This is a genomic window from Catelliglobosispora koreensis DSM 44566, from assembly GCF_000379685.1.
GTDB lineage: Bacteria > Actinomycetota > Actinomycetes > Mycobacteriales > Micromonosporaceae > Catelliglobosispora > Catelliglobosispora koreensis.
Map to the genome: position 1 here is coordinate 1 of NZ_KB903291.1, position 55,983 is coordinate 55,983.

The following is a 55,983-nucleotide window of genomic DNA, read 5'->3' on the forward strand; positions in this document are numbered from 1 at the left end:
CAGGTTTACGGCGGATCCCAACTCCCAGCAGTGGGAGTTCGTGGGAGTTCCCGCGGGGTTTACCCGGACGTTTAACGGCCGCAGGTTTACGGCGGTTCCAGCTAGATTTCAACCATCTAACTGGCCGCGAAATGGACGCCGCCAAGTCCCCGCGGCAAATACGCGGCTATTTTTGTTCGAAGAGGATGTTTTGGCTAACAGGGGCCACCACGCGCCGCGCTGGGAATATGCCGGGCTCCTCCCACTCGTGGGTGAGAGCCGCGCTAATCCGCTTCAGTGCCGCTTCCTCCTGTGGCCAGCCGATCCATTGCTGAAATCGTGATCGGTCCGGGACCCACATAGGTCGATCCGATCAAGCTTTTACCGAGGACGTACCGAATTTCGCTCCGCACCCGGTCCAAAATCGACATTGTTGCAGCTCGGAGCGTCACGATCAGACAATGCGTCACGTCCCTCCGGAGGCGGGTGCGCAGGTTCGAATCCTGCCGGGGGCACCAAATATCTGTTGCCCGTCGCGTTGGCTCGCTTTTAGGGTGACGCGCGTGTCTAAGCCTTCCGCTTATCCTCCGTTGAACGTTCAGGTGCATACGCCCCAGCTTTCGTTGCTGGGTGCGACAGATGAACTCCTGGAACGTCTAATCCCGACAGTGCGCAAGGGTGTGGTCACGGGGCCTCCGTGGCCCTTTGACGATCCGATGTCGCTTTACGCGGACAGCCCAGAACGCGAGTGGCGCTGGCTGCGGGGGATTTGGGGCGGCCGGAGCAAGGTTAGTGAGAGCTTCTGGCGTCTCTACTTCGTCGTGATGATCGACGGCGAGCCGATGGGGATGCAGGACCTGCTGGGCATTGACTTCGCCTCGTTCGGGACCGTCACTACGTTCTCCTGGCTGAGCCCTGATCTGCGAGGCGGCGGGCTGGGCAAGGAGATGCGGCAAGCGGTGCTGCATCTGGCTTTTGAGGGGTTCGGCGCCGGTGAGGCTGGCAGCGATGCGTTCGTTGACAACCACGCTTCGAACCGTGTTTCTGAAGCTCTGGGTTATGTGCCCAATGGCGTCAGCTGGGACAACCGCAAAGGCGAGCCGGCCGAGATTAAGCGCTGGAGGCTAACTCGCGAGCAGTGGGCCAAGCAGCGGCGTGCTGACATCGAACTTGCCGGTGTCGCCGACTGTCTGCCGGTCCTCGGGATCGACCCGCAAAAATGACAAAACCGGTGACCCGAGGCGCGGATTCAACCGCGCAGGCGGGCCACCGGACAAGTCCCGCGCTCTCGTTGAGATCGGGGACCTTCAATCGAAGGGCTAGCAGCATTCTGAGTGCTGCCGCTGATCACCGCAAGGGTTACATTGCCTGAATGAACACGCTGGGCGGGCACGAAGCCCGCCCAGCGATGTCGTTTAGTGACCGTGCCCGCCGTGTCCGGCGCTGCTGTCTGCCCTTGCGGGCAGGAGGAATGCGGTGATGATCACGGCGATGGACAGCACCATGCCGATGATGAACGCCAGCCGCATGCCGTCGAGAAGAGCGGCCGAGGCGGCAACACCTTCTGCCTTAAGGGAGTCGGCTCGCGCGCTCATCACGGTGACGACGAGTGCGGTACCGAAGGCCGCTGCCACCTGCTGCAGGGTGCCCAGGATCGAGCTGCCGTGCGAGTAGAGGTGCGGGGGAACCGCGCCAAGACCCAAGGTGAACACAGGGGTGAAGGTCGCGGCCAGACCCACCATCATCATCGCGTGCAGCACGAGGAGCTGCCAGTACGGCATGGTCATTGAGACCTGCGTGAAGCCGGCGAGCGCGAGGGTGATCGCGATCGCGCCGGGGATCACCAGGACCCGGCCGCCGAACTTGTCGAACAGACGGCCAACGGTCGGCCCGAGCAGACCCATCGCGAGACCGCCAGGCATCACGAGCAGGCCGGTCTCCAGAGCGCTGAGCCCGCGGACGTTCTGCAGGTAAAGCGGCAGCAGGATCATCGAGCCGAGCATCGCCATGAACGCGACGGACATCATGATCAGCGCGATCGTGTAGGTGCGGTGCTTGAGGGTCCGCAGGTCCATCAGCGGCGTGCCGGTCTTCTGCAGCGACAGCTGGCGGAAGACGAAGACGGCGATCGCCGCGAGCCCCGCCACCACAATGCCGGCGGCTAGGCCCATGCTGCCGCCCTGGAACCGGCTAAGTCCATAGACCAGGCCACCGAAGCCGAACGCGGCCAAACCAACGCTGAACCAGTCGATGTTGCTGACCACAGGCTCGCCGACGTTCTTGAGCTGCTTCATGCCACCCCAGGTGATCAGGGCGGCGATGGGAAGCACCACGCCGAACAGCAAGCGCCACGAGCCGAAGTTGAGGATCACTCCCGAGATCGCCGGGCCCATCGCGGGCGCGACCGAGATCGCCAGGGTGACGTTGCCCATGACCTTGCCCCGGTCTTGCTCGGGCACGACGTGCATCAGGGTGGTCATCAGCAGCGGCATCATCACGGCCGTGCCTGACGCCTGAATGATGCGTGCGGCAAGAAGCACTTCAAAGGTCGGCGCGACAATGGCCAACGCGGTGCCGACCAGGAACAAACCCATAGCCGTGGCATAGGCACTGCGCGTGGACACCCGCTGCATGAACCAGCCGGTAATCGGGATCACCGCCGCCATGGTCAGCATGAAGGCGGTCGAAAGCCATTGCGCGGTTTGCTCGGTGATATTCAGCGCGCCCATCAAGTTAGGGATCGCGTTGATCATGATCGTTTCATTGAGAATGACAATGAAGGTGGCCAGCACAAGCAGCCGGATCACGGGCGGCGTGCGACCCGTGGTCTCAGTCGCGGTTTTGGCAGGTGAGTCGAGCTGTTGGACTGGCACGGTACCTCGTTCAGGGTTGTGGGGCAGAAGGTGGTCATTCTCAGCGGTCTTATTAGCAATCGCGGTCATACCAAGACTGACGAACGCCACCGACAAAACTCATCGCAGCGACCCACATTGCAGCAAAATCTGTTCACTATCATCCCGTTTTCGCCAGCAAGGGGTTCTTGCATCAACGTTGTGACCTGCCACTTGATCTCAGAACCAGCTAAGTCGTGGCGATCGTCACATCACCCGAACGATCATCTTGCCGGTGTTGGCTCCATCCAACATCGACAGGAAGGCGGCGGTCATATTCTCCAGACCGTCCACAATGGTTTCGTCGGTGCTCACGCGACCACTGCGGATGTGCGGGACTAGAAAGTCCTCAAGCTCGGGCTGCAGGTGCGTGAAGTCGCGGACAAGAAAGCCTTCGAGTCGCAGTTGCCGTCCAACGATGTCGAACAAGTTGTGCGGGGCAGCGGTGGGCGATGTCGCGCTGTACTGCGAAACAGCCCCACACCAGGCGATCCGGCCCCGGTCACGCATGTTCGCGATCGCGGCCGCGAGGTGATCGCCGCCCACGTTTTCCAGGCTTACGTCAACGCCGCCGGGTGCCGCTTGGGCAAGCTGTGCGGCAAGGTCTCCCTCGCGATAGTTAAGCGCGGCATCAAAGCCTAGGCGCTCCAACAGATAGCGTGCCTTGTCCGGCGAGCCCGTGCTGCCGATGACCTTCGCCGCGCCAAGCAACCGCGCGATCTGGCCTGCCGCGCTGCCCACCCCACCGGCCGCGCCCGTGATGAACACCGTTTCGCCGGGCCGCACCTTGGCAATGCGAGTCAGCCCGACATAGGCCGACAATCCAGTGCCTCCAAGCATTCCCAGGTACGCCGTGAGCCCCACCCCCTCCGGCACGCTGAGACGGCGGACCGTAGCCGGCGTGACGATGGCGTGGCTTCGCCAGCCCTGCCGGTGCGCGACGAGCTGACCCTCTGCTAGCTCAGCAGCGCGCGACTTGACGACCCGTCCCAGTGCCCGTCCTTCCTGCGGGGCGTTGAGGTCACCGTCGTCCATGACCTCGCGCATGTAGGGGTCGACCGACAGGTAAAGGTTCTCAACGAGCGCCTCGCCGTCTTGAAGCGGCGCGAGGGTCTCCTGAACGAGCCTGAACTGGCTGGCTTCCGGGCGGCCGTGTGGACGGGCAACCTGCTGAATCAATGTCGCTTGCATGGCTGTCAGCCAATCGCGGTCGCCAAAGTGGACGCAAGGATTTAGCATATCGCTTAATGATCAGCTACAGTCTCACCGCCGACGACCTGGGGAACATGCGCTTCGCGTGCTCTCCGCTCTTGGAGACCGTCACCAGCTTGTGGGCGCTGCGCTGGCCAGAGCGATACGTGCTGCACCTGCCATGGGTCAAACGCACCCGCGACCTGCTCGCCCACCTCGATCCCGCCGACGTGACTGTCCTGAATGGACTCGTCGGAACACATCACGGCTGGCTCCCGGACTTCCTAGCGCCCCGGCCGGTCACGCCGTTGCCCGACATCGCCACCGAGCTGGATCAGGTCCGGCACACCGCCCCGGCCAAGGCTGCCAGCGACATTCGCGCCGTCAACGAGGGCAAGCTGCCGCGGCTGGGCAATCCGGCGAGCATCGCCAGCGTCCTGGAACGCTATTGGCAGCTGGCCATCGCCCCTCATTGGACCCGGATGCAGGCCTTACTCGAGGCCGACATGCTTTACCGGGCAAGGCAAATGGCACATGACAGCACCGTGGCGATGCTGACTGGCCTTGACACACAAGCGCGCTGGCGTGAGGGGACTTTCCACGTCAACGCCGGTTTCGGGCTGCGCTACGACGTCGCGGTGGCCGGAAGAGGGCTCAGCCTCGTGCCGGGACTGTTCGTTCCGGGAACTATTTGCCCGGTGGGACAAGACGAGCCGCCGACGATCGCCTACCGCGCCCGGGGCATTGGCACCCTGTGGGACAACGACCGCAGTCCCGCTCCACAGGCGATTTCCGACCTCATCGGTGCGGGCAGGGCTGGCGTTCTGGCCGCGCTAAACGGGCCGACCACAACGACTGACTTGGCCCGGCGGCTCGGCGTGACCGCGAGCGCGATCTCTCAGCATCTCGCCGTCTTGAACCGCGCCGGGCTCGTGGCCAAGGCACGGGCCGGGCGAACGGTGCTCTACGCACGCACCGAGATCGGTGAGCAGCTGGCGTCCCAGCCTGGCGGCGCGAAACACTAGCCCATTTCCGCAGCTAGGGAACCTTGTGGGCGTCCCACCGTGTCCCACGGCTAGCGCGAGGGCCTACGTTCTGGTGGTCGGATAACTCCCAGAGGCACAAGAAGAGGGAGAAAAATCGATGAGCATCGAGGGTACGCCGAACTTGTCCTACCGCGAGGCATTGCGCGACCGGCGGGTGGCCGGGCTCATGCTGGGCGACCTCCTCGCCAACGCCGGCACAGGCATGCTGATCGTCGCCATGCCGGTGCAGACGCTGTCCATTCACGGCAGTTTGCCGAAGGCCGTCGCGATTGGATTGGTGGAGGCGGCACCGTTCATCCTGGCGACCGTCTTGGCGTTGTCTATCGGCTTGGGCCGGGTGCGCATCCCTCCGCGCACGTTACTGGTCGCCGATTGTGTGCTGCGAGCGCTAACCTTTGCCGCCCTTGGCTTTTTGGCGATCACTGAACGGCTCACCTTGCCGGTGCTCATCGGCGGTCTGCTCTTCGGCTCGGTGTTCCGCATGGCGGGGGCGAGCAGCCGGCGCCTGCTGGCGACCTCCATCGCGGGCGAACGGGGCCAGTTCGCCGTCAACGGATTGCTCGGTGTCAACGCGACTTTCGCGCTCTACATCGTCGGGCCGGTGCTGGGCGGCATCATTGTCGCGACCACGGGCGCGGGCACCGCGCTGTTCTTCGACGCGCTGGGTGCGCTGATTCTGCTGGGCGCCGTGCTGGTTTCCGTGCCGGCGACGACTGCGAAGGCGGTCCGCGAAACGCACGCCGGGACCGCGCGAGCCCCCGAGTCGGGCTGGAGCATCCTGCGCCGCCGCCCTGTGGCAGTGCAACTGCTCATCGTCACGTTCTTCTTCAACTTCTTCTACATGCCCATCGAAATCGTCCTCCCGCTTTATGTGGGCGAGACACTCGGCACCGACGCGTCGGGGCTGGGATTGATGTGGGGCGCGCTGGGCCTGGGGGCGTTCGCTGGTGCCGCACTGGTCAATCAGTTGCGCAACCTTCCGCAACGGCACGTTCTGATCGCCATCATCGGTTTGTGGGCGGCGTGCCCGATCGCTCTGGCGCTGACGAGTGATCTCACGGTCGCCTTGGTCGTGTTTGGACTCGGCGGCTTGGTGTGGGCGCCGTTCACGCCCGTGGCTTACAGCTTCTTGCAAGCGGGACTTCGCGAAGATGAGCAGCAGCAGGTCGTCACGCTTTGGACGACGGGCTCGGCCGTGGCCGGTCCGCTCGGCCTGATCATCGGCGGTCCGCTGATCGCGCTGGCGGGAATCACTGGAGGGCTTGTGGTTTCGGGCGTGCTCACCCTGCTCCTGCTCCCGATCGCCGCCTTGGCCGTGCTGCGGCGCGCGCCACGCACCGCGATGATGACCAATGCCTAAGCTGAAGCCCCTGACCAGCCTGCTCGGCGGTCAGGGGCTTTAGCTTCGCGGTCAGCCTCTGGCTGGATCGCTGAACACCTGGTTTCCCCCACCGTGACAGGTATAGAGGATTATCTTGGTGTTGTTAGCTGTCCCGGCGAACCACGCGTCGAGGCACATGTTGGCGTGTGGCATGTAAAGCGAGCCGTCCGCCCGGTACTGGAAAATTTGGTTTGTTCCCGCGTGGCAATCATTGAGCACGATCGCATAGGCGAGCGCCATGTTGCCCGCGTCAAGGCAGCGGCCACTGGTGGGGTTGAACATGGTGCCATCGGCGCGCAGGACGAACTTCTGGTTTCCGCCACCGTGGCAGTCGAAGATCTCTAGCGCCGTGCCGTTGGCTGTTCCATAGCCTTTCAGGTCAAGGCAGCGGTTGGAGGCCGCACCGACGACCGACAGGTCATGCATTCCCGAGTGGTTGCGTGCTTCCCGGTCGGTCATCGCTCCTAAGAAGACCTTGACCTGATCGATCTGGCCGCCAAAGAAATCCGTGACGCCATTTACCGCACCGACTTCGAACGGCACCGCCGGGTCATAGCTCCCGCGCGCGTTGACACCCACGCTGGACTGCTTGTAGCCGCTGACGTAAAGGCGCGTCTGCCCGCTAGCGGGATCGAGCACCCCGATCAGATGTTGCCATTGCCCAAGAACCGCGGGGTCATTGGATTGCGAGCCGGTCCAGGTATAGCCACCCTGACCGTCCGGACTGGCGACCGAGAAAATCCACTTGTTGGTGTTGCCATCCAGATACAGGTTCACCGCGTGGTTCTGCCGCGCGATGATCTGATTCGTGGTGCGGTACTGGTCGGCCTTGACCCACGCCGAAATGGTGACCGGTTGATCCGTCCGGACAACGGGGCCATTGGTGACCGCGCGGCCCTGTGTCGCGTTGAGGCTGAAGGCGCCGTTGCTGTCGTGGCCCGGGTTAGCGAAGGTCGCGTTGCCCTCCATCGTCATATGGCGCGACCAGTAGGAGCCATCGAGCACGTCGCCGTCACCGAAGTCCCAGGTGCCGACTTCTTGCACCGACATGACCCCGGTGGTGGCCGGCTGGGCCGGCAAAGCGTTGCGGCCAAAGATGTCATCGCCGCTCGCGGAGCGATTCCAGATCCTGATGTCCGCGACATTGCCGATGCCCTTCTGCATCAAAGCACCGGTGCTGTACTTAGCCCAGCCAACGTGCACCTGGCCAGTGGCGTTCCACGGTGTGCCGGTGCGGTTACGGGTTTCGGCATGCTGGCCGTTGACCCACAGGCGCACCTGGTTTTCCGCCGCGTCATAGGTCGCGAGCAGATGTGTCCAGACGCCTATCTTGGCGGGGCCGTGCACGAACGTGCCGTTGGTTGACGTGTTGTCACCGTCATAGAGCACGAACCCAAACGCGTCCTTGGCCGTTGTCGCGTAAAGGATGAAGCCGCTGGTGTTAGTGCCCTCTTGAGAAATGATCGCGTTGTACTGGTCGCTGGTGTCGGTCAGCCGCACCCACGCCGAGACGGAAAAAGACTTCGACGTGTCTACCGCGTTGGCGGCCGACAGCTTCGCTCCGTCGTGCAGGGTCAGACCCTGTGACCCGACGTAACGGACGTCAGGGGTCCAGGAAGTGTTGGGGCCGCTGAGGTGCCGCGTACCCATTTGATCGTCTAGACCGTGGCCCGGGATGTCGTCGAGCGGCCAGTGCGCTACCGGCGCTGACGGGCTGTTGGTCAGGAAGCTGTAGTGGGTCGTCGGGCTGGTGATGCCAGACGGTTCCCGGCTGTAAACGTGCAGCACGTTGTAGCCGTGCCGCGGTGGCGCGATGACCACGGTGGCGGTCGCGCCGGGCGAGACGTTGATGCTGTACGCCGGCGGATCCGACCAGCCGTAGAAGTAGGTTGTCACGTCAAGCCCGGCGGTTCCCCCGTTGTGCAGCGTGAAGGTTCCGGGAATACCTGGACCGCCCGACGGCGTGCTGCCGTTGGGATAGGTTGCCGAGGTGACGCCTGGCATTGGCGGCGGCCCGGTGTTGACCTGGAAGTCACACCAAGGCGAAACCCCTTGGGTGCCATGGATTCCGTCGCTTGTGATGACTCGCCAGGAGTAGGACTTGCCCTCCGCGGCGGCACCGAGGTCCAGCGTCACGTCGCCGTAGTTGTTCGCTGGTTTGGCTGGCCCAGCAACGCTATTGACTCCGCCAGACGGCAGTTCTTTCCACTCGAAAGTCGCGTTGAGCGTGTTGTCCCCGTCGGAATCGATGTACTGAGCGCGCAGTTGCGGCTGGTTGGTCGCGACCACGCCACCACAGGCTACGCCAGAGGTTTTCAGGTCGGCGGGCGTGCCAGGCGGCCGGTTGTAAGTTCCGGCGAGAACCGCGGTTGAGTGGTGGAACTTCATCCACTGATACGTTCCGCTCTCCCCCGAGCCGGAACTGTTGCTGCACATGCAAAGCCCAATGGTGTAGGTCGGCCAGCCCTGGCCTGAGCCATATCCCACGTCGCCCGTGAGGTTGGGGAACACGAGCCAGTCGTCGCCCTGATCGCCACTGCAGCCACCGGCCTCATTGGACTGACCCCACGCTGAAGCCAGCGGGCCTGTCTGCAGCCCGGTGCTCCAGGCGACCCGGGTGCCATTGGCCCCGCCGACACTGTCCGAGCGGTAAAGATAGGCAGTGTTGCCACCACACGCGGAGCTATGATCGAGGTTGATGCCGACCGCCGCGTAGGTGATTTGCACGCCTTGGATGCCCGACATCGAGAACTCGAAGAACGACCGGAAAAGCTTGCCGTCATCTGGATTCCGCCCCACCCTGGCATGCTCGCCCGGCGTCCAGTTCGAATTCGTGTTGTTCGCGTAGGCCCAGCCCATCTTGTTCCGGTCCAGCGGCGGGTCGATGAACAGTGGCAGCACACCGGTCTTGAGCAGCTCGGCGTCTGGCGTGACAGTTAGCTCATCTCCTTGTGCGGCAACGGCGATCTGGCGCACGTGCGCGGCTGGTCCCGGCTCGGCCGCCGTCGAAACAGAGATACCGCTTGGTGTCACACCTGGCAGGACCTCACCTGCCAGCGCCGGGTCCATCGCCGAATCCCACATCGCTGAGGCGTGCGAGACCGGGCCAAGTGCCTTGCCCGTAGCGTCAGCCAACTCCAGCTCACCTTGCTGAGTGCTGCGAAGCCTGGCGTCGCCGGACATCGCATATTTCACCTTGGCGAGGGCGGGACTTGCAGCCGCAGCACGCGTTTTGACGATCAGCGTGTGCCGGTAACCCTCCGCGGTCACGATCAGCGCGAGGTCGGCACCGGGGAGGATCTCACGATAGGTGGCCGTGTTTCCCTGGATCTCGGGCGCGGGAAGGGTTCCCGGCCAGGAAAGCTCAAACCGCTTGCCGTCCACATTAGACACGACGAAGGGGCCTGGCCCACCGTTGGAAAAGCTCACGTCTGCCGCCGCCTTCGGCGCCCAGCGGCCGTCCTTTTCCTTCTTCAACGTGGTGTCGATGTCGCGCCAGGCACCATCTTTGCGCACGCGTTTGGCGGTCGCGGCGATCTCGAACGACTGGGTGCCGTCGGGATTGGCGAAGAACTTAGCCTTTTCCGTACGCAGACCAAGGATCTCCACTTTGGACTTACATGCCTTAGCTTGGCGCAACGCGTCCGTCTCGGACAGGGAATCGCTCCGGCATTCTGCCGCGGCAGCCGCCGGAAGGGCGGTAACAAAGGGAATCAGGGCTGCAAGCAAAGTCATGCTGACCGTCGCCACGACAGTCTTCCCCGCTCGTCTCATCATGCCGTGCATCGTCCGCGTTAGATGCACAGCAGCCGCATTTATTACGTACAGCTAACGGGTCGCCCAGACGGGGCTGTCGACGTAGTGGTTGTCATACAGGTCTTGCGTTTCGCCGACCTCTTGCCAGGTCGCCTCACCCAGGTGAACCTTGTCCAGCAGGCGGTAATAGTCGAATCGCGGCTTGCCGGGCGTAATGACGACCAGGAAGTCCGCGTCCTGCCCATCGGCGGGTGCGAAGGCGTGCGGTGTATTCGGCGCGACGAAGAGCGCGTCCCCCTTGTGCAGGGTGTGCAACTGGTCGCCGGCCAGCATCTGAAGCGCGCCGTCGAGCACGAAGAACAGCTCGCCAGATTTCGTGTGCAGGTGCGGCGGCGCACCGTCGGTGCCGTGCTTGAGCAGAGTGCGGTTGCTGGTCAGCATGCCGCCGGTGTGCTCCGGATCGAGCAGCAGCGTGATCACACTCGCCGGGTCGCTAGCAAGGGTTTCGGCCTGAGTAGCGCGTACCAATGTCATTCCTAGACATTAAGTGTCCAGAATAGCCCCGGGCAAGCGATCGTCGCGTTCGTCACAAATCCTGGACATGTAGAGTCCAGAACTATGCGGATGAGTCAAGGCGTCGAATGGGCGCTGCACACGTGCCTCAACCTGAGCTGGCTGGACGTGCCCGTGCCCACGAGCGTCCTGGCGGCCTTCTACGAGTTACCTCCGGCCTACCTGAACAAGCAACTGCAAGCCCTAGCCCGTGCCGGGATCCTTTCCTCCACCTCAGGACCCGCAGGCGGATTCCGGCTCGCACGTGAGCCCGAACAGGTTTCGCTCATGGACATCGTCGCCGCGATCGAAGGCCCGGACGAACTGTTCCGGTGCGACCAGATCCTGCGGCAGGGACCGGGCAAGCACGCCGGAGTTGATTACCGGGACTCCTGTGCGTTCTCGCAAGCTATGCACCGCGCTGATCTCGCCTGGCGATCCGAACTCGCGGCGACATCGGTCGCCGGCATCCGGGCCAACGTCGAACGCCAGCATCCCAAAGCGCCCGCCAACACCCGCGAAAGGATCGCTGAACTGCGCCGCTAGCTGCACTAACGGGCCGTGTCAGGAGCGTGTCAGGCCGGTGGCGGGCCCGGCTCGCAAGGTAGGCGCATGACAAGTTCAGCGATTACAGCTTCCGGGCTGCGTAAGGCGTACAAGGACAAAATTGTTCTTGATGGCATTGACCTCGACGTTGCCGCAGGCACGATCTTTTCCCTGCTTGGCCCGAACGGGGCTGGCAAGACGACGACGGTCAACGTTCTCACCACGTTGACCAAAGCCGACGGCGGCACGGCACACGTCGCCGGGCACGATGTGGCGGCCGAGACCAAGGCCGTGCGTGCGGCCATCGGCGTCACCGGCCAGTTCGCCGCGGTGGACGACCTGCTGACCGGCAGGGAGAACCTCCAGCTGATGGCGAACCTCAAGGGACTGAAGTCAGCCGAAGGCAAGCGGGTTGTCGACGACCTGCTGCAGCGATTCGACCTCACCGAGTCGGCGCAGAAGATGTCCGCCACCTACTCCGGCGGTATGCGCCGCAAGCTCGATCTGGCGATGACCCTCATCGGCAAACCTCAGATCATCTTCCTCGACGAACCAACAACGGGGTTGGACCCGCGCAGCCGCCGGACCATGTGGGACATCATCCGCCAGCTGGTGGCTGATGGCGTCACCATCTTCCTAACCACGCAGTACCTGGAGGAAGCCGACCGGCTCGCCGATCGCATCGCGGTGCTCGATCAGGGCAAGCTGGTCGCGCAGGGCACGCCTGCCGAGCTCAAGCGCCAGATCCCTGGCAGCCATGTCCGGCTGCGCTTCGACAGCGATGCCGAATTCGACTCCGCGCTAAGGGTTCTCGCCGGTGCTTCCCGCGATGGCGAAGAGGACCTCGTCTTGCGGGTCCCTAGCGACGGTGGCGCGAAATCGGTTCGGGCCGTGCTCGCCCAACTCGACGCCCACTACATCGAGGTGGAGGAATTCTCGGTGCACACCCCAGACCTCGACGACGTTTTCCTTGCCCTGACTGGCCGCACTAGCACGAAGGTGGATGCAAAATGAGCAACGCGATGACCATGCTTGGCCGCAACTTCAAACACACCGTCCGCAACCCGATCGCGGTGTTCAACTCGATCCTTTTCCCCGTCGTGCTTCTGCTGATGTTCGTCTACATCTTCGGTGGCGCTTTCAAAGTCCCCGGAAAGTACGTCGACTACATAACACCCGGCATGATCGTGATGGTGATTAGCTATGGGTTGAGCGCGACCGCCCTGGCGGTCAACTCCGACATGACCAAGGGAATCATCAACCGTTTCAAGGTAATGGATATCTCCCGCAGTGCCGTGCTAAGCGCTCATGTCGTGTCAAGCATGCTGCGCAACGCGATCGGCATCGCGGCGCTCATCGGCGTGGCGTTCCTCATGGGATTCCGGCCAGCGGCCAGTGCCAGCGATTGGCTTGCGGTCATCGGCCTTATCTTGCTGATCTCTTTCGCGACCAGCTGGCTCACCGTGGCGCTGGGGCTCGTGGCCAAGTCACCGGAATCGGCGGGAATGATCACGGTGCCTCTGATCATGCTGCCATTCTTGAGTAGTGCGATCGTCCCTGCGGAAACCATGGGTACAGGCGTGCGGCAGTTCGCCGAATACCAGCCCTTCACACCGATCAACGAGGCCGTGCGCGGACTGCTCGCTGGCGAGCCCAACACGACCAGCACCGTCACCGCCATCGCCTGGTGCGTCGGCATCGCCCTAATCGGATACGTGTGGTCTTTGTCGACCTTCAAAAAGCGAGCCTGAGGAAGTTGTCATGCCGACATTCGAAACGCCAGGACCGATTGCCGCCACTGTAGAAGTCGCCGGCGCTCAGCTGCGGGTCATCGCGAGTGCTCGCACCGACACCGTGGTGCGGGTCGAGCCGCTGAACAAGGCGAGCCGCAAGGACATCAAGGTGGCGGACAAGACCAAAGTGGAGTTCGCCGGCGGCCAGTTGTCCGTCAAGACAAGGGTCGCCGGAGATAAAGCAGGATCGGTCGCCATCACCATTGACTTGCCTACCGGATCGAGCCTGGCTGCCTACCTGGCGTTTTCGAATGTCACCGCCGGCGGCTCGCTCGGCGATTGCGAGCTGCACATCGCCTCGGGCCGCGTCCAGCTGGACCGTGTCAACGGGCTGCGGGCGAACATCGCTTCCGGTGAAGTCGCGGTCCGTCACGTTGCTGGAAACGCCGTTGCCGAAGGTGCCGTTTACGGGATGCGGATCGGCGAAATCGACGGCGCCGCAAGCCTTTCGAACGCGAGCGGCCAGGCGTGGATCGGCCACGCCTCCGCCGACCTCGATCTCAGCAGCGCCACCGGCGACTTCGACGTTGACCTCGCTGACGCCAGCATCACGGCCAAGACTGCCAGCGGCGCGATCCGGATCGGCCGGATGACCAACGGCCGGGCCAAGTTAATGAACGGCTCCGGAAACATCGAGGTCGGCATCAGCCAGGGCGTCGCCGCCTCCATCGACGCCAACAGCGAACGCGGAGCGGTGCACAGTTTCGTTGCGCCGCAAGGAAACGCGGGCCCTTCCGACGCCAAAGTCATGGTCTACGCCCGCACCCGAAACGGTGACGTCATCGTCCAAAACGCAAGCTGAGCCTCACGAAGCGAGCGTGACCTCGACCAGGTCAGGCCAGCTCGCTTGCTTACCTTCCTGCGCCACCTCGGCGAACCTCTCATCGCCGAGGTGACGTCGCGCATCCTGCTCAATCCTCGCCGCATCCGGCCGTGAGCGGTCTTCCTGACCCCGAACGCCCACGCTTGCGGCGAGCAATCGTGCCGCTTGTTCGTATTCGCCGTGGCGAGCGGCTAGGTCCGCTACGCCGACAAGCACTTGAGCGATCGTGGGTACGAAGCCCGACTCCGAGGCAGCCTGAAACGCGGCCACGCGGTGGGTCCGGGACTCACGCAGATCGTCCGTCAGGTAGCCGAGCATGTTGTGTATCTCGGCTTGGATGTTCGGCTGCTCCGCGTCGTCACCAAGCAAAGCGGTCGCCGTGCCGAGTTGGCGGCGAGCCTCGCCGGCGTTGCCGCTCCAGCGGGCGAGCTCTGCCTTGGCGAGGGCCAGCTCCACTAAGGCATCGGGCCAGGTCACCGCTTCGCCGCACCGGTCGGCCTTGGCGATGGCGGCCGCGCTAGCCTCCCGGTCGCCAAGCAGCCAGTAAAGCAAGCCCTGTTGGGTCCTGAGCCGGATGACATCTTCGATCGCGACAACCTCGGTGATGACGGCGATCGCTTGTTCGTAATAGTCGCAAGCGCGGGCGAACTCACCGCGCATCGCGAGCTGCTCCGCCAGCTGAGACAGGGCGATCGAGATCCCGAATCGTTCGCCAAGCGCCTGAAATTCCGCGAGCGCCTGCTCTAGGTAGGCTTCCGCCTCGGGCCCCGCCTGACCGAACATAATCCGCATCTTGCCCACCTGGAGCCGGGCCAGAGCCCGCACCCACGGGTCTTCACTGTCCAATAACGACGCGAAGGCCGCGACGCCTGACTCGGGCGAGCGCAACATGTGCTCCAGCGGCATCACCAATGCCAGCAACGGATTGCTGTTCTGGCTCTGCTGACTGAACCGGTATGCCTGGTGAATCCAGTCGGCGCCTAGCTGTTCGCCACCTCGCCCCGAGGTCACGAAGAGCACGACCATCCCGTAAGCCATGGCGCGGACGTCATCGGTGACCTCGCCGGGGACGCTCGCCGCCGCGATCAGCAGCTCGATGCCTTCGGTCCGGCGCCCGCCCAGCCACCAGTACCAGCCAGCCGCTCCCGCGAGCCGCATCGCGGCCTGTGCGTCGCCGGCCGCGATCGTCCCGCGCATAGCGGCGCTGAGGTTATCGTGCTCGGCTTTGAGGATGGCGAGCCACTCCAGCTGCTCCGCGCGACGCAAGTGTGGCTCAGCGGACTCAGCGAGCCAAGTGAAGTAGGCGAGATGTGCCTGGCGGGCCAGATCGGTTTCTTCGGCTTCAGCGAGCCGGTCCGCTGCGTACTCCCTGATGGTCGTGAGCATCCGGTAACGCGGCGCCGCACCATTTTCCGTTACCAGCAACGATTTCTCGGCTAGCGAGGTGAGCAACTCCAGCACCTCGAATCGCTCGACCGTGTCGACGGCACAGACCCACTCGGCCGCTTCAAGACTTGTCCCGCCGGCGAATACCGCCAGCCGACGCAACACTGTCCGCTCAGCGTCGCTGAGCAACTCCCAGCTCCAGTCGACCACCGCACGCAGCGTCTTGTGCCGGGGCAATGCTGTCCGGCTGCCACTGGTCAGCAAGCGGAACCGGTCATCGAGCCGGTTAGCGAGCTGGTCGATCGTCATCGTGCGCAACCGGGCGGCGGCCAGCTCGATCGCGAGCGGCATCCCGTCTAGCGCCCGGCAAATACGCATCATCGTCGCCAGCGTGTGCTCGTCATCGCCGAGATCCTTGCGCACAGCCCCGGCCCGGTCGCGCAGCAACTGGACCGCCGGCGAGGATTCGATTTCGGCGAGGCTGGCGCCCGCTGGCACGGTCAGCGGCTCAACCATCCAAAGCGCCTCACCAGTGATGCCAAGGGGTTCCCGGCTCGTCGCCAGGATTCGCAGCCGCCGGCACTCCCCCAGCACGCGGTCGGCGAATCTTGCCGCCGCTTCGATCACGTGCTCGCAGTTATCCAGTATTAGCAACGCTTCCCGCTCGCGGACAGCGGCGATGAACCCGTCGATGGGATCGGCACTCTGCGCCGCGCCGAGCAGAGCATCCCGGAGCCCAAGGCTCGCTAGCGCCGCCTGGGCCACGTCACCGTCAGCGCTGGTGGGAGCGAGCTCCACTAGCCAGACTCCGTCGGGCAGGTCGCCGACGATCGTTTGTGCGGTTTCCGTCGCCAGCCTGGTCTTGCCCGAGCCGCCAGGCCCGATCAACGTGGTCAGCCGGTGCTCGGCGATCAGTTTGCGGACAGCGGTGACATCGTCATCCCGGCCGACGAAGCTCGTGAGCTCGGCACGCACATTGGTCTTGCGGTTCTCTTCACGCCGCCCCAATTCGCCTCGCAGCAACGCGACGTGCAAGGCGGCCAGCTCAGGTGAGGGGTCGATGCCCAGGGCGTCGGCCAGAGCCTCCCTGGTGCGCTCAAAGGTGAGCAGGGCCTCAGAGTCGCGCCCAGCGGCCACCAGGGCGCGCATGAGCGAGGCGACCAGTGGTTCCCGCAAGGGATGTGCGGTCACGGCGTCGGTCAATTCCGCGACCACCGTCGCGCCATGGCCGAGACTGATCTCCGCCTCGAAGCGGTCCTCCATCGCTGTCAGGCGCAGACCCTCAAGCCGTGTCACCGCCGCGTCGAACGCCTCGCTGTCTTCCAGCCCGACGTCCTGCATAGCTGAACCGCGCCAGAGCCCCAGTGCCTCACGCAACAGCCCCACGCGCTGAAGGCCCTCCTCCTGGCGGGCCTGGGCGATGAGCCTTTCGAACCGGAGCGCATCGACGGCCGCTGGTTCCACCGTCAGCCGGTAGCCGCCCGTCTGGCCCTCGATCACTCCGGCCGGCAGGACCTTGCGCAGCCGGGAAGCCAAGCGCTGCAGGGCATTGGCCGCATCAGTGGGCGGATTCTCGCCCCAGATCCAGTCGATGAGCGTCGACTTCGGGACGGTGCGGCCTGGTTCGAGCGCTAAGGCGATTAACAGTGCACGCAGCCGGGCGCCCGGTACGTCGGCCAAATTGCCGTCGCTCGTGCGAACTTCAAATGATCCAAGCATCCCGACCTGCACTCGCCGATTCTGCCACGGCGGCCCGGGACGGCAACATTGGATAGCGCAAAGGTGGCCCTCTCCGCTATCCAATGTAGACAGTCACTAGCCGCGCGATGACGCGGGTTCCGCGATCCGCCGGCGCAGCAAGGCAGCTAGAGGCTGCGTCCCGCGGGTGGCCCAAAGCGCGACGGCGGCAAAGAGGATCTGCTCCGGGATGCGCTGCCACAGCGGGGAGGCAGGCTCACCGGCGAACGGGATCTCGGCGGTGGCCGCGTAGATGTTCGCCGGCAGCATGAACGCGAACAGCAGCACCAGGCAGTATGCGGCGGCACGCCGGGTCCGGGTGACGATCAGCCCCAGGGCGCCCAGGATTTCCAGGACGCCGGTCAGATAGACCATCGCCGAGGGAAACGGGATCGCCGGCGGAACCATCGCCACGAGGTCGGCGTGGTTTGGCATGACGATCACACTCGCGGGGACGAAGTGCGCACTGGCGGTCATGAACAGCATCACGGCCAGCGCGTGTGCCGCCGAGGAGGGCCAGCTCGCGAAACGCTTCACGCCCAGCAACCCAAGCCCGCGCAACAACACCAGTGCACTGAGCAGAACGGGGACTGTCATATCGGGCTCCCAATCTAGTCGTTGTCAAGTTCGGTTTCGAAGGTACCCCCCATGCGCTATCTTGTCAATGACAAGTTGAGAGGATCTGATGCTGTGAGCAAAAGCGGATACCACCATGGAGATCTTCGCCGGACGATCGTCGCGGCCGCTGTCGCCGCGATCGGCGAATCCGGCCTTGACGGTTGGAGCCTGCGCGAGCTCGCCCGGCGAGCGGGCGTCTCCCACGCCGCGCCCGCCCACCACTTCGGCGACAAGACCGGAGTGCTGACCGCCATCGCCGCCGAGGGTTTCACCCTGCTCGCCGAGGCACTCGAAGCAGCAGAGGCCGATTTCCTCGCCGCTGGACTGTCCTATGTCGACTTCGCGGTCAAGCACCCCGTCCACTTCGCGGTGATGTTCCAGCCGGGCATCTACCGGGCTGATGATGAAGCCGTCCAGCAAGCCGAAACCCGGGCAGGCGACGTGCTTCGGTTGGGCGCCAAGGCAATGGCCGCGGGTTCCAAGGCGGCTCCCGAGCACGCGACCCTCGCGGCCTGGTCGATCGCCCACGGCTTCGCGAGCCTTTGGTTAAGCGGTGCGCTGCGAGTGCCACCCGGCACAGAAGCCGTCGATGCCGCCCGGCCGGTATTGCATATGCTCGTGGAATGACCCCGCCCTCTCCCGGCACTCGCCCGGTCTGGTTGCTGATCGGTCCCACCCTCGCCGCCTCGCTAGGTGCCTTCCTGTTCACCGTCACCGTTGGGCCGGAGTGGTCGGCGATTCAGGCGGACATGAATATGCCCAGCATCATGACCCTCTGGATCTTCGTTGCCTTTCTGTTCACGGCCGGGCTCGCGGTTCTAGCTGGCATCACCCTCGGCCGCCGGTGGCCGACCGCCGTCACGCTGCCCGCGATCGCGTTACTAACACTCAGTGCACTGCTCAGTTCGTTAGCACCGGATAGCGGGTTCTTCGTGTTCAGCCGCGCCATGGCCGGACTCGGTGCCGGTTTAGCTTGGGGCACAACGGCTGCACTCCTCGTGCCGATGCGGGCACAACGTGTGCCTGTCATGCCACTTGTGGCTGGTACGGTGCTGCTGTCGCTCGTTTTAGGACCCATTGTTGGCGCGCTTCTCGCCCAGATGGTGACCTGGCGTTTGCCGTTCGTGCTGGCCTTGCTAATCGGGGCACTGGCGTTCCTCGTAACCGCGATAGGCGGGATCGTCGAGCTAACCCAGCGCACGTCCAAAGTGGACCCGCGTTAGGAGAGGTGACGGCGCAAGAAGGCGAGGATTTCGCGGCGCGCCGGGCGTGCCGCTGGCCCGGGGATAGCGAGCTAGCCGGGCGTCGGTGCCGTCGGCCCGTAGTCGTTGGGCGAACAGGCACCCGTGGTCGGCAGCGGGATCGAGCTCGCCGGTGACTTCGAAAGCCCTGGCTGGCCAGCGTTTGCGGTCACCGATGGATAGTCGAGCATCGTCTCGATCCAGTCGGTGGCTGGAAAGACCAGCACTAGAGATGGTGTTGCGTACCTTCACATGACGGATGGGAGACCACCATTGGCCTCCCATCCGCACTCTGTTTAGAAGAAGCCCTTCTTAACGTTCGGGTTCTTAGGATCCTCAGCGTTCGAGGAGTTACCGCCCTTGTTGACGCAGTCCCAGCCGCTCGAAGTCTTCGTCGCGGTCTGGCCTCCTGGGCAGGTGATCGGCGCGGCGGATGACGCCGTGGCGTTCACGAGACCGATTGTCAGAAAAGCGAACAGTGATATGACAAAGGCAAGAATCCGTTTGCGCATGTTGAGCCCCCGATCTGGCGCTGCGGATGACCTCAAGCTTCCTCCGCCATACCGCCGAAATACAGCAGGAATTGGGCCCAGAAAGTCAGACCATTCGTTTTCTAAGTGCTGGCTGGGCAAAATTCCGCGGTGAGCATCTCGAAGAAAGCGCCCAGCCCCACCCAGTCCGCGCTCATCTGCGTCACCAGCATGTGCTTGCCGTCCCGCGTCCCCATCGCGTATGACCACGAGCCATAGGTCGCACCGCCACCGCCCCAAACCTTGACGCCGCAGGGCAAATCCTGGCTGAACACGCCCAGACCGTAGTGCGTGCCCGGAATCCAGCTTTGAGTGTCCGTCATGGTGAACATTTCCTGCTGCTGAGCAGCGGGAAGGAGGTGTCCGCCCAGGAGAGCGCTGAAGAAACGGTGAAGATCGCCGGTACTAGACACAACTCCCCCGGCCGCCCACGCGAACGACTGGTTCATCTCGGTCGCGTCATAGACCGGCGCTTGTGGGTTCTGCGAGAACAGCACGGAATAGTGCCGTGTGTGGTGCCCACGGATCTTCGCCTCCGCGCGTGGAAGATAGCTCTCGGTCAGACGCAACGGATGGAAGATCCGCCTGTCCATTTCCTCGCTCAACGATCCGCCCGAGGCTCGCTCGGCGATCATGCCAGCGAGGAAGTAGTTGGTGTTGGAGTACCAAAACCGCACCCCTGGAGCGTCGCGGCGCTCGTGCGACATAGCGACCTTTACCAATTGCTCCGGGGTATAGCTGTCATAACGGTGCACAAACCAAGCGTCTTCCTTTCCCTTGCTGAAGAGTTCTTCGTCGTCGAGATAGTTGTAGACACCGCTGGTGTGGTTGAGCAGTTGCCGAATGGTGATGTAGCGGCCGTCGTGGGTGTTCGGGCCAACGCCGGTGACGAGCCCTGGCAGCCACTTATCGACCGTGTCGTCGAGGCTCAGCTTGCCCTCTGCGGCTAGTTGCAGGACAACGACAGCCGTGAACACTTTGGAGGTGCTGCCAACCCGGAATCGCTCGTGCGGCTGGCGCTTGCGGCCCGTGCTCGTGTCGGAAGCGCCTGCCGCGCCAAACCATCTCGCGTCACCGTCGCGAATCTCCGCCACTACGCTGGGCACACCTTCGGACACGGTCCGGTTGAGGATGCTTTGGACATTGGGACGGGTGGTTCCAGAGACCGCCGACGCGGTGCCCGCTCCCGTTGCTGTCGCTAGAACCGCCGCGGCAACCGCCACGGCGGGAAGGGATTTCGTCATGTGCTCCAGCCTGATCCCCGTGAGCAGGGCGGCAAACGCGGAAAGTGACCACTTGCTGAAGGCGGGTTGGCAGCAACCGGCCACGCCTGGCATGCTCGTAGGGCGATGAACCTGACTGAGCTGGGCGTTTCCCCCGAAGACGAGTGCCTCTACCGTCAATTGCTCAAGACACCTGCCGCCGACTCGCCAGACCTGACGGCATCTGCCATGGGCCGGCTGGTCGCGATAGGTCTGGCCACATTGGATAGTCAAGGCAACATCAGAGCAGCGCCACCGCAGCAGACCCTAGAGCGGCTTGCCCAGCGGCGCATCGATGAAATTCTTGGTGACCTGCAACGGGTTTTCGCTGCCAAGACCGGTTTGGACGGATCCCCGAGCGGTCCGGAGGCTATCTATGGCGAACCGGCCGTCAACGACCGCATCATGGAGGAGCTGTGGCTACGCCCGGCTGGAGAGGTGCGTTCGGTCAAGGGCCCGGTCCCGGTGAAGCCGTCGGTACGGGGCGAGAACCTACAGCGAGCGACGCTATTTCGCCTGCGCCAGGGTGTTCGCTACCGCACGATTGTGCATCGCAACCAGCTCGACTTTCCCGAGAGAGCCGATTACTACCGCCAGATGCACCACGCGGGTGACATCTGCCGGGTCACCAACGACCGCATTCAGCCCATGAAACTCCTTGACCGTACTAGGGCCTTCATCCCGATCGCGGAAGACGACGCGGGCGCCGGTGCCTTCCTGCTCGACGATCCCACGACGGTGTCCACATTGGTCGATCTCTTCGACCGCGTCTGGGACGGCGCCATCGACCTGCATCGGCATATCAACGTGCTGCCATCGGAAACCGACCGGCAGATCCTGGCGATGCTGCAGCAGACGCCCAAAGACGAAGTCGCCGCACGCCAGCTCAAGATGTCAGTACGCACCTTCCGCCGGCACGTCAGTGAACTGATGACCAGAACGGGTGCCGCTAACCGCTTTCAGCTCGCCCTCATCAGCAAGGAGCAAGGCTGGCTCTAGTGCCGGTTGCGCGGTGTGACCAGACCCGACTCGTAAGCCAGGACCACAAGCTGGGCACGATCGCGTGCGTGAAGCTTGAGCATGGCCCGGTTGATGTGCGTCTTCGCGGTCAGCGGGGTTATCAGCATGCGTTTGGCGATGTCGTCATTGGACAGTCCTTGTGCGACCAGGGCGACGGCCTCGCGTTCCCGGTTGGTCAGCCATTTCAGGCTCTCATCGGCATCGGTTGCCAGCGGCTCGGAGACGAACCGGTCGATCAGCTTGCGGGTGATCGAGGGTGCGAGCAGGGCATCACCGCGTGCCGCGACACGAACAGCGTGCAGGAAGTCCTCGGGCTCGATGTCCTTGACGAGGAAGCCGGCAGCGCCCGCCCGCAGGGCGTTGAAGACGTATTCGTCAAAGCCATAGTTGGTGAGGATGACGACGTGCACTCCGGCGAGCACCGGGTCGGCGGCGATGCGCTGGGTCACCTCGATGCCATCCATGACCGGCATTTGGATGTCCACGAGGGCGATGTCGGGCAGGTGGTGCCGTGCTAGGTCAAGGCCTTCGGCACCGTTGGACGCCTCGGCCACGACTTCGATGTCGGCTTCGGCTTCCAGGAGCGCACGGAATCCGCTGCGAAGAAGCGGCTGGTCGTCAACGAGCAGCACACGGATCATGATGCGTGGTCCACGGGGAGTTCGGCTTGGACGGTGAAACCGCCTCCGCTGCGCGGTTCCGCGCGCAGGCGGCCGCCGAGCGCGGTAACGCGCTCACGCATGCCGAGCAGTCCGACTCCGGGCGCGGCAACGGTTTCCGGGCGGGCTGTGCCATTGTCGTCGACGCGAATCGCTATGACATCGGGGCGGTGTTCGATCAATACTGAAGCCGCGCCGGCCGAAGCGTGCCTGGCGATGTTGGTCAAAGACTCCTGCACGATGCGGTACGCGGTGCGGTCCACCGCGGCGGGAACGTTTTGCCGCTGTCCTTCAATCGTCAAAGTCGCGTCGAGACCGCTAGTCCGGGCTCGCTGCACCAAGTCTGCGACGTGATCGAGTCCGTGCGGTGGAGTCTTGCTGTCATCTCGCAACGCCTCTAGCGTCGCTCTCAGTTCCCGGGCCGCCTCACGGCCTGCCTCCTGGATCGCCAGCAGGGCTTCGGGCACCTGCTCACCCCGCTTGCGGGCCAGATGGACCGCCACTCCCGCCTGCACTTTGATGACCGAGATCTGATGCGTCAGCGAATCGTGCAGTTCACGGGCGATGTGAAGCCGCTCCTCGTTGGCCCGCCGTCGTGCCGTTTCCTCACGGGTGCGCTCGGCTTCATCGGCCCGTCTTTCGGCCTGCCGCAATGCTTCACCCGCCGCGCCGGCCGCGACCAGCCACGCGATCTCAAGGGCGCCACGAGATCGGGCAAGTGCCTCGCCGACGGTCAGATCCTGCGGCAGCGCGAGGGCCGCTAGCGGCAACGCGACGAGCATCAGCACCGCCGCCGCGATTGTGATGAGCCGGTGGCCCGCCCGCACAGCCGCGTACACCGCGAACAGGAACGCGACGGCCGGCACGTCGAAACCAATGGCTTGATAACCCACCGCGCTCAAGCCGGTGACAGCGAGCGCCACAACCGGTGCACGCCGGCGGGCGATCAGTGCCAGGCCGCTAATGGCCAGAAGGGCATAACCGAGCGGGGCCGAGTAGTCGCCGGACCACCCGGCGATCAGCAGTGCCGCCGCCACACTGGCAGCTATCAATGCATCGCGAAGGCCGGCGCTCATGCAGGAACCATAGCTGGCGAATGCCCACCGTAAATACCGCGTTTGCAGTAGGCGACTGCGCCAGCTGCCGGACGACGAAAGGCTTGCCCAACGACACGATGGAAACAACAACACCCCATGATGAGAAAGAGGAAAGCGACATGATTTCCCTAGAGCCAATCGCCACGAGTGTCTACACCATGAGCGCCGGCCGCATCGGCGCCCTCGCGGGCGGGCTACTCGGGCTGGCCGGCCTGATTGCTGGTGGGCTCGCTCTAGTACGCCCCCATAGCCGCATCGGCGTGGCCAACGGGCGGCTTGGTGCCGCTATCGCCCTGGCGGCAGGCCTGATCGGCATCGCGCTGGGCGCCCTAGTCGCGGCTACCTCGGACAGCGGCATTGGCACCGGCAACGGGCGTGGCGGAGCCTACGTAGCGCTTGTGGTCGGAACCATCAGCCTCGTGCTCGGTGGCGTGGCCCTAACGCGCTCCCGCCGGATGGCGAGCTAGGCCTTCCTTCGCGCGTGCTTGTTCAACCTGGTTGCCAACATCGAGCGCGGCCTCGAGCGCGGAGGCGAAATAGTGAGCGGCTTCGGCGACGTCACCAGCGTCAGCCGAGGTCGCTCCCAAGCCGTTGAGGGCGCGCGCTTCCCCGCGACGGTAGCCAAAACGCTGATACAGCGAGAGCGCCTGACGGTACGTCTCGCGAGCCTCGGAAAGCCTGCCCTGGCGGCGATGTGTCTCAGCCAGGTTGTTGAGCGCGTCTGCCTCGCCACCGTGGCTGCCGACTTGGCGGAACAACGAGAGCGACGCCGCCAAGTTGGCTTCCGCCACGGCGAAGTCACCGGCCTGCTGTTGCACGCCGCCAAGGCTATTGAGCGCCACCGCCTCGCCAAACGTGTCGTTCTCGCCACGGAACAAGGACAACGACTGTCCAAAGTGTTCGATCGCCAGCGCGTAGTCATGATGCTGTTGATGCACGCTCGCCAGACCATGCAAGGCACGTGCCTCGTCGACGGCGCCAGACACCGCTCTAGCGTGCTCGATCGATTGCGTAAAGTGTTGCTGAGCCAGTGAATACATCCCGTTACCGAAGGCCAGCCAGCCCAAGTTGGCCAGCGAAACAGCTTGGGCCGCTTCGTCTCCGAGCCGGCGTGCCGCTTCAAGTGCCGCGCTGTAGATAACGAGAGCGTCGCTGTGATGCGCGTTGTCAAAGAGGTAGCGATACAGGACTTTCGACAGGTCCCTCGCGTGCGCGGTCTCGACGGCAGCCACGGCGCTCAGATTCGCCCGCTCAGCGTCCAGCCAGGCAGTGGCAGCGCCGGCGCTGTCAAACCGGGAAGAGTCCGCCTGCGGAAGGTCCGGGCGGCGGTGCTTCGTTTCGGGGTAGAGGACATCGATCGCGCCAGCGGCGGTATGCAAATAGTGGTCCAGCAGTCCCGCTATCGCGGCCTCGGCGTCTTCTTGCACAGCCATCGCACGGGCGTGCTCACGCATCAGGTCGTGGAACGTATAGCGATCCAGGTCCCGCTGCATCAGCATGTGCACATCGAGCAGCTCTTCAAGGTCGGCCTCAGTCTCGTCCAGAGTGGCGCCGGTTAGGGCGGCAGCGGCGTGGACGTCAATATCGCGGCCAGGATGCAGGCCCAGCAACCCGAACAGACGTTGCTGGCGCGGCGGCAAATGCTGATAGGACAAGGCAAAGGCGGCTGCTACACCGCGTTCAGCGGTCGTGAGTTCCGACAAACGGCGCCGCTCGTCACGCAGACGGTTAGCCAGGTGCGCGACCGTCCATTGCGGACGATGCTGCAACCGGGCGGCGGCGATCCGCACGGCCAAGGGCAGGAAACCGCACATGCGCAAGACATCACCGGCCGCGACGTATTCCTTGCGTGCACGTTCACCCACGATGCTGGTGAACAAGGCGACCGCATCCTGCACGGGCAGAACGTCCATCGACACCGCGTGAGCGCCGTCGAGGTCGGTCAGCCGCCGCCGGCTCGTGACGATGACGAGGCTCTCGGTGGTGCCAGGCAACAGCGGGCGCACATGGTTGGCGTCAGAAGCGTTATCCAGGATGACAATCACCGACCGGTGGGCAAGCTCTGTGCGCCACATCGCGCAACGGTCCGCCTCGGCCGGCGGGATGCGTTCAGCTGGTACGCCGAGCTGGCCCAACAACGTATGCAACGCCTCCGTTGCCGGGACCGGTGTTTGCCCCGCCGTGTGCGCTCGCAAGTCAACGAACAGCTGACCGCCGGGATAGCGGTCCGCCAAGTGATGCGCGGCACGCACAGCGAGGGTCGTCTTGCCCACGCCCGCTAGACCGTCGATGGTGCAAACTCTGGCCGAGGTGATCCGGTCCAGTTCAACCATGCGTCCCGTGAAATCCGGAACGTCATAGGGCAGAAAGCTTCGGGCGGTTGATATCACGGCGGGCGCGGGCGGCTGGTCTCGCAGGATGACTTGCTCGATCGCGAGGAACGCCCGGCCCGGGTCAAGTCCTTGCTGCTCAGCCAAACTGTCACGATAACGGCGGCCCGCCGCGAGAGCATCGGCCTGCCGACCGGCGGCGTGCAGTGCCCGCATCAGCTGACCGGCAAGCCGTTCCCGCAACGGATAGGCCAACGCCCAGGTGCTCAACTCGTCGATGAGTCCTTCGCTGCCACCAGCTTCCAGCTCGAGGTCTGCTAGCCGCTCGAAGACGGCAAGACGCCGCTCTTCAAGGCGGGCTCGTGCCCCGGGCACGAACTCCGCTCGTACCCCCGAAAGGGCTTCTCCTCGCCATAAGGCGAGCGCTTCCCGCAGATCAGCGATCGCCTCGCGGGCGCTCAGGGTGGCGAAGTCGTCGAGGTCGAGCCCGCCCGGCCCGGGCAGGGCAACGTATCCGGCCGGCCTTGTCGCGAGCGTCTCGTCCGCACCGGCTTCGCGCAGGACGCGGCGAATCGCGGTGACCGCCGCATGGATCTGTGCTCTGGACGTGTCAGGTGGGTTATCCGCCCACAAGGCACTGGCCAGGCGTTCGTTGCTGATGACCGTCCCAGCGTGCAGCAGGAGGTAAGCCAGCACCGCACGATGACGTGGGGCGAGGCCGGACAGCATCTGCCCTGCGGCGCTGACCTCAACCGGTCCCAGCACCGCGAACCGCACCACCACCCCTGACCTCCCCCTATACGTGCCCGCCGACGCGGACCGGGCATGCATCGCAAACATATCGCCGGCCTATTAGCGCTGCCACGCAGGATCGTCTTTGTCAGAACAACCCAGCAGTCCGAATGAGAAGGAACAAACCATGACCGCCGTACGCGTGCACCACTACTCCGTTGACCCGGCCAACCTTGAGCAGCTGCTAGCCCGGCGTGGCCAGCTGATCGCAGGAATTCGTTCTGGCTTTCCCGGCCTGCTCGACACCCGTCTCGTCCGGCTCGAAGACGGAACCTACCAAGATGTTTGGCGCTGGGAGTCCGCCGCTCAGATGGGTGCCGCTTTCGCCGCCGCGGGCGCTTTCCCTGCGGTCGCCGAAACGCTGGGACTCACCCACGACGGCACCGCGCAAAGCGGAGAAATCATCGACGAGCGCTAGAAACGACACCAAATGCCCTCGTGGCGCGGGCGTTTAAAGGCCAAGCCACGAGGGCATAGACAGGCATCAGCTGACACCCCGGGGAGCGGACATTGGCGGATGTAGACATGGGCCGGGCACGGCCCGCTTGGGAACGCTTGCCCATCCGCCTCAGGCTGGCGGGTCTCGCGAGTGCGTGTGTTCTAGCCACCGTTGGCGCGCTGTTCGTCCTTGGCTACATCTTGGTGCAGTTGGCGCCGCTGACCCTCGCGGTGGCGGCGACCCTCTTCCTGACCGCGCTGCTGTATCCGGTCTACATTGGACTGCGCAGGCTGAAGCTTCCCTCCGCGCTGGCGGCACTGATAACGCTGTTGTCGTTGCTCACCGCCATCGCGATCCCGGTCACCGTGGCCTGGAACGCTATCGCCGCCCAGTTTTCCGATCTCGCCACGCGCCTTTCCGAAGGTGTCGCGAGAATCCGTGACCTGCTGGCTTCATCGGGTTCTCCTTTCACACCGGAGCAGCTAGACGAGCTCGGAGCATCAGCGTCTCAATGGCTGCAGGCTTCGAGCCTGCAGTCGGGCGCCCGGACGATCACCGAAGTCGCCGGGGCGATTTTGCTGTCGGTAGTGCTGTTGTTCTTCGCGTTCAAAGACGGTTCGCGGATGTGGGGCTGGACCGTTTCCAAGGCTCCGGAGAATCGACGTGACTTGGCGCGTGACGCCGGAACCCAAGCTTGGGAGACGCTGACACGTTACGCGCGCGGCACAGCACTGATCGCGCTCATCGACGCCCTCGGCATTGGCGCGGCGTTGTTGATCCTCAACGTTCCGCTGGCTTTTCCGTTGGCGCTCATCGTGTTTGTCGGTGCGTTCGTGCCGATCCTCGGAGCCACCGTCACGGGCAGCATCGCGGTCCTCGTGGCGCTAGCCGCCAACGGGCCGACGACCGCGCTGCTGACGCTCGGCGCTGTCATCCTGGTCCAGCAGATCGAAGGCAACTTGCTCGAACCGCTCATCATGAAGCGACAGGTGCGGCTGCATCCCGTCGTGACCCTCGTCGCCGTCACCGCCGGCACTTTGGTGTGGGGCATAGCTGGCGCATTCGTGGCCGTCCCGTTGACGGCCGTTGGCTACTGCGTCACGCGCGTCGTCAATGAACACCGCAGCCGTCGGACGATTCTGGAACCCGAAGCTGAAACAGGCGCATAAGAACGCGCACAGAACGCCTGCCGCGAAGGCACCTTGGGCTCCATAACGGTCAGCCAAGTGGCCGGCGAAGGAAGCACTTAACGCGGCCCCAGCCACGCTGGCCGAGTTGATCCACGTCAGGGCCTGCGTGAGCACGCCCGGCCCAGCGAGGTCTGACGCCAAGGTGGTGTTGAGCGCCAAGAGGACCGGAATCACCAGCCCGGTAAGCAAAACCGCCAGCACCACTGGGAGGAACCCGCCAAGCAGTGCGGGCAGCGCGCCAATCGCGAGACCGGCGGCCGCTATGAAGGGCGTGAGACGCCACCGCTTCATGCTGAAGAGCAGGCCGGCTAACAGGCTCGCGACATTGGCCAGGGCGAACAACCCAGCCGCCAAACCCGGTTCCTGACGTTGTAGCGCGAACGCCGTCACCGAGACTTGCATCGCACCAAAGAATCCGCCTATCGCGAAATTTGCTGCCATCAGGGCCAGCAGCCGTGGGCGAAGCGTCATCAGGTCCCCCTTGACCTGACGCCGGCCCGCCGGCACTAGTGCGGTTTTCCGCTGATTCGCGAAGCACCAGCCCCCACCGAGCACGAGTATCGCGGCGAGCATTGTGCCCAGAGCCGGATGAGCCAAGGCGCCCAACAGGCTCACTACCACCGGGCCGACCAAGTGGGCCACGGCATTGCTGACCGATTCCATCGCGTACGCCGAAGGCAGCGCCGCGGCGGGCAGCAAGCCCGGCCACCGCGCGGCGGACAGCGCACCGAGCTGTGGAATCGTCATGCCGGTCAGCGATCCGCCGATCACGAGAAGCCAGACTGGTGCTCCACTTAGGACAGACAGGAGGAGCACAGCCACCGCTATACCGTGCGCGATCAGGGCAAACGGCAGCACGCGTGACTGGCCGTGCCGGTCGACAAGCCGCGCGAGCACCGGTCCGGCGACCGCTTCGGTGACGGCGAACGCGCCAGCAACAAGGCCCGCGACCGCGTAAGAACCGGTCTGCTTATGCCCGAGCCAGATCAGGCCTAGGCTCGTCATCGCGATACCGATCCGGCCAACGGCAGCTGCCAGGAAGAATCGCGCCGCCCCAGGCACGGCGAATACCAAACGCACAGGTGTCCCCTTCAGCATCAAGCTGCGCAGGCCACACGGGGTCGTCGGCGTCCTGGTTTACCGACCCGTGGCCTGCCTGGAACCTTTTCGGCGGGAGTAAAGCGGGGACACACTGCTTCACACCGGTTCCGTAGCGATGGCGAGTGTACACAGCTACGTTCTATTAAGAGTCTTGCCAATAACGGCTGGAACTCATACGGTACTGGTCGGGAATGGACGTTCCAATGAAGGATCTTGGGGACTCGAAGCTCGCCGCCTATGCCGAGCGGGCGTCCTGTGCGCCTGGCGACGAGCTGCGCTTTCACCTTGCCGGCGACGTCACGCCGCAGACCACTGTCACCGTCTTTGATGTGCCGACCGGGCAACAGTGGCTAACAGCAGCTGTCGGCAGTCCACTATGGACACTAGACATCCCCGATGGTTGGGCCAGTTCCCTTTACCGGGCGGCGTTTTCGAGCACAGGCACTAACGAGCCGGACGGGCCGGATGCTGACGTGCACTTTGTCGTGCGGCCTGCCGAGCCCGGCGCGAGCTCACGCATTCTCGTCTCGGTGCCGTTCACGACTTGGCAGGCTTATAACCGCGCGGGCGAGCCGGGCGAAAGCATCTACTACGCCGAAGAACCCACACGCGCGGCGATAGTCAGCTTCGACCGGCCCGGTGGCGGGCCTCCGCCGGAACGCTGGGAACACGGCCTCATGCGATGGCTTCCGGCCGCTGGCTACCCGGTGGAGTATTGCGCGAACACGGATCTGCACCAGGGTGAGGAGTTGCTCGCCGCCTATCAACTGCTCGTCGTCAATGGACACGACGAGTACTGGACTAAGGGCATGCGTGACGCGGTGGAAGGCTTCGCCTCCCGCGGCGGCAATATCGCCTTCTTCTCCGGAAACACGTGCTGGTGGCAAATTCGCCTGGAGGACAACGGCCGCACGATGATCTGCTACCGCGACGCGGTGGCCGACCCGATGGCGGCCATCGACTCCAGCCAAGTCACGGTCGAGTGGTCGAGTGCCCCGGTCAATAGGCCGGAAAACAGCATGACTGGCGTCAGTTTCCGGCGCGGTGCTGGCACGTGGGGACCTTACATGCAGCGTATGCGCGAAGAGTCCTATCAAGTGCGCTTCGCCGATCACTGGGTCTTCGCTGGCACCGGTCTGGCCGATGGTGACAAGTTCGCTCACGGCGCGCTCGGCTACGAAACTGATGCCGCAGATCTAATCGAAATCGATGGCGTACCAAGGGTTACCGGCCAAGACGGCACGCCGCGATCGTTCGTCGTGCTCGCGACGGCCGACCTGCGGCACTGGCGGCGCTACGGTCAGGGCGGCGCTGCCGTCATGGGGGTTTTCCGCCTCGGGGCGGGCACGGTCTTCAACGCGGCAACCGTCAACTGGGGCGCGGCGCTGGATGACCCGGTGGTCGATCAGATCACCCGTAACGTGCTCGACCGGCTCAGCGCAACGGACCGTCCACATTGGGAAGTCATCGGCGGCTCCGACACGATAGTCGCCCTGGGCGCTTGTGAGGGAACGCTTTTCGGCGCGACCGCCGACGGTGTGCTGTGCGCACGTGACGTCTGCGGCCAGAATCTGCGGTGGCGTCCCATCGATACCGCCGCAGGCATCCGTGGGCTAGCCGTGCCAAGGGAAGCCGCCTTTGGCATGCCGCTGGGGCTGTATGCCGTGACCGCCGATGGCAGGCTGAGCTATCGCGACCCGGTGCGCGAGTTGTCGCCGTGGTGCGACTTGGCCGAAACGCCTCCAGGCACGCTTGGCATTGGGCTCATCAACGCTGGCATCTTCGCGGCCACCGAGGCCGATGAGCTTTGGCACCTTCCGCTCCAACTGCTCGCGGAAGGACCGGTGACGTGGAGCAAGCTCGGCGACGCGGCCGGTGCTGTAGCGCTAACCGCGCTAAATGGCCGGCTGTTCGTCATCGGGCGCGATGGCTACCTGTGGACACGCCGCGCCGGCCTTGAGCCAGCGTCATGGATCCGGCTCCATGACGCGGCTGGCGCTCACACCCTCACGGGAGCGGCGGGCATGCTCATCATCGCCGCCGACCATCTCCGCTGGCGTCCTCCCGCCTAGGCGGGCGGCGTCCAGGAGGCGATCTTCGCCAGCGAGCGCATGGCCATGCTCGTCGGTGTCACACCCATGATCCCGTTGCGGAGGCGTTCCATCACGGGATTGGTTATCCCGCTGGTGAAACCGCCGGTCTGGCGCGAAAGCTTAGCGATGCTCTGGCTGCGTGGGCGACGGTGCTGGTCGTAGAAAGCCAGAATCTCCGTCACCTCACCGGCCCGGCTCGCGGCGGCTTTCAGCACGGCCGCGTCCTCGATCGCCTGGCACGCCCCTTGGCCCAAGTGCGGCGTCATGGCGTGGGCGGCGTCGCCCAACAGCGCGACCCGACCGGACACATAGGACGGCATCGGCACAGCCAGGAAATTGATGTCGTGGTGCAGCACGCCTTCGGCTGGCGTCGCCTCGATGAGAGCGGGAAGCGGATCGTGCCAGGAGCCAAACTCCTTGAGCACGAAGGCTTTCTCGTTGTCATGACGAATGCCGGGCGCTGACTTCATCGAGGTATACCAGTAGACCCGGCCGTCAGCCAACGGCACGATGCCGGCTTCGGCGCCGCGGCCGAGCGTCCCGCCGATGTCGACATAACCGTCGTAGTGGCAAACGCCGCGCCAGGCCGTGAACCCGGAATAGGCTGAGCCGGGGTGCGTGGGCCACAGTTCCTTGCGCAGGTTGCTGTCAATGCCATCCGCCGCGATGATCAGGTCGGCTTCGTCCACGTCGCTCAGTTGGCGCACGTCGACTCCGGCGTGCAGAGCCTCGGCTGGCAGAGCGTCCAAAAGGGTCTGATGCAGGTGTGCCCGGTGAATGCCGATAGCCGGGCTGCCAAATGTCGCCTCCAGCGTCTGGCCATCCATCCGGGTGATCCAGCGCCCGTCCGGGCGGCGCATCCCGCCAGAGCGCTGTGGCTCTGAGATCGCATCGACCTGCTCACCCAGGCCGAGATATCGCAAAGCTCGCAAAGCATTGGGCCACAAGACAATCCCGGCACCGATCTCGCTGAACCGGGGCGCCCGCTCCAGCACCCGCACCTGCCAGCCCGCTTGGTGCAACCCAACGGCCGCGCTCAGGCCGCCAATCCCGCCCCCGACGACGACCGCCTGCCCACGTGAGTCCATGTGATCAGTATGCCCCTGACGCTTTCCTGACTGCGGGCTCAGCGTTATCGGCCTACCGTGTGCCGGTATGCGGCGCCTGACCTTTGCCGCTCCCCTGGCGTTCGCGTTATTGATGGCCACCGGAGCGAGTTGCGATAGCAAGTCCAATGATGCTGCCCCGCCCGTGGCGACAGTCGGCACCTCGATCGCCCCGAGCACGGCCGCCACCCCGACGGGCACCGGCGGTGCGCCAAAAACATCAGCCGCACCGCAGTGGCCTTCTCCGGAGGACTGCATCAGCTATAACCCCAACAATCTGACCAAGAACTACGCGGCTGGCTTCTACGTCATCTTCGACGGGACCAAACAGGTCATCCGCGTTCCCGGCGGGCCGGGAGAAAGCGTTGGCGACCAAGCGCTGGCACTCGCGAAGCGATACCGCAAGCACTGCTTCCTTGGCCGCAACAACACTCGTGAGGAGAAGAACTCCTACATCTTCGACTATTGGCTCGACTCGACCGGTTCGACACCGTCTATTCCGGACGAAAACTGCAACAACTACAACAAGAACAACCTGACCGTGGAAGACATGGGCAGTGGGCACGGCTGGCGTGTCAAAGACCATGACAACGTCTTGCACTTGTTCGACAAGGAATCCGACGCCCGCAACGGCAAGCTTGTCATCGGCAAATACAGCCACATCTGTGTCGTTGGCAACGGCGGCGATGACGCCTTGGGTCAGAACCAGGTCAACTACTTCAAGAACTAGCGAACGACGCGATAGCGCAGGTGCGTCACGGCTTTGCCCTCGGTCACCTGGTACGGACCGTCCAAAGTGAACGGCGCACCTGACAGCGAACTGAAGAATGGCGTCCCAGCGCCAAGCAGGACAGGCACCAGATCCATCCAGATTTCGTCAAGCAGACCGGCTTCGAGACACTGGCTGGCGATCATTCCGCCGTTGACGCCAACGCCATTGCCGCCCGCGAGCTCTTTAGCCGTGGCCACGGCGCTTTCGATGCCATCGGTGACGAAGGTGAAGGGCGTGTCTTCCCAGCCCTCCGGCGCCTTGTGGGTCATGACCACCACCGGCTTGTCCATCGGGTGCCGCCCGCCCCAGCCACTGGTGAAGTCGAACAGCTTGCGCCCGACGATGATGGCTCCGGTCATTTCCATAACCGTCTTGAGATGTTCGCTGCTGGCTTGCGTCAGCTGAAACGTCATCTCCGGGTTGGCGGTCGGCATGGCGACATCACCGTTGCCGTACCACTGGAACAGGTGGTCAAAGCCGGTTTCGCCAGGGCCCGAGATGAAGCCGTCGAGGGAAACGCTTGCTCCTGTGTAGACCTTGCTCATTGTTCCGCTCCTTCACATCAGTGTTTTTTGCTCTCACCTTTGCGTCGAGCGGGGTGCCGCGGATTCGACACCTCACTTCAAGATTTTTTCCCGGGCGTCGATGAGCTCGTCCCAATGCGCCCTTGACCAGGCACACATGGTGTCCATCGGCTCGATCGTGCTGCGGCCGAGCGCCGTCAGGACATAGCAGTTGTCCGCACGGGAGATCAGCCCACGGTGCTCTAGCGAGCGAAGTGACTGCGTGAGCACCTTTGACGTGATGCCGCGCAACGGCACGCGCAGTTCAGAGAACCGCCGCGGGCCATCCTCCAGACACCGGATGATCATCCCGCCCCACTTGTCCCCGATGCGCAGGGGAGACAGGTCAGACGGGCAGACCGGGTCGAACATGTCAGCTCTCAGCGGCGCCAGCATTCCCCCACCGTATCCGGTAACCCAGAGGTAACTAGCCCCCACGTTAACGTCCGCGGCATGAAGAAGATTGCCGTTTTCGGCTCCGCAGGCAGAGCAGGGCAAGCCATCACCGCTGAGGCCCGCAAACGTGGGCACACCGTTACCGCCGTGACCCGTGCTCAGGGTGATGTCACCGATCCAGGCGCGGTCGCCCAGGTTTCGGCCGGGCATGACGTTGTCGTCCACGCGGCGGCCAGCATGACCGGTGGTTTCTTTGCCACCGCGGCACGTGCCCTGGAGCAGGGGCTCACGGGACAGCGGCTGATCGCGGTCGGGCTCGCCTCCGTCCTGGCCACTCAAGACGGTGCCTTGCTGATGGACTCACCCGGGTACCCCCAGGAATATCGCTCCTTCTATGAAGGCCACCAAGAAGGGCTCAAGGTGCTGCAGGACACCGGGCTCGACTGGGTGATGCTGAGCCCGGCTGGCGACTTCGACCACAGTGGGCGCGGCACCGGCGGCTACCGGTTGGTGCCCGCGGCCGCGGACAGCTGGATTTCCTACGCGGATTTCGCCATCGCCGTGTTGGACGAAATCGAGAACCCTACATATCAGCGGGTCCATGTGGGTGTGGAGGCTCTAAGCTGAAGGTATGCAGAGCGCGCTGAATCTGCGCCTGGTCCTGGCCACGTTTGGCCTGGTGTTTTGCGCTGTGATGGGCATTCTGGCGTACAGGGCGGGCTATTCGCTGTTTGCCTGGCTCCTTGGCGGCATAGCGCTCATCACCATCATCGATATCGTGGTCATCTTGCGACGGCGTGCCCAGCGGCGCAAGGAGAACCCTAACCGGCGCTATTCACTATTTGAGTGATCGTGAGTGGTCCCGGCTCGTCTGGCACGGCGGCGAAGTCGTAGCGGACGTGCCCGGGGCCAAGCGCCACAAAGGATACCGAGCTGGAACCGTAGCGCAGGTCATCGCCGAACGTGTGGCGCAGGATGAGCGCTTGCGGCTCCTCGCGGTCAATGCCTTCGCCCGCGGCGATGCCGAGCCAGGAATCCCATCCCAGCAACGGATCCGGGCGCGGCGTTCGCTCCAAAGTGGACAGCAGTCGCGCCGCCCGGGGCTCGGCCGGATCGATGCCACTGTTGACAATCACTGATGTGCCAAAGGCAAGCGGTGTCCGCTGCGCCGTGACGCCATCCCATGAGAGCAAGGTGCCGCCAGAAGGATCGGCCGCGACGAGGTAGAACGGGTCGAACGGCGCGAGGTCAGCTGGCACCGGCTTGCCCGCGGCGGCTAGCAGGGGCAGTTCGCCCCGCGAACGGCGGCCATGTTCAGGTGCCAGCGATCCCTTGCCATTCAGCAGAAAGCCAACGCGCCTAGCCGCTGGGTCGACGGCCAGCCACGTGCCGCCAGCCACCAGATCCCGGCCGCCAAGAAGGCCCGGGTACTCCGGCCAGTGCGCCGCCGGTGGTTCCCAGGGGCGCATCAGCAGTTCGTCACGCACCGCTAGCAACAGCAGCGGCACTTCTTGCGATGGTTCGAGGCTCACCACGACCGTGCACATGATCAGGACCATACCGCCCGGACGGCGTCAGCCTCCGCGCTCGCCTGAGTGAATCCCGCCTCAGCCGCAGGCCGGCGCCGGGCCGGGTCCAGCACGTTGCCGCCGATCGCCTTGATCGCCGCGGCACTGGGACGAATCAGCACCACGTGCGAGCCCTCCGCGCGCAGGGCCGCGACCTGCCGGGCCGCCGGCGTCATGGGCCCGCCGCCACGCACGATCGGGGCGATAACCACAATTTGCTGGTACCCAGAAGCCAAGTCAGCGTTGACGGCAGAGCGCATCCCGCCATCGATGTATCTTCTCCCGTTGATCTCAGCGGGTGGCCAAACGCCCGGCACGGCACAGCTGGCCCCGACCGCGTCGATGAGGCTGACACCACTGTCAGCCTCAAACACGGTGAACTGTCCACTGTGGGCGTCAACGGCCGTGATCTTGAGCGCCTTGCCGGGCCAGTCACCAAGCCCGAGCCGTTGCGCGATAACAGCTTTGCGGTCCGCGGCCGAGACTGTCGCCGTCTTGAGGGCGAGCCGTCCCATCCGTGTCCCGAACTGCTCGTGGGTCCTGCTCGTCGCCATCGCGTAGACATACCGCGCCAGGAGCAACGGTCCCAGCCGTGCCTTTTGCTCCCCGCCCGGCCCGGCTAGCTGCGCTTCATAACGTTCCCTGAGCTGACCCGACGCCACCATGCTCGCGACCGCCGAACCAGCCGACGTGCCAACGAAAAGATCAGCGTCCGATAGATCGATGTCCAGGCTGGACAGTCCGGCGAGCATGCCGAGTTCCCATGCGATGCCGGTTACCCCTCCCCCGCCAAGCACCAGTGCTCTCATGCCTGCTTACGCTAGCGGCTATGGCAAGAGTCGCGGTGGTTACCGGTGGAACGGGTGGCCTGGGCACAGCGGTCACCGGCAAACTTCTGCGTGAGGGCTGGCAGGTGGTCGTGCCGTGGGTCAACGAGTCCGAGCTGGAGCGCCTTCCTAAGGCTGACGGGCTGACGCTCGTCCAGGCCGACCTCTTCGATCCGCAGGGCGCCGCTTCGGTCGTCGCGCATGCGGGCGAGCCGCTCAAGGCACTGGTCAACCTCGTGGGCGGATTCGCCATGGGCGGTCGCGTGCACGAGACCCCGGTCGAGGATTTCGAGGCTCAGCTGCGGCTCAACCTGCGCCCTGGCTACCTCATGGCTCAGGCGGCGGTCCCCCGGATCATCGCCGCTGGCGGCGGTGCAGTTATCAATGTCTCCAGTCAGTCGATCCGCCGCCCGTTCGCTGGGGCCGCCGGTTACCTCACAGCCAAGACCGCCGTGCTCGCCTTCACCGACGCTCTGCACGCCGAATACGCCAAGGACAAGGTGCGCGTCAACGCCATCCTCCCCAGCGTGATCGACACGCCGGCCAACCGGGAGTCTCAGCCCGACGCCAACTGGAGCAGCTGGACCTCGCCTGAGTCCATTGCGGACACCATCGCCTTCCTCTGCGACGACGCGTCGGCGGCCATTCGCGGCTCACACATCAACGTTTGACGTCCTGGCACACGATTTCTCCGTGGAGGATCGAGAACCAGCCATCGGGATGCTCGGCCCACGTCTGCCAGCCTCGCGATAGCCGCTGCAAGTCGGCCGTTGTGGCGGCGCCAGTCTCCACCGCCTGTGTCGCGATGGCGGAGCTGACGATCCGGTCGGCCCACATCCCGCCCCACCAAGCGCGCTCCTCCACTGTCGCGAAGCACCACGTGCTCGAAGTCGCTGTCACGTCAGCGAATCCGGCCTCCCGTGCCCACGACAGCAGCCGCCGCCCGGCATCTGGCTCGCCCTGATTCAGCCGCGCTAGCCAACGATAGAGCGCCAGCCACTCGTCCAGCTCGGGGATCAGCGGGTACCAGGTGAAGGCGGCGTAATCACTATCCCGAGCGGCTACGAGCCCGCCAACTCTTCCCATCTCCCGAAGGGCGGCCACGGGCGTCCACCGCGTAGGTGTCCCAGCCGGCGTCACTTAGCAACGGGCCAGCGGCACGCCAAGAATGCCGGGTCTGGCCGCCGCCGTGTAGCAATAGGACAGTGCCCCGCGACGGCGGCGCCGCCTCCCATAGGTCGGCGGCGATCTGAACTCCAGCACCCTTTAGCTGCACCTTCATAAACTGGACTATAACCAGTTTCAGTTTCGTGCGAATAGTCCTTAGGACTGTGCTGCTTCCGACAGCACCAGCCGGGCCGCCTCCGGATCGTCGGGCAGGTGCAGGAGCGCCGCGTTGATGGCATGGGTGAGCCGGGCTTGCTGTTCGGCGTGCGTGCGCAACTGCTGCCCCTTCATCCACAACTCCACGAAGACGGACACTTTGGCGCGCAGAATCCAGGGGTCAAACGGTTTGGTGAGGTAGTCAACCGCCCCGGCCGCGTAGCCGCGCAAGGCGAGGCGGGCATCGCGGTCGGCGGCGGTCAGGAAGATGATGGGGATGTGGCGCGTGCGTTCCCGCCGCTTAATGTGATTGGCCGTCTCGAAGCCGTCCATATCAGGCATCTGAGCGTCCAGCAGGATCAGCGCGAAGTCTTCCACCAGCAGGTGCTTCAACGCGGCTTCGCCGCTGTCCGCAGGCACGGCCTCGACCGGCAGCCCTTGCAGCATCGCCTCCAGAGCGACGAGGTTGTCCCGCCGGTCATCGACGAGAAGCACTTTGGCTGGCGTAATGTCCCCGATCATTTCCCACCTTCTCTGCCCCGGGTGCTCACCGAGCGAGCCATCAGGTCTAGCAGCTCATCGAGATCAACCGGTTTGGTGATGTAGGCGGTCGCCCCGGCCGCCAAAGCTTCTTCCTTATCGCTGGGCATCGCCTTAGCCGTCAGGAACACCACCGCTAGGTCGGCGAAACGCTGGTTGCGGCGAATCATCCTGGTGGTCTCATACCCATCTTGGTCCGGCATCATCGCGTCCATGAGGACAATATCCACCGACGGATGCTCAGCTAGCAGCCGCATGCCCTCCGCGCCGTTGTCGGCGTAGAGCACCCGCATGCCGTGCAGCTCCAGGGCACTAGTCAAGGCGAAGACGTTGCGGACGTCGTCGTCGACGATCAGCACCGTGACACCGTCCAATTCGGACGCGACGGCGGTGCGGCGTTCGGTCGCGATTTCTCTGTCCTCTGTGGACCGCATCAGCGGCGAGATCGGGCGTGACGCCGTGAACGGCGTGCTCGGAATGGACGGCGTGCGAGCCTCCGTCTGCAGCATGTCCGGCAGATAGAGAGTGAAGACCGACCCGTCCCCAGGCGCCGACGCGACCGTGATCACACCCCCGAGCAGCCGCGCGAGCTCGCGGCTGATGGGCAGGCCGAGACCAGTTCCGCCGTACTTGCGGCTCGTCGTGCCGTCGGCTTGCTGGAACGCCTCGAAAATCAAGGCGAGCTTGTCGCTGGAGATGCCGATTCCGGTGTCGCGCACCGAGAACGCGAACACCTGACTCGCCCCTGCCAGCATCGGATCGTCGAACGACATCTGCTGATCGGCCACAGAGATCTCCATCGTCACCGCACCGGAGTCGGTGAACTTGACCGCGTTGGCCAGCAGGTTGCGCAGGATCTGCTGCAACCGCTGCGCGTCAGTGACCAATGTGGACGGCAGCTTCGGCGACAGCTTGACGTCTAGCCCCAGGCCCTTTTCCTCCGCCTGTGGACGAAACGCCTGCTCGACGTACTGCTGGATTTCGTCGAAGCGGATCTCGGCCGGCTGCACATCCATGCGGCCCGCCTCGATCTTCGACAGGTCCAGGATGTCGTCGATCAGCTCCAGCAGGTCCGAACCCGCGCTGTAAATGGTGCGGGCGAATTCGGTCTGCTTCTGCGTGAGGTTGCGCTCAGGGTTGTCTGCCAGCAAGCGAGACAACAAGAGCAAGGAATTGAGGGGGGTACGAAGTTCGTGGCTCATGTTGGCGAGGAACTCCGACTTGTACTGCGATGCCGCGGCCAGCTGCTGTGCCTTTTCTTCCAGCCCCAGGCGTGCCATTTCGATTTCACGGTTCTTGATTTCGACGTTGCGGTTCTGCTCGGATAGCTGCGCCGCCTTCTCTTCGAGCTCAGCGTTGGTGCGCTGCAACTCAACCGACTGCGCTTGCAGCTCGTGTGCCAGACGTTGCGACTGGGCGAGCAGTTCCTCGGTGCGGACGTTGGCCAGGATGGTGTTGAGCACGATGCCGGTCGTGGTCGCCAAACGCTCCAGATAGTCGAGGTGCAGCTCGGAAAACGCTGTCACACAAGCGAATTCGATGACGCCTAGCAACTCGCCCTCGAACGCGACCGGCAGCACGATGAGGTCGCCGACCGGGCTTTCCGCGAGTCCACCCCGGACGATCATTTGCGCCTCGCCCGCGCCGACCCGGATCACCTTGCGGGTCACGGCCGCCTGACCGATGAGACCTTCACCCAGCTTGTACGAAACGCTGTGCTCGTCACCGAGATAGCCATAGGCGGCGGCCAGTCGCAACCCGTCTTGCCCAGCAAGGAAGAACGCGCCCAATTGCGCGTTCACCAGCGGCGTCACCTCAGACATGATGAGGCGGCAAACCTCGTCGAGGTCACGCTGACCTTGCAGCAAGCTGCCCGTGCGGGCGATGTTGGAGTCGAGCCAGCCCTGCTCGGCGTTCTTGATGGTCGTTTCCCGCAGGGTCACGATCATCTGGTTGATGTTGTCCTTCAGCTCGGCGACCTCGCCGAGCGCTTCGACCGCGACCACCTGGGTCAGGTCACCACGGGTCACGGCGGTCGACACCTGAGCGATAGCGCGCAGCTGAGTGGTCAGTGTCGAGGCCAGCTGGTTCACGTTTTCCGTGAGGTCACGCCACGTGCCCGACACGCCGCGCACCTGCGCCTGACCGCCCAGCTTGCCCTCGGTGCCCACCTCACGGGCCACACGCGTGACCTCGTCGGCAAACGACGACAGCTGATCCACCATCGTGTTGACCGTTAGCTTCAGCTCCAAGATTTCACCGTGCGCGTCAACGGTGATCTTCTGCGACAAGTCACCCTTGGCCACAGCCGTGGTCACCTGGGCGATGTTTCGGACCTGAGCCGTCAGGTTCGACGCCATGAAGTTCACGTTGTCGGTCAAGTCACGCCACGTTCCCGCGACGCCACGCACCTGCGCCTGACCGCCCAGCTTGCCCTCGGTGCCCACCTCACGGGCCACACGCGTGACCTCATCAGCGAACGACGACAGCTGATCCACCATCGTGTTGACCGTGCTCTTGAGTTCGAGGATCTCACCGTGCGCGTCGACGGTGATCTTCTGCGACAAGTCACCCTTGGCCACAGCCGTGGCGACCTGGGCGATGTTTCGGACCTGAGCCGTCAAGTTCGACGCCATGAAGTTCACGTTGTCGGTCAAGTCACGCCACGTTCCCGCGACGCCACGCACCTGCGCCTGACCGCCCAGCTTGCCCTCGGTGCCCACCTCACGGGCCACACGCGTGACCTCATCAGCGAACGACGACAGCTGATCCACCATCGTGTTGACCGTGCTCTTGAGTTCGAGGATCTCACCGTGCGCGTCGACGGTGATCTTCTGCGACAAGTCACCCTTGGCCACAGCCGTGGCGACCTGGGCGATGTTTCGGACCTGAGCCGTCAAGTTCGACGCCATGAAGTTCACGTTGTCGGTCAAGTCACGCCACGTTCCCGCGACGCCACGCACCTGCGCCTGACCGCCCAGCTTGCCCTCGGTGCCCACCTCACGGGCCACACGCGTGACCTCATCAGCGAACGACGACAGCTGATCCACCATCGTGTTGACGGTCGACTTCAGCTCCAAGATCTCACCGCGGGCGTCGACCGTGATCTTCTGCGACAGGTCACCTTGCGCCACAGCCGTTGTCACCTGGGCGATGTTTCGCACCTGAGCGGTCAGGTTCCCGGCGAGCTGGTTCACGTTCTCCGTCAAGTCACGCCAGGTCCCGGAAACTCCGGCCACCTGCGCCTGCCCACCGAGCTTGCCTTCCGTGCCCACCTCACGGGCCACACGCGTGACCTCATCAGCGAACGACGACAGCTGATCCACCATCGTGTTGACGGTGTTCTTCAGTTCGAGGATTTCGCCCCGCGCATCCACCGTGATCTTCTGCGACAAGTCACCCTTAGCCACAGCCGTTGTCACCTGGGCGATGTTTCGCACCTGAGCGGTCAGGTTCCCGGCGAGCTGGTTCACGTTCTCCGTCAAGTCACGCCAGGTCCCGGAAACTCCGGCCACCTGCGCCTGCCCACCGAGCTTGCCTTCGGAACCCACCTCACGGGCCACCCGCGTGACCTCATCAGCGAACGACGACAGCTGATCCACCATCGTGTTGACCACGTCTTTGAGTTCGAGGATCTCGCCCTGCGCCGCAACGGTGATCTTCTGCGACAAGTCACCCTTAGCCACAGCCGTGGCGACTTGCGCGATGTTTCGCACCTGGTCGGTCAAATTGGACGCCATGTAGTTCACGGCGTCGGTCAGGTCTTTCCACGTGCCCGCCACGTTGGGCACTTCGGCCTGGCCGCCAAGCTTTCCTTCGGTGCCCACCTCACGCGCCACCCGGGTCACCTGTTCGGCGAACACCCGCAGCGTGTCGGTAAGGGAGTTGATCGTGTGCGCGAGGTCGGCCACTTCACCCTTGGCCGAGATAGTGATCTTCTGCGATAGATCGCCGTGTGCGATCGACGTTGTCACCTGGGAAATGGACCGCACCTGGTTAGTCAGGTTGGACGCCATCAGGTTCACGTTGTCCGTCAGATCTCGCCACGTGCCGGCCACACCGCGCACGTCGGCCTGACCGCCGAGCTTGCCCTCGGTGCCTACCTCACGCGCCACGCGGGTTACCTCAGCCGCGAACGAGGACAGCTGGTCAACCATCGTGTTCACCGTGCGGCCGATGGTGAGGAACTCTCCTCGCAGCGGACGGCCGTCGATGTCGAGGGTCATGTGCTGCGAGAGGTCACCTTCGGCGACCGCCACGATGACACGCGCGATCTCGGTCGTCGGCCGGCCGAGGTCGTCAATGAGGTTGTTGATGGCCCGCATGCCATCCGCCCAGGCGCCCTCGAAGGACTCCTCGTCCATGCGCTCGGTCAGGCGGCCCTCACGGCCAACCACCCGGCTGATGCGCATCAGTTCGCGATTGCGTTTGTCCTGCAGAGCGACGACTTCGTTGAAGGCATCGGCGATCTCCCCGTGGATACCATCCCATCGGGGTAGCCGGACTTTGAAGTCACCTGAACTGACGGCCCGCAAGGCCAGCGCTACTTCCCGCCAGGGCGCTTCCGGATCGTGAGCGACATCCACAGTCATCGCGTGCACTCCTTCGGTGAATCTTCGTGGACGACGAAGGACTAGTCCTCATCATCGTCTGAAGATCTAGGAATGGCGAGCTGCAAGGTGGAAACCACGGCACCAATCGGTGGAGACTGCTACCTGTGACATTCGCGAAAGCTGTTGACGACCTGCTGGCTATCGAGACTGGCATGGACAGCGAAGGCATGAGCAGATTCGCGCAAGAGCTGCTCACGCGCTTGGTCACGGTCACCAACGCCACCGGTGGAGCGATCCATGCGGACTTCAGCGATGGGAACGGACCGGCTGTTTTAGCCCTTTTCAATGCTGATCCGGACATGCGTCAGCCAAACGCGCGATTCACCCTTCCTGTGGCCCGTCCCTGGTCCGGGGAGATCCTGCTCACCGGCGTGTTGACCGGCGAGGATCAGAGCCTGGCCCGGCTCGCCGCGGAACGCTTTGGGCTAGCGCTGGAAAACGAGCGGTTGCGTGACACCGATCTGCGCCGCCAAACCTGGCTCACCTTCCTGGCTGAGGCGAGCGAGCTGCTCGCCCAGTCGCTCGACGTGCAGCTGACCATCGCCCTCATTCCACGCCTGATCGTTCCCCGGCTGGGGCAGTGGTGCGCTCTCTACACGGCGACCGACAACGGGAAGCTGGAACTCGCTGGCGCGGCGCATAACGATGAGTCGGCTCTCGCTCACATCAAGTCGTCTTTGGACAAGCTGGCTCTGGAACAGACAGATACGTTCAGTCTGCTGCCGGGCTCACTCGATGGCTTCACCGTGCCGCTCATCGCGCGTGGCCAGCGGCTCGGCGCTTTGGCGGTCGGGCGGCACCCGGACAAGCGCGTTGACCCCGACGAGATCGCGATCGCTGAAGATATCTCGCGACGAGCGGCCCTCGCCCTGGAAAACGCCCGCACCTTCGAAGAGCGGCGCCGGGTCGCGCAAGCCTTGCAGCAGACGCTTTTGCCGCCCGAGTTGCCTTCCATCCCAGGGGTCAGCCTCGGTGCCGAATATGTGCCCACGGCGGATGGTGTTGATGTGGGAGGCGACTTCTACGACATCATGCCGATGCCGGACGGCCGCTGGCTTCTACTCGTCGGAGACGTTTCTGGCAAGGGTGTCCAGGCGGCAACCGTCACCGGTCTCGTGCGCGACATCATCCGCGTGCTCGTGCGGGACGGCCGGCCCCTTCCCGCGATCCTGTCCACTTTGAACGACACGCTCTTCGAGCGTAGAGAGCGCCACTGCACGCTCGCTCTCGTCGCCGTGATGCCCGGCGAGGAAGAGGCCGAGATTTCCATTTACCTGGCGGGACACGAATCGCCATTGCTGTTGCGCGCCAACGGCGATTGTGGCCCCGCTGGCGAATGGGGTACCGCGCTGGGCTTGCTGCCTCACGTGACCTGCCCGGAAACCAAGTTCACCTTAAGCGACGGCGACACGTTAGTGATCTTCACCGACGGGGTCACGGACCGCAGACGCGGAGCCGCGTTCTTTGGCATGGAGGGTTTGCGTGCGGCGACCCAGCGCCTCACCGGCTATCCAGCCGATGTGGTCGCCGCACAGCTACGCCTAGCCGCGCTTGACTTCTCCAATGAGCCACCTCGCGATGACATGGCTCTTCTCGTGCTGCACAGCGAGGGCCGGGCCCGTGCGTGAACTCATCATCCTCGGCACAGCGAGCCAAGTCCCGACGCGCCAGCGCAGCCAGAACGGCTACCTGCTGCGCTGGGACGATCAGGGCATCCTTTTCGACCCGGGCGAAGGGGCGCAACGGCAGCTGATGCTCGCCGGCGCTTCGGCCAGTGACATCACCCGGATCTGCATCACGCACTTTCACGGCGACCACTGCCTGGGACTGCCCGGGATCATCCAGCGGCTATCGCTGGACAAGGTCGCCCATGAAGTCCCGGTGCATTACCCGGCCAGTGGCGCGGAATACTTCAGCAGGCTCCGCCACGCCACCGTGTTCCTGGACCTCGCCGTCATCAAGGACGATCCGATCGTCGCCGATGGGCCAATCGCTCCCGAGCTGACAGTCCGCAAACTGAACCATCCCACGGAATGCTACGGATACCGGTTACAGGAGCCGCCGCAACGGCGCATGGTGCCGCAACTGCTTGCCGCACATGGCATTCACGGGCCGGCCGTTGGCAAGATGCAACGGGAGGGCACGCTCGACGGCGTTTCGCTGGAGCAAGTCAGCGAACCACGGCCGGGTCAGTCCATGGCCTTCGTTATGGACACCGGATGGTGCGATGCCGCCATCGAACTGGCTCGCGACGTGGACCTGCTCGTCATCGAGTCCACGTTTCTGTCCACAGAGGAGTCTCTGGCCGCCGAAGCCGGTCACTTGACCGCCGGGCAAGCGGGTCAGATCGCGGCTCTGGCGGGTGCCCGCAAACTCGTGCTAACTCATTTCTCCCAGCGCTATCAAGACGCGAGCGCCTTCGCCGCCGAAGCGGCACAGCACTTCGGCGGCGACATTGTCGTGGCTGAGGACCTGATGCGGGTCACGGTGCCGAAGCGGTAACCGTTGCGGCAGTGACCGTGTCGGTGCCGGCCGGTGTTCCCTGCACGCTCACCTGAGTACCCACCTGAAGGTCTTTAAGTTGTGCTTTGGCCGCTGTTTGCACGGCCGTGGTCTCGGTGGTTTTCACGGTGATGACGCGGCCATCGGCGGTCTCCAGATAGATCGTCGTTCCGTCGATAAGTTTGACTTTGCCTGTCGTCGGAGCACTTGCGGCGCCACCGCGTCCTTGCATCATCGCGGCCAGCTGCTGCTGATTGGGCTGCTGTTGTTGCGCTGACGCGGCATTCGCGGCCGGCCCATAGCTTTGCTGCACCTTGATCCCGGCCAGGAAGCCGCCGCACGCCAGCACGAGGCCGAGCAGGATGCCGCTGCTGCGGGTGAGCCACGGCCCTCGGCGCGCTTTGACGAGCTCTGTGTTCAGGTCTTCCATTCGCGTGATCCTTACTCGTAGCGGAGGGCGTCGATGGGGCGCAGGCCGGCGGCCCGGCTGGCCGGGTAGCTGCCAAAGAACAGTCCAATCGCGACGGACACCCCGAGGGCGAGCGCGACCGAGCTGGGCACCACCACGGGTTGCACTCCGGCGATGGTGAAGGAGGCGCCCGCGATGGCGGCCAGTGCTCCGAGTCCCCCGCCGACGACACTCAAAAGCGTTGCCTCGATGAGAAACTGGGTGAGGATGACTCGCCGCGGTGCGCCCAATGCCTTGCGAATGCCAATCTCCCGGGTGCGTTCCGTGACCGTCACCATCATGATGTTCGTGATGCCGATGCCACCGACGAGAAGGCTGATCGCCGCCACTGCTCCTAAAAGGACGGTGAACGTCTCCGCGGTTTCGGTACGGGTCGCGAGCAGCTGAGCGGCATTGCGAATCGTGTAGGGAGCACTCGCGGTGTTAGTCACGTGCATTTTCGCGTTGAGGATCGCCGTGACTTCGGCCTGTGCCAACGAGACTGAATCCGCGTCGACGGCTTCAATCATGATGGAGTTGATCGGACCGTAGCCGGTCAGGGAGCGCTGCACCGCGGGAAGCGGGGCGATCGCGGTGTCATCGGGATTGGTGAATCCCGCAGAGCCCTTCTCTTTCAGCACCCCGATAACGGTGAAAAGCTGACCGCCAATGCCGATCCGCTGGCCGATGGGATCGGTGTCAGCGAAAAGTTCTGTGGCCGTCGAGGAACCGATGACGACCACACGAGCGGCCTGATCGACGTCTTCCTGGGTGAACAAAGCGCCTTTAGCTACAGGGCTATTCGAAGCGGTGAAGTAACCCGGATATGTCCCGATCACCTGCTGCACGTCATGTGAGCTGTCACCAAAGGTCAGCGTCTGAGACGTTGTCACCAAAGGGGAAACGCTGCGCACGTCGGGCGCGTCCTTGAGCGCCTCAGCGATATCGAGCGTCAGATCGGTGCTGTATCCCGTCTTGGCTCCCGCGCGGCCACCTTGGACCGTGATTTGATTCGTGCCCAGGGCTTGAAGGTTTTCCTCAACGGCTTTGGCGGAGCCGTTTCCGACCGCGACGAGCAGGATGACCGCACCGACACCGATGAGGATGCCCAGCATCGTCAAGCCAGAGCGCAGTTTGTTCGCCCCCACGCCCCGCAACGCGAACTTGAAGATCTCGATGAAGCTCATATGATTCTTCCGTCCCTGAGGCGAATGACGCGCTTGGCCGCGGCGGCAACATCGTCCTCGTGCGTGATGAGCACAATCGTGCGGCCATAACCACTTAGCTCGCTGAAGATGCCCATCACGTCTTCGGTGGAGTGGCTGTCGAGGTTTCCCGTTGGCTCGTCGGCTAGCAACAGCGCGGGTTCCGTGACGAGAGCGCGAGCGATGGCGACCCGTTGCTGCTGACCGCCGGAGAGCTGGTTCGGGTCGTGTGCCGCACGGTCGGTTAAGCCAACCATTTCCAGCGCGGCAAGGGCCCGCTCGCGGCGTTCCTTGGGTTTGATGCCCGCGTAGGCGAGCGGTAGCTCCACATTGGCCAGAGCGCTCGTGCGCGCGATGAGGTTGAAAGACTGGAAGATAAAGCCAATCTTGCGGTTGCGTACCAGGGCCAGCTGCGACTCGTCCAGCTCGCTCACGTCCACGCCATCGAGGCGATAGGTTCCCGAGGACGGGACGTCAAGGCAGCCAATGATGTTCATAAGGGTCGACTTGCCCGAGCCCGACGATCCCATGATGGCCACGTAATCGCCCCGGGGCACGGTCGCCGTGACCCCGTCGAGCGCACGCACGGTCGCCTCCCCGTGCCCATAGGTCTTGTGCAGGTCTTGCACTTCGATGACGTTCACCGTGTCGCCCCGCCGCCCGGGCGCTGACCGCCGCCGGGGAGCTGCACGCCACCGGGGATCTGGAGGTTGCCCGTCCCCGTGGTCGCGGTCGCGGTGGCGAGCACGACTTGCTCGCCCAGCGCGACGCCAGACGCGATGACCGTGGCCGTGTCGCCCTTGAGTCCAATCTCGACGGTCCGCTGCTCCTGCGCGCCGTCCTTGACCACGGTCACGGTGTGCCGGTTGCCCGCCGATCTCACCGCCGCTGTGGGCAGGAACAGCACGTTTTCCGCTCTGCCCACGGTGACGGTGATGCGCACGGATTGCCCAAGGCGTACCCCCTCGGGATTCTTGTCGACGGTGATGAAGATGGGATAGCTGACCGTGTTGCCACTCGTGGCCGTCGGCGAGATCGCGGTGACTTTGCCGGTCGCGGTCACGCCTGCCAGAGCGTTCCACGCGATGCTGACCGCCTGACTCGGTTTGAGCCTTGCGGCGTCCGCTTCTGGGACGCTGGCTTCGATCTGCAGCTGGTCGAGGTTGGCGATCTGAGCGAACGCGCCATTGCCGGACTGCGCTCCGACGGCCGAGTTGATGGTGATGACAGTCCCTGCCATCGGCGCCTTGAGCACCGTGCCATCGACTTTGCGTTGCGCTGACTTGACCGTGGTCTCGGCCTGGTCGACCTGATTCTGCGCGTTTTTCTCCGCGTCCTCGTTGTACGGCACCGCCGCCTTAGCCCGCGCGAGCGCGTCCTTGGCGGCCGTGCGGTTCTTCTTCGCCGTCGTCAAGTCAGCGTTGGCATCCGTCGCGTCGACGGTAGCCAGAATCGCCCCTGCCGCAACGACATCGCCGACCTTAACTTTAATCTCGGTGATGACCCCTGCCGTGGCAAAGGAAGCCGCCATTGTCGCGACCGCGCTCACCGAGCCGTCAGCGGTGACCGTCGCCGTGACCGTGCCCTGCTGCACCGCGACAGTCCGTTGTGTCCCAGCGGTCGCGGGCTGGTCGGCGCGCAACATCAGATATGCCGTGGTCCCGCCGGCCGTCAGCAGCGCGCCAAGGCCGCCGTTCACCAGCAACGTACGCCTATGCATAGCGGTAACTCCTCACTGTCCGGCCGGGCGTGACGGGCGCAGCACTTCGCACACCTTCGCCGCGTCCACGGTCGGGGCCGGGTCACCCGGGTTCCAGGTGATTCCCTTGTCCTTCAAGCAGTTGACGTAGGCCGTGAGCGCTTCCCCACCACCGGGACGGCCCGTTCCCCCGCTCGGCCGCAGGGAACTACACGCCTGCATGGCCTTCTGCATGGCCTCGTTGCCCGCGCCCGGTTGCTCCATCCCCGACGGTCGCGGCCCGGGACTCCCGCTCGGCCGCGCTGTGGGAAGCTCTATGCCCTGCTGGCGCAAGCAATCCTGATACGAACTCGGGGTGGGCGTGGCCGATGGCTCTGTGCCGGAACCACACGCGGCCAGCACCAGCAGCAAGGCAAGCAAGGGGAGTCTTTTCACGCAACGAGACACTGCCGTCGCTGCCTCAAAGCCACCTCGGAGCCACCTCTGAGGTGGCTTTGAGAATGAACCCGCAGACTGCCGTCCCATGAAACGTTGGGTCCTTCTCGGTGCCGCGGTGCTCGTGGCAGCAACCGGCATTTTCCTTTGGCAGCAAGACGAAGCGACACCCGCACCGCCTTCGCTGACGCAAGTCAAACGCGGCGATGTGACCGCTTCGGTTGCCGCTCTCGGCAAAGTCGAGCCCATCGCCACCAGGGAACTCAGCTTCGGCAGCACCGGCACCGTGACCTCGGTGCTCGTCAAACCGGGCGATGTCGTCACGGCCGGCCAAACGCTCGCGACGATCGACGCCACCACCGCGCAAGAGCAGCTGGAGCAGGCCAAGGACAGCCTCGCCGCGGCGAAAGACAAGCTCGCCTCCGCGACCGATCAGTCCAAGTATTCAGTCGAGGTCGCGGTCAACAATGCGGAACGTTCACTTTCAAGAGCAGAAAAAGCCCTATCTGGTACTCAAATAAGCGCGCCGATAGCGGGAAAGATCCTGAAGGTCGCCGGCGAGCCCGGTGACCAGACACCGCAAGGCGCTTTCATCATCCTCGGCGCGGTGGAAACCATGCTGGTGAAGGCGGAGTTCTCCGAAGCCGACGCGGTCACCCTCGCCACCGGGCAGCAGGCGACCGTGCAGCTGGCCGGAAAGCCCGGTGACGTTCCGGTAACGATCTCCCAGGTCGCCGCGGCCGGAACCGTGACCGGCAAGCTCGTCAAGTACACGGTGCTGCTGTCGTTCGCATCCCCTCCGGCGGACCTGCTGCTCGGCCAAAGCGCGACCGCGACCGTCGTGCTCAAACGTTCCGCGAACGTGCTGTACCTCCCGCAGTCGGCTGTCCGGGTGACCGGGGACGAGACCGGCGTCGTAAAGACGCGCGACGGCATGGAGCGTCCCGTAGGCGTTGGCCTGCGCGGCGACGGCAACGTGGAGATCACCGGGTTGGCCGAAGGCACCGAAGTTCTCAGCGTTTTCCGAGCTTGAGCCGGTAGAACGACTGCCGTGAACACAAAGGTCCTGGTGGTAGACGACGAGCCGAACATCTGCGCCCTGTTGTCGGCGACGCTTCGGCTCACCGGCTTCGATGTGCAGGTGGCGCATGATGGGGCGTCCGCTCTGACGACGGCAGCGTCCTTTAGCCCGGATCTCGTCGTGCTCGATGTGATGCTCCCCGATCTCGATGGCTTCGAGGTCGCCCGGACGTTGCGTTCACGGGGCTCCGACACCCCGGTGCTGTTCTTGACCGCCCGTCACGCGGTCGAGGATCGCATCTCTGGCCTGACCGTCGGCGCTGACGACTACGTGACGAAGCCGTTCAGTCTCGAAGAAGTGGTGTTACGCATCCGTGCCATCTTGCGCCGGGCTCGTGCTCACGGTGAGCCTGTCGACGACGGCATCTTGCGTTACGCCGACTTGGAGATGGATGAGGACGCGCACGTCGTCAAGCGCGGCGGCAAACCTGTCGACTTATCGCCAACCGAGTTCAACCTGTTGCGCTACCTCATGGACAACGCCGGCCGGGTCGTTTCCAAGGCCCAGATCCTGGACCGCGTCTGGAGTTACGACTTCGGCGGCGACGGCCGCATCGTCGAGTCCTACATCTATTACCTGCGCAAGAAGGTTGACCGCACTGGCCCACCGCTGATTCACACCCTGCGCGGTGTCGGCTACTCCCTGCGCCTGCCCCGCGAGCCCGCATCGTGACGCCCGGCTTCGCGGCTCGCGCGGTTTCTGCCTTCGTTCGGAGATGCTGCCATGAAGCTGTCGCTTAGGTCGCGCATGGTGCTGACGGTCGTCGGCCTTGCCACCATCGCCGTCGCTGTCACGACAACCGTCGGCATTGGACTGTTGCGCAGTTATCTCACCGATCGCCTCGACACCGAGGTGACCCGGCTTGCCCAGCTCGCTTCGCGCCCGATCATGTCCGAGATCTGGCGCGAGCCTTCGCGTGGCTTCGGCGATCCCGACAACCGTCCAGGCTTCCCCAAAGGTGTCGGCGACCCGGCGATCTTCACGCTCTACGACAGCGGCGGCAACATCGTGCCCGGCCCACGCAACATTGACACGACAGAAGGTCCAAGTCTCGGGAGCTTCGACGACATCAAAGCCCGTGCCGGACAGGGCATTCAGACCGCTTCCAACGCTGACAGCGGCGTCAACTTCCGCGTCATCGTCGTGGAGACGTCCACGGGCGGCTACGCCGTCGCGGCCATTTCCTTGCAGCGCATCGATAACACGGTGAACCAGATGACGTTCATCGGCTTTGGTGTCAGTTTGGGTGTCCTGATTGGACTCGGCGTTTCGTCGTACTTCCTCGTGGGTCTGGGTCTTAAACCGCTGACCCGCATGGAGCACGCGGCGGCGGCCATCGCTGACGGCGACCTGACCTTGCGCGTTCCCGAGGCTGGCAAACACACCGAAGCGGGCCGCCTGGGACTTGCCCTCAACACTATGCTCGCCCGCATCGAATCCGCTGTCGCGGCACGGGTCACCTCAGAGCAACGGCTGCGCCAGTTCGTCGGCGACGCCTCACACGAGTTGCGCACACCGCTGACGTCGATCCGCGGGTTCGCTGAGCTTTACCGCCGCGGTGGTGCACCCGCTGGCCCTGAACTAGACGAGACTATGGCGCGTATCGAAGACGAAGCCGCCCGTATGGGCTTGCTCGTCGAGGACCTGCTCTTGCTTGCTCAGCTCGACGAAGAACGTCCCCTGCGCTTCAGCAAAGTCGACCTGCTCTCCGTCGTCGCCGACACCGTGCGCGACGCTCACGTGCGCAGTCCACACCGGACAGTCATGCTCGGCTCCTTCGAGCCCGTAACCGTGGCCGGCGACGAGAACCGGCTGCGCCAGGTCGCCTTGAACCTTGTCACCAACGCTTTACAGCACACCCCCGCTGACGCTTCCATCACCGTCAACGTCGGCACCGCAACAGGAGCCGCGATCGTCGAGGTATGCGACACCGGCCCCGGCATCGCCCCCGAACACGCCGAGCGCATCTTCGAACGCCTCTACCGCGCCGACCCCCACCGCGCCCGCACCCACGGCGGCGCGGGCCTCGGCCTGGCCATCGCCAACTCCATCGTCAAAGCCCACGGCGGCCGCATCGAACTCACTCCCACCAGCAACGCCCCCTCTGGCGCCACCTTCCGCATCCTCCTCCCCCTGCCCACCTAACCCGCCTTAACGCGGGTAGGGGCGGGTGCAGTCGACGAGGGGGATGCCGTGGGCTGAGCCTGGCAGCGTGCGGCGGGTGCCGGAGACGAACTTCTCGCCGTCGACCCAGGCTGTGCACGCGGTGGGGCCGTCGCCGCGCCAGCCGTTAGCGGAGACGCGTACGAGGAAGGACGGGATGGTCATTGTGACCTCCTTGCGCCACGGCAGCGAAGCCTCCTCGGTCACGGTGGTGGTGTCGACCACGTACTGAATCGTCATCACGCCTGTTCCGGCGACCTCGTAGACGACCGGTGTCCCGGAGCTGGGCCAGAAGCGAAGCCACCCGAGCACGCCGGTGAGCAAGACGACCGGGACTAGAGCCACCGTCCACTTCGGAATCTTCACAGCGCCTCCTTCTGTAGCAGGAGAGAACTCCGGCCTGGGGCAGGAGCCGGGTGGGCTGACAGCGGGAAGTCTGTCACATCGATGACGGCGAAGGTGTACCCATGACTGAGATTATTCGCCGCGCCCGCAAAGGAAGCACAGCGCTGGTGGTGCTGGCCGCGGCGTCCTTCGTCCTGGCCATCGTGAGCGCCGCTGGACTTTTGTTTGACGACCGGGTGTTGCTGGGGCAGCCGATTTGGCTGAAGCCGTTCAAGTTTGGCATCTCGTTCGCCGTGTATGCGTTAACGCTCGCTTGGCTTATGTCGCATCTGACGCGTGGGCACAGGACGGCACGGGTGTCCGCGTGGGCTGTCAGCCTGGCCAGTGTCATCGAACTCGCCATCATCACGGCGCAGGTGATTCGCGGTCGGGCCAGTCATTTCAACACTTCCACGGAACTCGACGAGATGCTGTGGACCGCGATGGGCATGACGATCGTCGTGCTGTGGGTCGCGACGGCTGTCATCGCGGCCTTGCTGTGGAAGGCGGGACTGCCCGATCGTGCGACCCAGTGGGCTGTGCGCCTCGGGCTCGTTATCGCGCTGGCCGGGCTGACCGAGGGTTTCTTGATGACGTCCACGACAGATTCGCAAGAGGACAGCGAATCCGGCTATGACGGGGCGCATTCGGTTGGTGTCGCCGATGGCGGCAAAGGCATGCCCCTGACCGGATGGAGCATGGAAGGCGGCGACCTGCGCATCGGGCACTTCGTCGGAATGCATGCGCTGCAAGCTCTGCTGCTGTTCTCTCTCTTCGTTAAGCAGGTTCGGATGGTCTTCGTGTTCGCGGCCGCCTATACCGGGCTGTTTGCCCTGGTGACCTGGCAAGCATTGCGCGGGCAACCGTTGCTGGCGCCAGATGCGACCACCTTGATTGCCTTGGCTGGCTTAATTGCCTTCGCTATCACGGGCGCGGTCTTCGCCACCAGACGGCGCTAGGCTGCCGTCATGCAGTGGGCGGGCCGCTTATTCGAGGAGCGCTACACCTGGGTCCGCATCACCGTCCTGACGTTGTCGGGCGTGGGTTATCTCGTGCTCGCGCCCGACGGTGACGCGAATTGGAGAGCGCTAGACCTGACGTTGGCGATCACCGCCATTGTGTACGGTTTCGTCGGCGTCTGGTCGTCACTCGCGGTTGTGCTCGGGCTTAGTGTCATGGCTTCGCTTGAGCTGTTCACCGATGTGGCTAACTGGACGGTGCCTGAAGTCGCCTTCACCTGGGCCCTCGTGGAGCTCAGCATGCGGGCACCGCAACGGCAGCGGCTGATCGGGCTTGGAGCGGCGCTCCTCGGCATGGGCCTGCATGATGCCCCGTCATCGTTTCAGGAACCGTTGCTGCAGCTCTTCCGGTTCTCCGTTCAGATCGGTGTTCCGTTCCTGCTCGGTGCCTACTTCCGCGCCCAGCAGCAGCTGGCACACCGCATTACGGAGCATGCCCGGCAAGAGATCCAGGCGGTCCGGGCAGAGGAACGGACATCGATCGCCCGCGAAATTCACGACCTCGTCGCCCATCACGTCGCCTCGATCGTGCTGCGCGTGGGCGTTGCCCGCAATGTGTTGCCGCTCAACGATCCCCGGGTGGAGCAGGTGCTCGACGATGTGCACGCGACGGGCACCAGCGCGCTGGCGGATCTGCGCAAGCTCGTCGCCGTGCTTCGCGATCCAGCCCACGCGCAGCACACGCCTTTCGTTGACCCTGAAGGGCTTGAAGTCGCGCTGGCCGCTGCCATCGAGCGCAGCAGGCAAATCGGGCTGACCGTTACCGCCGACATTGACCCGCAGGTCAAAACACTAGACGCGCGAACGGCTCTGGCCGTTTTGCGGATCGTCCAAGAAGGACTCGCCAACGTCGCCAGGCACGCCGGACTCGGCGCAAGGGCACACCTGGACATCGGCCTCGGCGGCGACCGGTTAACGCTGGCTCTACGCGACTTCGGCGGCATGCCGTCCACGAGCACCACTCAAGGCGGTCACGGCCTCGTCGGTCTCCGCGAACGCATCACCGTCTTGGGCGGCACACTGACCGTCATGGCAGAAGAGCCCGGCTGGTCCCTCACCGCGACCATGCCCCTAACCGACCGGGAGGCGGCGCAGTCATGATCAGGGTGTTGCTGGTGGACGACCAACAGCTGGTACGCGCCGGATTGCGCATGCTGTGCGATTCCGACCCCGAGATGCAGGTCGTGGGCGAAGCCGCCGATGGCGCCAACGCCGTGCGGCTGGCCGAGCAGCTCGTGCCCGACGTGATCCTGATGGACCTGCGGATGCCCGGCATGGACGGCGTCACCGCGACGCGCAACATCCTTAAGAGCAAGCCGTCCATGCGGGTCGTCGTGCTGACCACGTTTGACGATGACGATCATCTGTATCCCGCGCTCGGGGCGGGAGCGTGCGGATTCCTGGTCAAGGACGCGACGCCAGCGGAGCTGCTCGACGGCATCCGGCGGGCCGCCGCCGGGGACAGCCCGTTTAGCCGGACTGTGCTCAAACGCCTGGTGACGCAAGCCATCTCGCCCAAGGCGCCGGTGCCCAAGCTAGACGGCATAACGGAACGCGAGCAAGACGTGCTGAAGCTTGTCGGAGACGGACTGTCCAATCCCGAGATCGCTGAGCGGCTGCATCTGGGCGTGACGACGGTGAAGACCCACGTCGCCAACTTGATGACGAAGACGGGCAGCCCTAACCGGGTGCGTCTTGCCGTCTATGCCGTTCAGGCGGGACTGGCCTCATACTGAGGCATGCGTAAACGATCGTGGTGGGGCTGGGGCTGGGACGATCAGGCTGTCGTCGGCAAAGACCTCGATGACCTGGCCCAGCGCGTCAGCCAATACCTGCCGCTGGATGGCCACGTCACTCCCGTGCCAGTGCTCGACGGCCTGCCCAAG

At 64.3% G+C, this 55,983-nt stretch carries 54 protein-coding genes and 2 pseudogenes (1 of these 56 only partly in view); 27 read left to right on the forward strand and 29 right to left on the reverse strand.

What is annotated here, in order from left to right:
* Positions 1-542: 542 nt before the first annotated feature.
* Positions 543-1,202, forward strand: a complete 660-nt coding sequence (locus A3E1_RS0132180; RefSeq protein ID WP_040392514.1) for a GNAT family N-acetyltransferase — start codon at positions 543-545, stop codon at positions 1,200-1,202.
* A 192-nt stretch (positions 1,203-1,394) separates the two neighbouring features.
* Here the strand turns inward: A3E1_RS0132180 and A3E1_RS0132185 are convergent, their stop codons facing one another.
* Positions 1,395-2,852: an MDR family MFS transporter gene (locus A3E1_RS0132185; protein WP_211216040.1), complete on the reverse strand. Its 1,458-nt coding sequence runs from the start codon at positions 2,850-2,852 to the stop codon at positions 1,395-1,397.
* Between the two features lie 225 nt (positions 2,853-3,077).
* Positions 3,078-4,061 carry an NADP-dependent oxidoreductase gene (locus A3E1_RS0132190; RefSeq protein WP_020524942.1) on the reverse strand — a complete coding sequence of 328 codons (984 nt, stop codon included), beginning with the start codon at positions 4,059-4,061 and terminating at the stop codon, positions 3,078-3,080.
* Positions 4,062-4,117: 56 nt separating this feature from the next.
* On the opposite strand from A3E1_RS0132190, the gene A3E1_RS0132195 reads away from it, so the two are divergent.
* Positions 4,118-5,086: an ArsR/SmtB family transcription factor gene (locus tag A3E1_RS0132195; RefSeq protein WP_020524943.1), complete on the forward strand. Its 969-nt coding sequence runs from the start codon at positions 4,118-4,120 to the stop codon at positions 5,084-5,086.
* A 118-nt stretch (positions 5,087-5,204) separates the two neighbouring features.
* Positions 5,205-6,467, forward strand: a complete 1,263-nt coding sequence (locus A3E1_RS0132200; protein WP_020524944.1) for an MFS transporter — start codon at positions 5,205-5,207, stop codon at positions 6,465-6,467.
* Between the two features lie 51 nt (positions 6,468-6,518).
* On the opposite strand, the gene A3E1_RS0132205 is transcribed toward A3E1_RS0132200, so the two are convergent.
* Both A3E1_RS0132205 and A3E1_RS0132210 read right to left on the reverse strand, forming a co-directional pair.
* A complete protein-coding gene (locus A3E1_RS0132205; protein ID WP_169454479.1) occupies positions 6,519-10,265 on the reverse strand; it encodes a LamG-like jellyroll fold domain-containing protein in 3,747 nt (1,248 codons plus the stop codon).
* Between the two features lie 51 nt (positions 10,266-10,316).
* Positions 10,317-10,778, reverse strand: coding sequence for a cupin domain-containing protein (locus A3E1_RS0132210; RefSeq protein ID WP_026209042.1), 462 nt, complete (start codon positions 10,776-10,778; stop codon positions 10,317-10,319).
* An 84-nt stretch (positions 10,779-10,862) separates the two neighbouring features.
* Between A3E1_RS0132210 and A3E1_RS0132215 the strand changes: the two genes are divergently transcribed.
* From A3E1_RS0132215 to A3E1_RS0132230, 4 genes are all read left to right on the forward strand, one after another.
* Complete coding sequence (locus A3E1_RS0132215) at positions 10,863-11,342, forward strand: RrF2 family transcriptional regulator (RefSeq protein WP_026209043.1); 480 nt, start codon at positions 10,863-10,865, stop codon at positions 11,340-11,342.
* A 66-nt stretch (positions 11,343-11,408) separates the two neighbouring features.
* Positions 11,409-12,356 carry a daunorubicin resistance protein DrrA family ABC transporter ATP-binding protein gene (locus A3E1_RS0132220; protein ID WP_020524948.1) on the forward strand — a complete coding sequence of 316 codons (948 nt, stop codon included), beginning with the start codon at positions 11,409-11,411 and terminating at the stop codon, positions 12,354-12,356.
* Complete coding sequence (locus A3E1_RS0132225) at positions 12,353-13,093, forward strand: ABC transporter permease (RefSeq protein WP_020524949.1); 741 nt, start codon at positions 12,353-12,355, stop codon at positions 13,091-13,093. The genes A3E1_RS0132220 and A3E1_RS0132225 overlap by 4 nt, the downstream gene beginning before the upstream one ends.
* Positions 13,094-13,103: 10 nt before the next feature.
* Positions 13,104-13,937 carry a DUF4097 family beta strand repeat-containing protein gene (locus A3E1_RS0132230; RefSeq protein ID WP_020524950.1) on the forward strand — a complete coding sequence of 278 codons (834 nt, stop codon included), beginning with the start codon at positions 13,104-13,106 and terminating at the stop codon, positions 13,935-13,937.
* 3 nt (positions 13,938-13,940) lie between these two features.
* On the opposite strand, the gene A3E1_RS0132235 is transcribed toward A3E1_RS0132230, so the two are convergent.
* Complete coding sequence (locus A3E1_RS0132235; RefSeq protein WP_020524951.1) at positions 13,941-17,075, reverse strand: BTAD domain-containing putative transcriptional regulator; 3,135 nt, start codon at positions 17,073-17,075, stop codon at positions 13,941-13,943.
* 84 nt (positions 17,076-17,159) lie between these two features.
* Positions 17,160-17,678, reverse strand: coding sequence for a DoxX family protein (locus A3E1_RS0132240; RefSeq protein ID WP_020524952.1), 519 nt, complete (start codon positions 17,676-17,678; stop codon positions 17,160-17,162).
* 51 nt (positions 17,679-17,729) lie between these two features.
* Here A3E1_RS0132240 and A3E1_RS0132245 point away from each other — a divergent pair, with 51 nt between their 5' ends.
* Together A3E1_RS0132245 and A3E1_RS0132250 are read left to right on the forward strand one after the other, a co-directional pair.
* Positions 17,730-18,326: a TetR/AcrR family transcriptional regulator gene (locus tag A3E1_RS0132245; RefSeq protein ID WP_020524953.1), complete on the forward strand. Its 597-nt coding sequence runs from the start codon at positions 17,730-17,732 to the stop codon at positions 18,324-18,326.
* On the forward strand, positions 18,323-18,922 hold the full coding sequence (locus A3E1_RS0132250) for an MFS transporter (RefSeq protein WP_020524954.1): 600 nt from the start codon (positions 18,323-18,325) through the stop codon (positions 18,920-18,922). Before A3E1_RS0132245 ends, A3E1_RS0132250 begins: the two co-directional genes overlap by 4 nt.
* 71 nt (positions 18,923-18,993) lie before the next feature.
* Here the strand turns inward: A3E1_RS0132250 and A3E1_RS47485 are convergent, their stop codons facing one another.
* The 3 genes from A3E1_RS47485 to A3E1_RS0132265 form a co-directional block, all read right to left on the reverse strand.
* Positions 18,994-19,167 (reverse strand): hypothetical protein, encoded by a 174-nt coding sequence (locus A3E1_RS47485; protein ID WP_020524955.1) that lies wholly within the window; start codon positions 19,165-19,167, stop codon positions 18,994-18,996.
* Positions 19,168-19,236: 69 nt separating this feature from the next.
* Positions 19,237-19,452: a hypothetical protein gene (locus A3E1_RS0132260; protein WP_020524956.1), complete on the reverse strand. Its 216-nt coding sequence runs from the start codon at positions 19,450-19,452 to the stop codon at positions 19,237-19,239.
* A gap of 101 nt (positions 19,453-19,553) precedes the next feature.
* On the reverse strand, positions 19,554-20,714 hold the full coding sequence (locus A3E1_RS0132265) for a serine hydrolase domain-containing protein (protein WP_040392566.1): 1,161 nt from the start codon (positions 20,712-20,714) through the stop codon (positions 19,554-19,556).
* Positions 20,715-20,819: 105 nt separating this feature from the next.
* On the opposite strand from A3E1_RS0132265, the gene A3E1_RS0132270 reads away from it, so the two are divergent.
* The gene (locus A3E1_RS0132270; protein WP_020524958.1) at positions 20,820-21,731 is read left to right on the forward strand and encodes a helix-turn-helix domain-containing protein; all 912 of its coding nucleotides are present in this window, start codon (positions 20,820-20,822) and stop codon (positions 21,729-21,731) included.
* Here A3E1_RS0132270 and A3E1_RS0132275 read toward each other — a convergent pair.
* Together A3E1_RS0132275 and A3E1_RS0132280 are read right to left on the reverse strand one after the other, a co-directional pair.
* Entirely contained in the window at positions 21,728-22,393 is a 666-nt protein-coding gene (locus tag A3E1_RS0132275; RefSeq protein WP_020524959.1) for a response regulator, read from the reverse strand. The genes A3E1_RS0132270 and A3E1_RS0132275 overlap by 4 nt on opposite strands.
* A complete protein-coding gene (locus A3E1_RS0132280) occupies positions 22,390-23,487 on the reverse strand; it encodes a sensor histidine kinase (protein WP_020524960.1) in 1,098 nt (365 codons plus the stop codon). Before A3E1_RS0132280 ends, A3E1_RS0132275 begins: the two co-directional genes overlap by 4 nt.
* Before the next feature lie 140 nt (positions 23,488-23,627).
* On the opposite strand from A3E1_RS0132280, the gene A3E1_RS43210 reads away from it, so the two are divergent.
* A complete protein-coding gene (locus A3E1_RS43210; RefSeq protein WP_020524961.1) occupies positions 23,628-23,975 on the forward strand; it encodes a DUF6223 family protein in 348 nt (115 codons plus the stop codon).
* Here the strand turns inward: A3E1_RS43210 and A3E1_RS43215 are convergent.
* Positions 23,946-26,621: an AfsR/SARP family transcriptional regulator gene (locus A3E1_RS43215; RefSeq protein ID WP_020524962.1), complete on the reverse strand. Its 2,676-nt coding sequence runs from the start codon at positions 26,619-26,621 to the stop codon at positions 23,946-23,948. The two genes, A3E1_RS43210 and A3E1_RS43215, sit on opposite strands and share 30 nt — an antisense overlap.
* Before the next feature lie 136 nt (positions 26,622-26,757).
* Here A3E1_RS43215 and A3E1_RS0132295 point away from each other — a divergent pair, with 136 nt between their 5' ends.
* Both A3E1_RS0132295 and A3E1_RS43220 read left to right on the forward strand, forming a co-directional pair.
* Complete coding sequence (locus tag A3E1_RS0132295) at positions 26,758-27,048, forward strand: hypothetical protein (protein ID WP_020524963.1); 291 nt, start codon at positions 26,758-26,760, stop codon at positions 27,046-27,048.
* A 92-nt stretch (positions 27,049-27,140) separates the two neighbouring features.
* Entirely contained in the window at positions 27,141-28,238 is a 1,098-nt protein-coding gene (locus tag A3E1_RS43220) for an AI-2E family transporter (protein ID WP_245571510.1), read from the forward strand.
* Positions 28,239-28,325: 87 nt separating this feature from the next.
* On the opposite strand, the pseudogene A3E1_RS48650 reads toward A3E1_RS43220, so the two are convergent.
* A pseudogene (locus tag A3E1_RS48650) lies at positions 28,326-29,357 on the reverse strand (MFS transporter); the annotation flags it as partial.
* Between the two features lie 206 nt (positions 29,358-29,563).
* Between A3E1_RS48650 and A3E1_RS43225 the strand changes: the two are divergent.
* The gene (locus A3E1_RS43225) at positions 29,564-31,432 is read left to right on the forward strand and encodes a N,N-dimethylformamidase beta subunit family domain-containing protein (protein WP_020524966.1); all 1,869 of its coding nucleotides are present in this window, start codon (positions 29,564-29,566) and stop codon (positions 31,430-31,432) included.
* Here the strand turns inward: A3E1_RS43225 and A3E1_RS0132315 are convergent.
* Positions 31,429-32,541 (reverse strand): FAD-dependent monooxygenase, encoded by a 1,113-nt coding sequence (locus A3E1_RS0132315; protein WP_020524967.1) that lies wholly within the window; start codon positions 32,539-32,541, stop codon positions 31,429-31,431. The two genes, A3E1_RS43225 and A3E1_RS0132315, sit on opposite strands and share 4 nt — an antisense overlap.
* A 67-nt stretch (positions 32,542-32,608) precedes the next feature.
* Here A3E1_RS0132315 and A3E1_RS0132320 point away from each other — a divergent pair, with 67 nt between their 5' ends.
* Positions 32,609-33,289 carry a hypothetical protein gene (locus tag A3E1_RS0132320; protein WP_020524968.1) on the forward strand — a complete coding sequence of 227 codons (681 nt, stop codon included), beginning with the start codon at positions 32,609-32,611 and terminating at the stop codon, positions 33,287-33,289.
* On the opposite strand, the gene A3E1_RS0132325 is transcribed toward A3E1_RS0132320, so the two are convergent.
* Both A3E1_RS0132325 and A3E1_RS0132330 read right to left on the reverse strand, forming a co-directional pair.
* Positions 33,286-33,876, reverse strand: coding sequence for a dihydrofolate reductase family protein (locus A3E1_RS0132325; protein ID WP_020524969.1), 591 nt, complete (start codon positions 33,874-33,876; stop codon positions 33,286-33,288). The genes A3E1_RS0132320 and A3E1_RS0132325 overlap by 4 nt on opposite strands.
* Before the next feature lie 72 nt (positions 33,877-33,948).
* A complete protein-coding gene (locus A3E1_RS0132330; RefSeq protein WP_020524970.1) occupies positions 33,949-34,290 on the reverse strand; it encodes a winged helix-turn-helix transcriptional regulator in 342 nt (113 codons plus the stop codon).
* Between the two features lie 57 nt (positions 34,291-34,347).
* Here A3E1_RS0132330 and A3E1_RS0132335 point away from each other — a divergent pair, with 57 nt between their 5' ends.
* Together A3E1_RS0132335 and A3E1_RS0132340 are read left to right on the forward strand one after the other, a co-directional pair.
* A complete protein-coding gene (locus A3E1_RS0132335) occupies positions 34,348-34,917 on the forward strand; it encodes an NAD(P)-dependent oxidoreductase (RefSeq protein ID WP_020524971.1) in 570 nt (189 codons plus the stop codon).
* 4 nt (positions 34,918-34,921) lie between these two features.
* Entirely contained in the window at positions 34,922-35,140 is a 219-nt protein-coding gene (locus A3E1_RS0132340) for a DUF6343 family protein (protein WP_020524972.1), read from the forward strand.
* On the opposite strand, the gene A3E1_RS0132345 is transcribed toward A3E1_RS0132340, so the two are convergent.
* Positions 35,112-35,837 (reverse strand): NRDE family protein, encoded by a 726-nt coding sequence (locus A3E1_RS0132345; protein ID WP_026209045.1) that lies wholly within the window; start codon positions 35,835-35,837, stop codon positions 35,112-35,114. The two genes, A3E1_RS0132340 and A3E1_RS0132345, sit on opposite strands and share 29 nt — an antisense overlap.
* 2 nt (positions 35,838-35,839) lie before the next feature.
* Positions 35,840-36,667, reverse strand: a complete 828-nt coding sequence (locus A3E1_RS0132350; protein WP_020524974.1) for a patatin-like phospholipase family protein — start codon at positions 36,665-36,667, stop codon at positions 35,840-35,842.
* 20 nt (positions 36,668-36,687) lie between these two features.
* Between A3E1_RS0132350 and A3E1_RS0132355 the strand changes: the two genes are divergently transcribed.
* Positions 36,688-37,356, forward strand: coding sequence for an SDR family NAD(P)-dependent oxidoreductase (locus A3E1_RS0132355; RefSeq protein WP_026209046.1), 669 nt, complete (start codon positions 36,688-36,690; stop codon positions 37,354-37,356).
* Here A3E1_RS0132355 and A3E1_RS43230 read toward each other — a convergent pair.
* The 5 genes and pseudogenes from A3E1_RS43230 to A3E1_RS0132370 all read right to left on the reverse strand — a co-directional run.
* Positions 37,346-37,792: pseudogene (locus tag A3E1_RS43230) on the reverse strand (SAM-dependent methyltransferase); the annotation flags it as partial. The gene A3E1_RS0132355 and the pseudogene A3E1_RS43230 overlap by 11 nt on opposite strands.
* A complete protein-coding gene (locus A3E1_RS49260; protein ID WP_407637405.1) occupies positions 37,734-37,883 on the reverse strand; it encodes a hypothetical protein in 150 nt (49 codons plus the stop codon). The gene A3E1_RS49260 and the pseudogene A3E1_RS43230, both read right to left, overlap by 59 nt.
* The gene (locus A3E1_RS48875) at positions 37,826-37,948 is read right to left on the reverse strand and encodes a hypothetical protein (protein ID WP_281167415.1); all 123 of its coding nucleotides are present in this window, start codon (positions 37,946-37,948) and stop codon (positions 37,826-37,828) included. Before A3E1_RS48875 ends, A3E1_RS49260 begins: the two co-directional genes overlap by 58 nt.
* 60 nt (positions 37,949-38,008) lie before the next feature.
* Complete coding sequence (locus tag A3E1_RS0132365) at positions 38,009-38,530, reverse strand: response regulator (protein ID WP_020524977.1); 522 nt, start codon at positions 38,528-38,530, stop codon at positions 38,009-38,011.
* Positions 38,527-43,140, reverse strand: coding sequence for a HAMP domain-containing protein (locus A3E1_RS0132370; RefSeq protein WP_020524978.1), 4,614 nt, complete (start codon positions 43,138-43,140; stop codon positions 38,527-38,529). Before A3E1_RS0132370 ends, A3E1_RS0132365 begins: the two co-directional genes overlap by 4 nt.
* A 125-nt stretch (positions 43,141-43,265) precedes the next feature.
* Between A3E1_RS0132370 and A3E1_RS0132375 the strand changes: the two genes are divergently transcribed.
* Together A3E1_RS0132375 and A3E1_RS0132380 are read left to right on the forward strand one after the other, a co-directional pair.
* On the forward strand, positions 43,266-44,789 hold the full coding sequence (locus A3E1_RS0132375; protein ID WP_020524979.1) for a PP2C family protein-serine/threonine phosphatase: 1,524 nt from the start codon (positions 43,266-43,268) through the stop codon (positions 44,787-44,789).
* Entirely contained in the window at positions 44,740-45,663 is a 924-nt protein-coding gene (locus tag A3E1_RS0132380) for a ribonuclease Z (RefSeq protein ID WP_051105218.1), read from the forward strand. The genes A3E1_RS0132375 and A3E1_RS0132380 overlap by 50 nt, the downstream gene beginning before the upstream one ends.
* On the opposite strand, the gene A3E1_RS43235 is transcribed toward A3E1_RS0132380, so the two are convergent.
* From A3E1_RS43235 to A3E1_RS47495, 5 genes are read right to left on the reverse strand one after another with little or no spacing between them, the layout of a single operon-like run.
* Entirely contained in the window at positions 45,644-46,093 is a 450-nt protein-coding gene (locus A3E1_RS43235; RefSeq protein ID WP_020524981.1) for a hypothetical protein, read from the reverse strand. The two genes, A3E1_RS0132380 and A3E1_RS43235, sit on opposite strands and share 20 nt — an antisense overlap.
* Positions 46,094-46,104: 11 nt before the next feature.
* Positions 46,105-47,298, reverse strand: a complete 1,194-nt coding sequence (locus tag A3E1_RS0132390) for an ABC transporter permease (protein WP_020524982.1) — start codon at positions 47,296-47,298, stop codon at positions 46,105-46,107.
* Positions 47,295-47,960: an ABC transporter ATP-binding protein gene (locus tag A3E1_RS0132395; RefSeq protein WP_020524983.1), complete on the reverse strand. Its 666-nt coding sequence runs from the start codon at positions 47,958-47,960 to the stop codon at positions 47,295-47,297. The genes A3E1_RS0132390 and A3E1_RS0132395 overlap by 4 nt, the downstream gene beginning before the upstream one ends.
* Complete coding sequence (locus A3E1_RS0132400) at positions 47,957-49,036, reverse strand: efflux RND transporter periplasmic adaptor subunit (protein WP_026209048.1); 1,080 nt, start codon at positions 49,034-49,036, stop codon at positions 47,957-47,959. Before A3E1_RS0132400 ends, A3E1_RS0132395 begins: the two co-directional genes overlap by 4 nt.
* Before the next feature lie 12 nt (positions 49,037-49,048).
* On the reverse strand, positions 49,049-49,450 hold the full coding sequence (locus tag A3E1_RS47495; RefSeq protein ID WP_157631880.1) for a hypothetical protein: 402 nt from the start codon (positions 49,448-49,450) through the stop codon (positions 49,049-49,051).
* A gap of 88 nt (positions 49,451-49,538) precedes the next feature.
* On the opposite strand from A3E1_RS47495, the gene A3E1_RS0132410 reads away from it, so the two are divergent.
* The 3 genes from A3E1_RS0132410 to A3E1_RS43240 are packed head-to-tail and all read left to right on the forward strand — an operon-like array spanning position 49,539 to position 52,676.
* A complete protein-coding gene (locus tag A3E1_RS0132410; RefSeq protein WP_020524986.1) occupies positions 49,539-50,483 on the forward strand; it encodes an efflux RND transporter periplasmic adaptor subunit in 945 nt (314 codons plus the stop codon).
* Between the two features lie 18 nt (positions 50,484-50,501).
* The gene (locus A3E1_RS0132415; RefSeq protein ID WP_020524987.1) at positions 50,502-51,203 is read left to right on the forward strand and encodes a response regulator transcription factor; all 702 of its coding nucleotides are present in this window, start codon (positions 50,502-50,504) and stop codon (positions 51,201-51,203) included.
* Between the two features lie 51 nt (positions 51,204-51,254).
* A complete protein-coding gene (locus A3E1_RS43240; protein ID WP_051105219.1) occupies positions 51,255-52,676 on the forward strand; it encodes a sensor histidine kinase in 1,422 nt (473 codons plus the stop codon).
* 6 nt (positions 52,677-52,682) lie between these two features.
* Here A3E1_RS43240 and A3E1_RS0132425 read toward each other — a convergent pair whose 3' ends face one another.
* Positions 52,683-53,060: a hypothetical protein gene (locus A3E1_RS0132425; protein ID WP_020524989.1), complete on the reverse strand. Its 378-nt coding sequence runs from the start codon at positions 53,058-53,060 to the stop codon at positions 52,683-52,685.
* A 101-nt stretch (positions 53,061-53,161) separates the two neighbouring features.
* Between A3E1_RS0132425 and A3E1_RS0132430 the strand changes: the two genes are divergently transcribed.
* The 4 genes in view from A3E1_RS0132430 to A3E1_RS0132445 are tightly spaced (at most 9 nt apart) and all read left to right on the forward strand, a layout consistent with a single transcriptional unit that may run on beyond the window.
* On the forward strand, positions 53,162-54,037 hold the full coding sequence (locus tag A3E1_RS0132430; RefSeq protein WP_020524990.1) for an LTA synthase family protein: 876 nt from the start codon (positions 53,162-53,164) through the stop codon (positions 54,035-54,037).
* Between the two features lie 9 nt (positions 54,038-54,046).
* Positions 54,047-55,198: a sensor histidine kinase gene (locus A3E1_RS0132435; protein ID WP_020524991.1), complete on the forward strand. Its 1,152-nt coding sequence runs from the start codon at positions 54,047-54,049 to the stop codon at positions 55,196-55,198.
* Positions 55,195-55,833 carry a response regulator gene (locus A3E1_RS0132440; RefSeq protein ID WP_020524992.1) on the forward strand — a complete coding sequence of 213 codons (639 nt, stop codon included), beginning with the start codon at positions 55,195-55,197 and terminating at the stop codon, positions 55,831-55,833. The genes A3E1_RS0132435 and A3E1_RS0132440 overlap by 4 nt, the downstream gene beginning before the upstream one ends.
* Positions 55,834-55,836: 3 nt before the next feature.
* Positions 55,837-55,983, forward strand: the start of a protein-coding gene (locus tag A3E1_RS0132445) for an FAD-binding oxidoreductase (RefSeq protein ID WP_020524993.1). It continues 1,350 nt past the right edge of the window; only the first 147 of its 1,497 coding nucleotides appear in the window; its start codon is at positions 55,837-55,839; its stop codon lies off the right edge, out of view.

Bases quoted from the DNA above. Each gene is read 5' to 3' on its own strand.
- A3E1_RS0132365 (WP_020524977.1), bottom strand. From the start codon at position 38,530: ATGATCGGGGACATTACGCCAGCCAAAGTGCTTCTCGTCGATGACCGG.
- A3E1_RS0132205 (WP_169454479.1), bottom strand. From the start codon at position 10,265: ATGATGAGACGAGCGGGGAAGACTGTCGTGGCGACGGTCAGCATGACT.
- A3E1_RS0132430 (WP_020524990.1), top strand. From the start codon at position 53,162: ATGACTGAGATTATTCGCCGCGCCCGCAAAGGAAGCACAGCGCTGGTG.
- A3E1_RS0132260 (WP_020524956.1), bottom strand. From the start codon at position 19,452: ATGCGCAAACGGATTCTTGCCTTTGTCATATCACTGTTCGCTTTTCTG.
- A3E1_RS0132250 (WP_020524954.1), top strand. From the start codon at position 18,323: ATGACCCCGCCCTCTCCCGGCACTCGCCCGGTCTGGTTGCTGATCGGT.
- A3E1_RS0132350 (WP_020524974.1), bottom strand. From the start codon at position 36,667: ATGAGAGCACTGGTGCTTGGCGGGGGAGGGGTAACCGGCATCGCATGG.
- A3E1_RS0132240 (WP_020524952.1), bottom strand. From the start codon at position 17,678: ATGACAGTCCCCGTTCTGCTCAGTGCACTGGTGTTGTTGCGCGGGCTT.
- A3E1_RS0132355 (WP_026209046.1), top strand. From the start codon at position 36,688: ATGGCAAGAGTCGCGGTGGTTACCGGTGGAACGGGTGGCCTGGGCACA.
- A3E1_RS0132245 (WP_020524953.1), top strand. From the start codon at position 17,730: ATGCGCTATCTTGTCAATGACAAGTTGAGAGGATCTGATGCTGTGAGC.
- A3E1_RS0132335 (WP_020524971.1), top strand. From the start codon at position 34,348: ATGAAGAAGATTGCCGTTTTCGGCTCCGCAGGCAGAGCAGGGCAAGCC.
- A3E1_RS0132190 (WP_020524942.1), bottom strand. From the start codon at position 4,061: ATGCAAGCGACATTGATTCAGCAGGTTGCCCGTCCACACGGCCGCCCG.
- A3E1_RS0132340 (WP_020524972.1), top strand. From the start codon at position 34,922: ATGCAGAGCGCGCTGAATCTGCGCCTGGTCCTGGCCACGTTTGGCCTG.
- A3E1_RS0132225 (WP_020524949.1), top strand. From the start codon at position 12,353: ATGAGCAACGCGATGACCATGCTTGGCCGCAACTTCAAACACACCGTC.
- A3E1_RS0132330 (WP_020524970.1), bottom strand. From the start codon at position 34,290: ATGCTGGCGCCGCTGAGAGCTGACATGTTCGACCCGGTCTGCCCGTCT.
- A3E1_RS0132400 (WP_026209048.1), bottom strand. From the start codon at position 49,036: ATGCATAGGCGTACGTTGCTGGTGAACGGCGGCCTTGGCGCGCTGCTG.
- A3E1_RS0132215 (WP_026209043.1), top strand. From the start codon at position 10,863: ATGCGGATGAGTCAAGGCGTCGAATGGGCGCTGCACACGTGCCTCAAC.
- A3E1_RS0132265 (WP_040392566.1), bottom strand. From the start codon at position 20,714: ATGACGAAATCCCTTCCCGCCGTGGCGGTTGCCGCGGCGGTTCTAGCG.
- A3E1_RS0132370 (WP_020524978.1), bottom strand. From the start codon at position 43,140: ATGACTGTGGATGTCGCTCACGATCCGGAAGCGCCCTGGCGGGAAGTA.
- A3E1_RS0132325 (WP_020524969.1), bottom strand. From the start codon at position 33,876: ATGAGCAAGGTCTACACAGGAGCAAGCGTTTCCCTCGACGGCTTCATC.
- A3E1_RS43210 (WP_020524961.1), top strand. From the start codon at position 23,628: ATGATTTCCCTAGAGCCAATCGCCACGAGTGTCTACACCATGAGCGCC.
- A3E1_RS43235 (WP_020524981.1), bottom strand. From the start codon at position 46,093: ATGGAAGACCTGAACACAGAGCTCGTCAAAGCGCGCCGAGGGCCGTGG.
- A3E1_RS0132220 (WP_020524948.1), top strand. From the start codon at position 11,409: ATGACAAGTTCAGCGATTACAGCTTCCGGGCTGCGTAAGGCGTACAAG.
- A3E1_RS0132280 (WP_020524960.1), bottom strand. From the start codon at position 23,487: ATGAGCGCCGGCCTTCGCGATGCATTGATAGCTGCCAGTGTGGCGGCG.
- A3E1_RS43225 (WP_020524966.1), top strand. From the start codon at position 29,564: ATGAAGGATCTTGGGGACTCGAAGCTCGCCGCCTATGCCGAGCGGGCG.
- A3E1_RS0132345 (WP_026209045.1), bottom strand. From the start codon at position 35,837: ATGTGCACGGTCGTGGTGAGCCTCGAACCATCGCAAGAAGTGCCGCTG.
- A3E1_RS0132440 (WP_020524992.1), top strand. From the start codon at position 55,195: ATGATCAGGGTGTTGCTGGTGGACGACCAACAGCTGGTACGCGCCGGA.
- A3E1_RS0132275 (WP_020524959.1), bottom strand. From the start codon at position 22,393: ATGATCCGTGTGCTGCTCGTTGACGACCAGCCGCTTCTTCGCAGCGGA.
- A3E1_RS0132210 (WP_026209042.1), bottom strand. From the start codon at position 10,778: ATGACATTGGTACGCGCTACTCAGGCCGAAACCCTTGCTAGCGACCCG.
- A3E1_RS0132315 (WP_020524967.1), bottom strand. From the start codon at position 32,541: ATGGACTCACGTGGGCAGGCGGTCGTCGTCGGGGGCGGGATTGGCGGC.
- A3E1_RS0132390 (WP_020524982.1), bottom strand. From the start codon at position 47,298: ATGAGCTTCATCGAGATCTTCAAGTTCGCGTTGCGGGGCGTGGGGGCG.
- A3E1_RS0132435 (WP_020524991.1), top strand. From the start codon at position 54,047: ATGCAGTGGGCGGGCCGCTTATTCGAGGAGCGCTACACCTGGGTCCGC.
- A3E1_RS0132320 (WP_020524968.1), top strand. From the start codon at position 32,609: ATGCGGCGCCTGACCTTTGCCGCTCCCCTGGCGTTCGCGTTATTGATG.
- A3E1_RS0132230 (WP_020524950.1), top strand. From the start codon at position 13,104: ATGCCGACATTCGAAACGCCAGGACCGATTGCCGCCACTGTAGAAGTC.
- A3E1_RS43240 (WP_051105219.1), top strand. From the start codon at position 51,255: ATGAAGCTGTCGCTTAGGTCGCGCATGGTGCTGACGGTCGTCGGCCTT.
- A3E1_RS0132380 (WP_051105218.1), top strand. From the start codon at position 44,740: ATGACATGGCTCTTCTCGTGCTGCACAGCGAGGGCCGGGCCCGTGCGT.
- A3E1_RS0132195 (WP_020524943.1), top strand. From the start codon at position 4,118: ATGATCAGCTACAGTCTCACCGCCGACGACCTGGGGAACATGCGCTTC.
- A3E1_RS0132410 (WP_020524986.1), top strand. From the start codon at position 49,539: ATGAAACGTTGGGTCCTTCTCGGTGCCGCGGTGCTCGTGGCAGCAACC.
- A3E1_RS0132270 (WP_020524958.1), top strand. From the start codon at position 20,820: ATGAACCTGACTGAGCTGGGCGTTTCCCCCGAAGACGAGTGCCTCTAC.
- A3E1_RS0132200 (WP_020524944.1), top strand. From the start codon at position 5,205: ATGAGCATCGAGGGTACGCCGAACTTGTCCTACCGCGAGGCATTGCGC.
- A3E1_RS0132295 (WP_020524963.1), top strand. From the start codon at position 26,758: ATGACCGCCGTACGCGTGCACCACTACTCCGTTGACCCGGCCAACCTT.